Annotated in this window: 51 protein-coding genes and 1 tRNA gene (1 of these 52 running past the window's edge); 25 read left to right on the top strand and 27 right to left on the bottom strand. The window is 63.7% G+C overall.

What is annotated here, in order from left to right; genetic code table 11:
- The 4 genes in view from NKJ37_RS17625 to NKJ37_RS17610 are tightly spaced (at most 8 nt apart) and all read left to right on the top strand, a layout consistent with a single transcriptional unit that may run on beyond the window.
- A protein-coding gene (locus NKJ37_RS17625) for a sarcosine oxidase subunit beta (RefSeq protein ID WP_352751713.1) crosses the window boundary here: on the top strand, positions 1-62 show its end. Its footprint begins 1,192 nt before the window's first position; only the last 62 of its 1,254 coding nucleotides appear in the window; the start codon falls outside the window, past its left edge; the stop codon is at positions 60-62.
- 8 nt (positions 63-70) lie between these two features.
- Positions 71-337 carry a sarcosine oxidase subunit delta gene (locus NKJ37_RS17620; RefSeq protein ID WP_352751712.1) on the top strand — a complete coding sequence of 89 codons (267 nt, stop codon included), beginning with the start codon at positions 71-73 and terminating at the stop codon, positions 335-337.
- Entirely contained in the window at positions 334-3,219 is a 2,886-nt protein-coding gene (locus NKJ37_RS17615; protein ID WP_352751710.1) for a sarcosine oxidase subunit alpha family protein, read from the top strand. Before NKJ37_RS17620 ends, NKJ37_RS17615 begins: the two co-directional genes overlap by 4 nt.
- Entirely contained in the window at positions 3,212-3,751 is a 540-nt protein-coding gene (locus NKJ37_RS17610; protein WP_352751708.1) for a hypothetical protein, read from the top strand. Before NKJ37_RS17615 ends, NKJ37_RS17610 begins: the two co-directional genes overlap by 8 nt.
- A gap of 15 nt (positions 3,752-3,766) precedes the next feature.
- Here NKJ37_RS17610 and NKJ37_RS17605 read toward each other — a convergent pair whose 3' ends face one another.
- From NKJ37_RS17605 to NKJ37_RS17535, 15 genes are all read right to left on the bottom strand, one after another.
- The gene (locus NKJ37_RS17605; protein WP_352719527.1) at positions 3,767-4,252 is read right to left on the bottom strand and encodes a hypothetical protein; all 486 of its coding nucleotides are present in this window, start codon (positions 4,250-4,252) and stop codon (positions 3,767-3,769) included.
- Between the two features lie 116 nt (positions 4,253-4,368).
- Positions 4,369-4,929 (bottom strand): FMN reductase, encoded by a 561-nt coding sequence (gene msuE / locus NKJ37_RS17600; protein ID WP_352611572.1) that lies wholly within the window; start codon positions 4,927-4,929, stop codon positions 4,369-4,371.
- 72 nt (positions 4,930-5,001) lie between these two features.
- Positions 5,002-6,249 carry an SfnB family sulfur acquisition oxidoreductase gene (locus NKJ37_RS17595; RefSeq protein ID WP_352719525.1) on the bottom strand — a complete coding sequence of 416 codons (1,248 nt, stop codon included), beginning with the start codon at positions 6,247-6,249 and terminating at the stop codon, positions 5,002-5,004.
- Positions 6,250-6,273: 24 nt separating this feature from the next.
- Positions 6,274-7,080, bottom strand: coding sequence for an ABC transporter ATP-binding protein (locus tag NKJ37_RS17590; RefSeq protein WP_352611573.1), 807 nt, complete (start codon positions 7,078-7,080; stop codon positions 6,274-6,276).
- Between the two features lie 81 nt (positions 7,081-7,161).
- A complete protein-coding gene (locus NKJ37_RS17585) occupies positions 7,162-8,499 on the bottom strand; it encodes an ABC transporter substrate-binding protein (protein ID WP_352629842.1) in 1,338 nt (445 codons plus the stop codon).
- Between the two features lie 66 nt (positions 8,500-8,565).
- Positions 8,566-9,606, bottom strand: a complete 1,041-nt coding sequence (locus NKJ37_RS17580) for a branched-chain amino acid ABC transporter permease (RefSeq protein ID WP_352774485.1) — start codon at positions 9,604-9,606, stop codon at positions 8,566-8,568.
- Positions 9,607-9,609: 3 nt separating this feature from the next.
- Positions 9,610-10,509 (bottom strand): branched-chain amino acid ABC transporter permease, encoded by a 900-nt coding sequence (locus tag NKJ37_RS17575; protein ID WP_352673278.1) that lies wholly within the window; start codon positions 10,507-10,509, stop codon positions 9,610-9,612.
- Complete coding sequence (locus NKJ37_RS17570; RefSeq protein WP_352551209.1) at positions 10,506-11,438, bottom strand: ABC transporter ATP-binding protein; 933 nt, start codon at positions 11,436-11,438, stop codon at positions 10,506-10,508. Before NKJ37_RS17570 ends, NKJ37_RS17575 begins: the two co-directional genes overlap by 4 nt.
- A 114-nt stretch (positions 11,439-11,552) precedes the next feature.
- A complete protein-coding gene (gene sfnG, locus NKJ37_RS17565; RefSeq protein WP_352551211.1) occupies positions 11,553-12,656 on the bottom strand; it encodes a dimethylsulfone monooxygenase SfnG in 1,104 nt (367 codons plus the stop codon).
- Positions 12,657-12,821: 165 nt separating this feature from the next.
- Positions 12,822-14,282, bottom strand: coding sequence for an FAD/NAD(P)-binding protein (locus NKJ37_RS17560; protein ID WP_352774482.1), 1,461 nt, complete (start codon positions 14,280-14,282; stop codon positions 12,822-12,824).
- Positions 14,279-15,451 (bottom strand): FMNH2-dependent alkanesulfonate monooxygenase, encoded by a 1,173-nt coding sequence (ssuD, locus tag NKJ37_RS17555; protein ID WP_352774480.1) that lies wholly within the window; start codon positions 15,449-15,451, stop codon positions 14,279-14,281. Before ssuD ends, NKJ37_RS17560 begins: the two co-directional genes overlap by 4 nt.
- A gap of 235 nt (positions 15,452-15,686) precedes the next feature.
- A complete protein-coding gene (locus NKJ37_RS17550) occupies positions 15,687-16,625 on the bottom strand; it encodes a sugar ABC transporter substrate-binding protein (protein WP_352774478.1) in 939 nt (312 codons plus the stop codon).
- 14 nt (positions 16,626-16,639) lie between these two features.
- Positions 16,640-17,635: an ABC transporter permease gene (locus tag NKJ37_RS17545; RefSeq protein ID WP_127322263.1), complete on the bottom strand. Its 996-nt coding sequence runs from the start codon at positions 17,633-17,635 to the stop codon at positions 16,640-16,642.
- Positions 17,635-18,633 carry an ABC transporter permease gene (locus NKJ37_RS17540; protein WP_352439787.1) on the bottom strand — a complete coding sequence of 333 codons (999 nt, stop codon included), beginning with the start codon at positions 18,631-18,633 and terminating at the stop codon, positions 17,635-17,637. Before NKJ37_RS17540 ends, NKJ37_RS17545 begins: the two co-directional genes overlap by 1 nt.
- On the bottom strand, positions 18,630-20,132 hold the full coding sequence (locus tag NKJ37_RS17535; protein ID WP_352774476.1) for a sugar ABC transporter ATP-binding protein: 1,503 nt from the start codon (positions 20,130-20,132) through the stop codon (positions 18,630-18,632). The genes NKJ37_RS17540 and NKJ37_RS17535 overlap by 4 nt, the downstream gene beginning before the upstream one ends.
- A 338-nt stretch (positions 20,133-20,470) precedes the next feature.
- Between NKJ37_RS17535 and NKJ37_RS17530 the strand changes: the two genes are divergently transcribed.
- The 4 genes from NKJ37_RS17530 (at position 20,471) to NKJ37_RS17515 (ending at position 24,052) form a co-directional block, all read left to right on the top strand.
- On the top strand, positions 20,471-21,145 hold the full coding sequence (locus tag NKJ37_RS17530; RefSeq protein ID WP_128302817.1) for a GntR family transcriptional regulator: 675 nt from the start codon (positions 20,471-20,473) through the stop codon (positions 21,143-21,145).
- A 19-nt stretch (positions 21,146-21,164) separates the two neighbouring features.
- Positions 21,165-21,494 carry an L-rhamnose mutarotase gene (locus NKJ37_RS17525; RefSeq protein ID WP_128302816.1) on the top strand — a complete coding sequence of 110 codons (330 nt, stop codon included), beginning with the start codon at positions 21,165-21,167 and terminating at the stop codon, positions 21,492-21,494.
- A gap of 231 nt (positions 21,495-21,725) precedes the next feature.
- Positions 21,726-23,237, top strand: coding sequence for a UxaA family hydrolase (locus tag NKJ37_RS17520; protein ID WP_128302815.1), 1,512 nt, complete (start codon positions 21,726-21,728; stop codon positions 23,235-23,237).
- A 68-nt stretch (positions 23,238-23,305) separates the two neighbouring features.
- Entirely contained in the window at positions 23,306-24,052 is a 747-nt protein-coding gene (locus tag NKJ37_RS17515) for an SDR family NAD(P)-dependent oxidoreductase (RefSeq protein ID WP_128302814.1), read from the top strand.
- 14 nt (positions 24,053-24,066) lie between these two features.
- Here NKJ37_RS17515 and NKJ37_RS17510 read toward each other — a convergent pair whose 3' ends face one another.
- The 6 genes from NKJ37_RS17510 to NKJ37_RS17485 all read right to left on the bottom strand — a co-directional run bounded on the left by NKJ37_RS17510 (position 24,067) and on the right by NKJ37_RS17485 (position 31,034).
- The gene (locus NKJ37_RS17510) at positions 24,067-24,972 is read right to left on the bottom strand and encodes a dihydrodipicolinate synthase family protein (protein ID WP_128302813.1); all 906 of its coding nucleotides are present in this window, start codon (positions 24,970-24,972) and stop codon (positions 24,067-24,069) included.
- A gap of 7 nt (positions 24,973-24,979) precedes the next feature.
- Positions 24,980-26,692, bottom strand: a complete 1,713-nt coding sequence (araD, locus tag NKJ37_RS17505) for an L-arabinonate dehydratase (protein ID WP_128302812.1) — start codon at positions 26,690-26,692, stop codon at positions 24,980-24,982.
- A 14-nt stretch (positions 26,693-26,706) separates the two neighbouring features.
- Positions 26,707-27,486 (bottom strand): SDR family oxidoreductase, encoded by a 780-nt coding sequence (locus NKJ37_RS17500; protein ID WP_128302811.1) that lies wholly within the window; start codon positions 27,484-27,486, stop codon positions 26,707-26,709.
- A gap of 15 nt (positions 27,487-27,501) precedes the next feature.
- On the bottom strand, positions 27,502-28,452 hold the full coding sequence (araH, locus tag NKJ37_RS17495) for an L-arabinose ABC transporter permease AraH (protein WP_352774473.1): 951 nt from the start codon (positions 28,450-28,452) through the stop codon (positions 27,502-27,504).
- Positions 28,453-28,462: 10 nt separating this feature from the next.
- Positions 28,463-29,974: an L-arabinose ABC transporter ATP-binding protein AraG gene (gene araG / locus NKJ37_RS17490; protein ID WP_352439793.1), complete on the bottom strand. Its 1,512-nt coding sequence runs from the start codon at positions 29,972-29,974 to the stop codon at positions 28,463-28,465.
- A gap of 70 nt (positions 29,975-30,044) precedes the next feature.
- Entirely contained in the window at positions 30,045-31,034 is a 990-nt protein-coding gene (locus NKJ37_RS17485) for an arabinose ABC transporter substrate-binding protein (protein ID WP_023811522.1), read from the bottom strand.
- A gap of 200 nt (positions 31,035-31,234) precedes the next feature.
- On the opposite strand from NKJ37_RS17485, the gene NKJ37_RS17480 reads away from it, so the two are divergent.
- Both NKJ37_RS17480 and dgoD read left to right on the top strand, forming a co-directional pair.
- Positions 31,235-31,981, top strand: coding sequence for a FadR/GntR family transcriptional regulator (locus NKJ37_RS17480; RefSeq protein ID WP_352774471.1), 747 nt, complete (start codon positions 31,235-31,237; stop codon positions 31,979-31,981).
- 7 nt (positions 31,982-31,988) lie between these two features.
- A complete protein-coding gene (dgoD, locus tag NKJ37_RS17475) occupies positions 31,989-33,137 on the top strand; it encodes a galactonate dehydratase (RefSeq protein WP_352774470.1) in 1,149 nt (382 codons plus the stop codon).
- A gap of 192 nt (positions 33,138-33,329) precedes the next feature.
- Here dgoD and NKJ37_RS17470 read toward each other — a convergent pair.
- A tRNA-Ala gene (locus NKJ37_RS17470) sits at positions 33,330-33,405 on the bottom strand.
- Positions 33,406-33,578: 173 nt separating this feature from the next.
- Positions 33,579-33,968 carry a TIGR02300 family protein gene (locus NKJ37_RS17465; RefSeq protein ID WP_023811519.1) on the bottom strand — a complete coding sequence of 130 codons (390 nt, stop codon included), beginning with the start codon at positions 33,966-33,968 and terminating at the stop codon, positions 33,579-33,581.
- Positions 33,969-34,174: 206 nt separating this feature from the next.
- Here NKJ37_RS17465 and aroA point away from each other — a divergent pair, with 206 nt between their 5' ends.
- The 3 genes from aroA to rpsA all read left to right on the top strand — a co-directional run bounded on the left by aroA (position 34,175) and on the right by rpsA (position 38,345).
- On the top strand, positions 34,175-35,533 hold the full coding sequence (aroA, locus tag NKJ37_RS17460; RefSeq protein ID WP_352774468.1) for a 3-phosphoshikimate 1-carboxyvinyltransferase: 1,359 nt from the start codon (positions 34,175-34,177) through the stop codon (positions 35,531-35,533).
- A gap of 254 nt (positions 35,534-35,787) precedes the next feature.
- Positions 35,788-36,438, top strand: coding sequence for a (d)CMP kinase (gene cmk / locus NKJ37_RS17455; RefSeq protein ID WP_352774466.1), 651 nt, complete (start codon positions 35,788-35,790; stop codon positions 36,436-36,438).
- Between the two features lie 209 nt (positions 36,439-36,647).
- Positions 36,648-38,345, top strand: a complete 1,698-nt coding sequence (gene rpsA, locus NKJ37_RS17450) for a 30S ribosomal protein S1 (RefSeq protein WP_023811516.1) — start codon at positions 36,648-36,650, stop codon at positions 38,343-38,345.
- Positions 38,346-38,458: 113 nt separating this feature from the next.
- On the opposite strand, the gene NKJ37_RS17445 is transcribed toward rpsA, so the two are convergent.
- The 3 genes from NKJ37_RS17445 to NKJ37_RS17435 form a co-directional block, all read right to left on the bottom strand.
- Positions 38,459-39,166: an SDR family NAD(P)-dependent oxidoreductase gene (locus NKJ37_RS17445; protein WP_023811515.1), complete on the bottom strand. Its 708-nt coding sequence runs from the start codon at positions 39,164-39,166 to the stop codon at positions 38,459-38,461.
- Between the two features lie 186 nt (positions 39,167-39,352).
- Entirely contained in the window at positions 39,353-40,954 is a 1,602-nt protein-coding gene (locus NKJ37_RS17440) for a 5-guanidino-2-oxopentanoate decarboxylase (protein WP_023811514.1), read from the bottom strand.
- Entirely contained in the window at positions 40,951-41,799 is an 849-nt protein-coding gene (locus NKJ37_RS17435) for a dimethylarginine dimethylaminohydrolase family protein (RefSeq protein ID WP_128302804.1), read from the bottom strand. The genes NKJ37_RS17440 and NKJ37_RS17435 overlap by 4 nt, the downstream gene beginning before the upstream one ends.
- Before the next feature lie 244 nt (positions 41,800-42,043).
- Between NKJ37_RS17435 and NKJ37_RS17430 the strand changes: the two genes are divergently transcribed.
- From NKJ37_RS17430 to NKJ37_RS17395, 8 genes are all read left to right on the top strand, one after another.
- Complete coding sequence (locus NKJ37_RS17430) at positions 42,044-42,859, top strand: ABC transporter ATP-binding protein (RefSeq protein ID WP_023811512.1); 816 nt, start codon at positions 42,044-42,046, stop codon at positions 42,857-42,859.
- A 54-nt stretch (positions 42,860-42,913) separates the two neighbouring features.
- Entirely contained in the window at positions 42,914-43,714 is an 801-nt protein-coding gene (locus tag NKJ37_RS17425) for a transporter substrate-binding domain-containing protein (protein WP_023811511.1), read from the top strand.
- A 199-nt stretch (positions 43,715-43,913) separates the two neighbouring features.
- Positions 43,914-44,579: an ABC transporter permease gene (locus tag NKJ37_RS17420; RefSeq protein WP_024501900.1), complete on the top strand. Its 666-nt coding sequence runs from the start codon at positions 43,914-43,916 to the stop codon at positions 44,577-44,579.
- Positions 44,579-45,388 carry an ABC transporter permease gene (locus tag NKJ37_RS17415; protein WP_023811509.1) on the top strand — a complete coding sequence of 270 codons (810 nt, stop codon included), beginning with the start codon at positions 44,579-44,581 and terminating at the stop codon, positions 45,386-45,388. Before NKJ37_RS17420 ends, NKJ37_RS17415 begins: the two co-directional genes overlap by 1 nt.
- Before the next feature lie 139 nt (positions 45,389-45,527).
- On the top strand, positions 45,528-46,529 hold the full coding sequence (locus NKJ37_RS17410) for an Ldh family oxidoreductase (protein WP_164892839.1): 1,002 nt from the start codon (positions 45,528-45,530) through the stop codon (positions 46,527-46,529).
- Positions 46,530-46,769: 240 nt separating this feature from the next.
- Positions 46,770-47,051 (top strand): hypothetical protein, encoded by a 282-nt coding sequence (locus NKJ37_RS17405; RefSeq protein WP_023811506.1) that lies wholly within the window; start codon positions 46,770-46,772, stop codon positions 47,049-47,051.
- 195 nt (positions 47,052-47,246) lie between these two features.
- Positions 47,247-47,699: a DoxX family protein gene (locus tag NKJ37_RS17400; RefSeq protein ID WP_023811505.1), complete on the top strand. Its 453-nt coding sequence runs from the start codon at positions 47,247-47,249 to the stop codon at positions 47,697-47,699.
- A gap of 93 nt (positions 47,700-47,792) precedes the next feature.
- Positions 47,793-48,770 carry a complex I NDUFA9 subunit family protein gene (locus NKJ37_RS17395; protein ID WP_023811504.1) on the top strand — a complete coding sequence of 326 codons (978 nt, stop codon included), beginning with the start codon at positions 47,793-47,795 and terminating at the stop codon, positions 48,768-48,770.
- Between the two features lie 28 nt (positions 48,771-48,798).
- On the opposite strand, the gene NKJ37_RS17390 is transcribed toward NKJ37_RS17395, so the two are convergent.
- The gene (locus NKJ37_RS17390; RefSeq protein WP_352774463.1) at positions 48,799-50,166 is read right to left on the bottom strand and encodes a cytochrome P450; all 1,368 of its coding nucleotides are present in this window, start codon (positions 50,164-50,166) and stop codon (positions 48,799-48,801) included.
- Between the two features lie 177 nt (positions 50,167-50,343).
- Here NKJ37_RS17390 and NKJ37_RS17385 point away from each other — a divergent pair, with 177 nt between their 5' ends.
- The 4 genes from NKJ37_RS17385 (at position 50,344) to NKJ37_RS17370 (ending at position 57,406) form a co-directional block, all read left to right on the top strand.
- Positions 50,344-50,913, top strand: a complete 570-nt coding sequence (locus NKJ37_RS17385; protein WP_023811502.1) for an NADPH-dependent FMN reductase — start codon at positions 50,344-50,346, stop codon at positions 50,911-50,913.
- A gap of 91 nt (positions 50,914-51,004) precedes the next feature.
- Positions 51,005-53,623 carry a caspase family protein gene (locus NKJ37_RS17380; protein ID WP_352439797.1) on the top strand — a complete coding sequence of 873 codons (2,619 nt, stop codon included), beginning with the start codon at positions 51,005-51,007 and terminating at the stop codon, positions 53,621-53,623.
- 161 nt (positions 53,624-53,784) lie between these two features.
- Positions 53,785-56,256 (top strand): DNA topoisomerase (ATP-hydrolyzing) subunit B, encoded by a 2,472-nt coding sequence (gyrB, locus tag NKJ37_RS17375; protein ID WP_023811500.1) that lies wholly within the window; start codon positions 53,785-53,787, stop codon positions 56,254-56,256.
- Positions 56,257-56,488: 232 nt separating this feature from the next.
- Positions 56,489-57,406, top strand: coding sequence for a hypothetical protein (locus NKJ37_RS17370; protein WP_023811499.1), 918 nt, complete (start codon positions 56,489-56,491; stop codon positions 57,404-57,406).
- Positions 57,407-57,671 lie beyond the last annotated feature (265 nt).

The raw sequence follows: 57,671 nt of genomic DNA, 5'->3' as shown, positions 1-57,671 counted from the left end.
TCGATCGCTTCGCCAGCGGGCGGCTGATCGACGAAGCGGCCGGCTCCGGCATCGCGCATTAGAGGCAATCATGCAGTTGTTCCCTTGCCCATTTTGCGGCCCGCGTGACGAGACCGAATTCCACTATGGCGGCGATGCCGGCAACATCAGGCCTGACGGTGCCGACGTGCCGATCGATCGCTGGGCTGAGTACCTCTATCTGCGCGGCAATCCGAAAGGCACGGCGCGCGAGATCTGGGTTCACATGATTTGCGGCGAGTTCTTCGTCATGGAGCGGGACACCATCACCCACAAGGTGCTGTCTTCGGCCGCTCTCGACGGGGAGCATGCCGCGTGACCGCCTCGCGTCTTGCCACCGGCGGCAGCGCTATCGACCGCTCGCGCCCGATCCGCTTCAGCTTCGACGGCGCCACCGTGCATGGCTTTGCCGGCGACACCATCGCCTCGGCGCTGCTGGCCGGCGACGTCGCGGTCGTCGGCCGCAGCTTCAAATATCACCGGCCGCGCGGCATCTGGGGTGCCGGCGTCGAGGAGCCGAACGCGCTGGTCGATCTCGGCGGCAGCGTGCCAGCGAAGCCCAACACGCGCGCCACGACCGAGCCGGCGCGCGACGGGCTGGTGGCGAAAAGCGTCAACGCCACGCCCAGCGCGCTGGCCGACCGCAACGCCTTTCTCGACCGTTTCGCACGCTTCATACCGGCGGCGTTCTACTACAAGACTTTCATGTGGCCGGACTGGCACAGGTTCGAGCCGCGCATCCGCGCCATGGCGGGATTGGGCACAGTCGACGCCGACTGGATCTCGCCGGGCACGGCGGACCAGATCAACCATCATTGCGATGTGCTGGTTGTAGGCGCGGGACCGGCAGGGCTGGCGGCGGCAAGGCTGGCGTCTGGTGCTGGCCTGACCGTCACACTGGTCGACGACCAGCATAGCCCCGGCGGATCGCTCGGCCATCGTGCCGCGGAGATCGACGGCAAGCCGGCGGCCGTATGGGTCAAGGAGACGATTGCCGAGCTTGCCGCTGGCGGTCACCTCATCCTGCCTTCGACCACCGCCTTCGGCATTTACGACCACAATCTGGTCGGGCTGAACCAGCGTCATCTCGACGGCCGGCCGGATACGCTGTGGCGGGTCAGGCCGCGCCAGATCGTGCTGGCGGCCGGCGCCATCGAGCGGCCGCTGCCCTTCGCCAACAACGACCTGCCGGGCATCCTATCGGCGGATGCGGCGCTCGCCTATCTCCGGCGCCACGCTGTGCTGGTCGGCCGCCGCATCGTCGTCGCCACCAACAATGACAGCGCCTATGAGGTGGCGGGGGCGCTTGCCGAGGCCGGCGCCGAAGTCAGGCTTGTCGACATCCGGCGCGACGGCACGCCTGCCGCGCCGGCCAATGTCCGGCTGGCCAAAGGGCGTTCTCTCATATCCGCCAGCGGCAGGCTGCGCGTCGACGGCGTAACGCTCGACGACGGCACGAGGTTCGATGCCGATTGCGTCCTGATCTCGGGCGGCTGGACGCCGACCATCCATCTCTTCGGCCAAGCCAAGGGCAAGCTCGCCTGGAGCGAGGCGCGCGCGGCCTTTCTGCCGGGCGATCCGGTCGATAACATCGCGGTGGCAGGTGCGGCTGCCGGCGCGGTTTCCTTGTCGGAGGTGTTTGCTGGCGCCAGCACCGCCGTTGCATCGCTCGGCCAGACGAAGGCTCCCCTACCGCGGAGCACCGGACCGGAGGCGACGGGAGGCATTCTGGCGGCATGGCCGATGCCGGGCTCGAAGGGACGCATCTGGATCGACTATCAAAACGACGTGACGGTGAAGGACGTCGAGTTGGCAGCGCGCGAAAACTTCGTCTCGGTCGAACATCTGAAGCGCTACACCACGCTCGGCATGGCGACCGACCAGGGCAAGACCTCCAACCTGCCGGGCCTGGCGCTGATGGCAGGCATCACCGGCCGCACCGTGCCGGAGGTTGGCACCACTACATATCGGCCGCCGTTCACGCCGGTGCCGCTGGCAAGCTTTGCCGGCGCGCGCGTCGGCGAATTGATGGTGCCGGTGCGGCGGTTGCCACTGGAGAACGTCCACCGCGCTGCCGGCGCTGTCTTCCAGGAATATGGCGGCTGGCTGCGCCCGGCTCACTATGGCGGCGCGGCAGATGCGGAGCGTTCGATCGCGGACGAGGCGCGGCGCGCCCGTCAATCCGTGGCGCTGTTCGATGGTTCGACGCTCGGCAAGATCGAGGTGATCGGGCCGCAGGCGGCCGCATTCGTGGATTTCCTGTACTACAACACCATGTCGACGCTGAAGCCCGGCCGCTGCCGCTACGGCTTCATGCTGTCGGAGAACGGCGTGGTCTTCGACGACGGCGTTCTGGTGCGGCTGGACGAGCATCGCTTCGTCGTCTCGTGCTCGTCCTCGCATGTCGCTGCCGTTCACGCCCGGCTGGAGGAATGGCGTCAGGACCGTTTTGGGCGCGACGCCGTCTACATCCACAACGCCACATCAGACATGGCGACGCTGACCGTCTCGGGGCCAAACTCCCGAAAACTGCTCGAAACGCTTGGCCTCGGCCTCTCGCTCGACGATGCCGACCTGCCGCATATGGCGATCGCTCATGGCACCTATGCCGGCGACGATGTCCGCATTGCCCGCGTCAGCTTCACTGGCGACAGGAGCTACGAAATCTCCATCCGGGCCGATCGCGCCGAGCCGTTATGGGCGCAACTGCGCCAGGCCGGCCAGGCCTTCGATGCCGTTGTCATCGGCCTCGAAGCGCTGATGATTCTGCGCGCCGAGAAAGGCTTTATCGTCATCGGCAAGGACACTGACGGCACCACGCTGCCGCATGATCTCGGCGTTGAAGGCCCTCGCGTCAAACGCCAGAGCGAGTTCGTCGGCCGCCGCTCGCTGTTCACCGAAGAGGCCTCGCGTGACAACCGCTTGCAGCTTGTCGGGCTGGCGGTGCCGCAAGGCGAAGCGCCGCTGCCGACCGGCGCGCATGGCATCAAACGGATCGACGGCGGATTGCGCAGCCAGGGCTTTGTCACCTCGAGCTACCAGAGCCCGACGCTCGGCCGCCCGGTTGCGCTTGGCCTGATCGAGCGTGGCGCGGCCCGGCACGGCGAGGCGATCGACATCCAGCATCTCGGCAAGATCAGCAAGGCGATGATTACCGCACCTTGCACCTTCGACCCGGCAGGAGACCGGCTGCATGCGTGATCTCGCGGAAAAATGGTCCGTTGCACCGGACTGGCAGGGCGCGGTCATCGCCACGCCGGGCCTTGCGATACGAGCAGCCCTCGGCCTCAACCAGTTGCTGGTCAGCGGCAACCTCGACGCGTGGGCACGGGCTTCCGGTGTCGACGGAACTGGCGTAGGCGCTTTTGGCCCCGCACAAGGCGACCGCTATGCGGCGCGGCTGGCGCGCGACCGGTTGCTCGTCGTGTCGAACAGCCCCTTCGTCATCGCCACGGGCTGGCATGCAGACGGCTTCGCGGCGACGGCGATCAGCGCCGGGTTGCAAATATTCGAGGCCGAGGGCACGGCACTCGACGCTTTCATCGCGCGTGGAACGACGCTCGATCCCAGCCAGCCAAGTGCCAGTGCAGCGCTTTCCTTCGCCGGCATCAGCGCCGTCGTCTATCGCCATGACGGCAAGCTGCGCATCCATGTCGATCGCGGTCTTGCCGCCTATCTCTGGACATGGATGGAAATTGCCGTCGGCAACATCGCCGCCGGATCAGCCGCTTAGCCGGCGGCAGTGCGATCAGAGCGTGAACGACCAGAACAGGCAGGCCAGCGTCGCGGCGGCAAAGACGACGAAGAACAGGCTGCGCAACAGCACGTTGCGACGCAGCTCGTTCATGACGAAGTGACAACCGACGATCGCCGCCGCAAACAGGAACCGCCAGTTCAGCAATGCCCACACGGCGCTGCCCTGCCCGAACGCCCATCTGGCGACAAGACAGCCGACGATGGTCGCAACCAGTGCAATCACGGTCCAGAAGAGGGCGTCGGCGGCATGGGTCAGGACGACGCCGGCCGCCCTGATCGGCAGGATCATCATCAGCATTGCGCTGAAGAAATAGACAGCGGCAATCGGGATGAACACGCCGGCGTCGGCGATGCCGTCAAGACGCCTGACGCCGATGGCACCATAGGGATAGCCGTGCCTGGCGACAGCCAGGCTCAACGCCATGAGCAAGGCGGTCAGCACGGCGACCAATGCGAAGGATGTGAGGGCTTTGCTCATGACGTTCCTGTCCTAGACGAATCAGACAGGAACGTTTTTAGCGGGCAGTCGTAAATTGCGTAAGCGAGATCAATCATTACGCGAATTTCGATTGCGGCGTAATCCGCCGACGGCGTCTATTCGGCGGCGATCCTGCCTGCCGAGCGGTTGGCCAGCACGAAGCCGACCTCGTCGACCGCCTGCGCGGCACGCTTAAGGATCGCCTCGGAGTGTAGCACGCCGTCGGTGAAATCCTTGTCGGTGGCGTAGACGGCGGTGGGCAGCGCAAAGGCCTCGAAGAAGCCGAACAGCGGCCGCAGCTGATGTTCGACAATCAAGGCGTGGCGCTCGCCACCGCCGGTCGCCGTCAACACGATGGGCTTCCCCCGCAGCGCTGCCGGATCGATCAGGTCGAAGAAGTGCTTGAACAGGCCGGTATAGCTGCCCTTGTAGGTCGGCGAGCCGACGACGAGCACGTCGGCGGCGAGGATTTCCTCCAGGATCACGCGCGCCTGGCCGTCGAGATCGCGGGCCCATTTCGCCGTTCCCAGCGACGGACCGAGGTCCTCGATATCATAGGTGCTCGCCGACAGGCTGTGGCTGGCGGCGATGTCCCTGGTGACCAGATCGACGAAGGCGCGCGTCTTTGACGGCCGGGTGATGTTGCCGGAAAAGCCGACGACTGTTGGATTTGACATGGCAGTGAACCTCTTGGGGTATAGTGGCCGAAAAATTTTGCTGTGGCGAGCCTCTCGCCCGCCGGTGAGAAATCAGCTCCAGGCGTGCAGCGGCGGGTTTTCGCCGTTGAGGAAATATTTGCCGAGGATCGAATATTTCCAGCGCACCGGATCGTGCAGCGTGTGCGTGCGCGCGTTGCGCCAATGCCGGTCGAGATTGTGTTCGGCCAGCGTCGAGCGGGTTCCCGCAAGTTCGAACAGCCTGTTGGTGGCGGCAATGGCGATCTCGGTCGACAGGATTTTTGCCTCGGCGGTGACGATCTGGGCGTGCGCCACCGTCTCGGCGGTCGGCTCGATCACCGCCCGGTCGATTGCCAGGCCGGCCTTTTCCAGCAGCGCCTGCGCCGCGTGCAGGCGCAGCGTCAGGTCGCCGATGGCCTGGATGGTGTAGGGATCGTCCCAGGCATTGTCGACGCCACTGTCGATCCAGGCTCGGCTCTTGGTCCTGACGAAATTGACCGTCTCGTCGATCGCTGCCTGGGCGATGCCGGTGTCGACCGCCACCTGGATGATCTGGAAGATGGCGCCGTCGGCGGTTGGCCTGTCAAAACCCTTGTAGCCTGGCACCAGATGCGTCTTCGGCACCTTGACGTTGTCGATGATGACGGTGCCGGACAGCGTCGTGCGCTGGCCGAAGCTCGACCAATCGTCGATGACGGTCAAGCCGGGCGCGCCGCGGTCGGCGATCGCATACCAGGCACGGCCTTGGTCATCGAGCGCGACGATCGGCACGAGATGAGCGAGCAGCGCGCCGGACGAATAGAATTTGCGGCCATTGACGACGACATGGTCGCCGGCATCGGTGAAGCGGGTTTCGAAATCGGCGGCGCGTTTGGAGCCGAACTCGGAAAAGGCGTTGCCGAACCGCGTGCCTTTCAACGCTTCGGCAAACAGCAGCTTCTGCTGGTCCGCGTCGGACACGGTGCGGATGGCGGCGACCACGCCGAGATGGTTCTGGGCAATCTGGCCGATCGAGGAATCGGCCGCCGAGATGATCTCGATCACCTTCGCCAGCGTCGCATAGGACAATTCCGGCCCGCCGAATGCCTTGGGCACGTTGATCGACCACAGGCCGCTTTGCGAAAAGGCATCGAGTTCGGCAACCGGCCAGATCCGCTCGCGGTCGCGCCTTGAGGAGTCCTTGACGAATTCGGCGGCGAGCGCGTGGGCGATAGCAATCGCCTCGGCGGCGTCCTTGATGATGTGCGCCGGCGCGGTCGGTCTTGCGACTGCCGGCACGGCGGCGGAAGCCTGGTCGGTCTTGACGGTCGAAACGGTCATTTCACTGCTCCTTGGGATTTCATTTCAGGCAACGGCATGGAGATGGGCTGGTTTGACGGCGGGCGAAGGCTGTTGCCCGGCGGTCGATTGACCGAGGTAGAAGGCCCTGATGTCCTCGCGCTGGCGAAGCTCGGCGGCCGCACCAGTGAGAACGGAGACGCCGTTTTCGAGCACAGTGGCGTGGTCGGCATAACGGAGCGCCACCGCCGAATTCTGCTCGGCGACCAGGATCGACAGGCCGGTCTCGCGGTTCAGCTTTCTGAGCGTCTGGAAGATGTCCTGGACGATGAGCGGCGCGAGACCCATCGACGGTTCGTCGAGGACCAGCAGGCGCGGCCGCGACATCAGCGCCCGGCCGATGGCGGTCATCTGCTGTTCGCCGCCAGAAGTCAGGCCGGACGATGTCCGGCGCTTTTCCCTGAGCCTCGGGAAATAGCCGTAGATCCGCTCGAGATCTTCGTTGATCTCGGCGCGGCGGCCACTGCGGCCAATGCCGCCGGCAACCAGATTTTCCTCGACGGTGAGGCTCTTGAAGCAATGCCGGCCTTCCAGCACCTGGACCAGGCCGGCGCGCACGAGATCGCCCGGCTTGCGGCGCGAGACATCCGAGCCTTCATAGCGGATGGTGCCTGCATTGACCTGGCCACGCTCGGCCGGCAGCAAATTGGAGACGGCCTTGAGCGTCGTGGTCTTGCCGGCGCCATTGGCGCCAAGCAATGCCAGGATCTGGCCGCGCCGAAGTTCGAAGCTGACGCCGTGCAGCGCCGTGATGGCGTGGTTGTAGGTGGCATGAACCGTATCCACGGCAAGAATGACGTCATCGTCCGGCATGGGGCTCTCATTTTGTGGTTCGATGAACCGAACAGGCCGGGCGCTGCGGAACCCTATCCGCTGCGCCCGGCTCTGCCCTGATCAGTTGGTGGTCACTGCGTTGGCATCATCCGCGGTGCGCAGCTTGATGCCCTTCTCGGCGGCGTAGGCCTCGGCGGACTTCTCGATGATTGGCCGCAGCAGCGCCCAGTCCGGCGCGATCCAGTCGGAGACGACGTTCCACTTCTTGCCGTCCCACTGCTGGAAGGTCACGTAGCCCTCGCCTTCGTGATTGTCCCAGCTGACATTGATCGAGTGGAACAGGTCCTTGGCGCCAAGCGCCTCGACTTTGGCCGGATCAAGCTTGAGGTGCTCGAAGCCCCAGCGGACCTCGTCGCCGGTCAGCGTGCGGTGGCCGAACTTCTCCTGCGCGACGCGGATCGCCTCGACATTGAGGATGCCGTTGACGATGCCGAGATTGTGGTAGACCGAGCCGATACGCGCCTTGTCTTCGAGGTTACCCTTGCCGGCGCCGTAGACCGTCTTCACGATCTCCTGAACCACCGGGTAGGAGTTGCCGGAAGCCTGGGTGGTGATGGCGGTGTAACCCTTGGCGGCGTCGCCGGCCGGGATGACATCCTCTTCCGAGTTCGACCAGACATTGCCGACGATGTGATCGACGGGAAAGCCGACCTTGACCGCCGTTTTCAACGCCACCGGGTTCATCACGCCCCACCCGCGCAGGACGACGAAGTCCGGCTTGGCGCGGCGGATCGTCAGCCACTGCGACTGCTGCTCGTTACCGGGATGCGGCACCTCGATCTGCTGCACGGTGAAGCCGTATTTCTGCGCCAGCAATTCATAGATCGGGATGGTTTCCTTGCCGTAAGGCGAGCCGTGATAGAGCACGACGATCTTCTTGCCCTTCAGTCTGTCGATGCCGCCTTCCTTGGAGGCGATGTAGTTCACGATGCCTGATGTCTCGCTGTAAGGATTGAGCAGCAGCGGGAAGACGTAGGGGAAAACGCGTCCATCTGTGGAATCGGTGCGGCCGTGGTTGACGGTGATCAGCGGCACCTTGTCGGCGGTGATGCGGTCGATCATGGCGTAGGCGATGCCGACCGAGAGCGGGTTCCAGGCGGCGGCACCGGCATGGCTCTTCTGCCGCTCGTAGCATTCGACGCCGCGCTCGACCTCGTACTGGGTCTCGCATTCGTCCCAGGTCAGCTTGACGCCGTTGACGCCGCCGTCGCGGATGTTGATGAGGTTGAGATAATCGATGAAGCCGCCGAAGAAGCCGGTGCCGCCGGCCGCATACGGCCCGACACGATAGCTCTGCAGCGGGAAATACTGTTCGTCGGCGTGCGCGGCGGGCAAGGCCACCGACACGATCATCGCCGCGGACAGCGCCGCCGCCTTGATTGTGTTCAGGAAATTCATGGTTGAGGTACTCCCGGTATGGGCCGTCTTGGGTTCGGCCTCTGGTTCATTTTCGGATGCGTCAGCTCAAGTCGACTGCCAGGCGGACAGGAGCCGTCTTCGGACCCTGTCCCACAGCGCCACCAGCCCGTCGGGTTCAAGGATCAGAAACAGGATGATGAGCGCGCCCAGCGCGATGCGCTGGCTCATGTCGAGCACGCCCGAATCGAAAAGATCGCCAAGCAGGAAGCCGCCGAGGCGCGAAAGAGCGAGCGGGAAGACCACGATGAGGGCGGCGCCGAAAAATGCGCCGCGGATCGAAGCCAGGCCACCGATGATGATGATGAACAGTATCTGGAACGACCGGTCGAGGTCGAAGCCATCCGGCTCGACGGTCCGCAGATACGCGAAGGCCCAGATGACGCCGGCGACGCCGATGATGAAGGACGAGATGGCGAAGGCCAGCAGCTTGGTCTTCAGCACCGGGATGCCGATGATGCGGGCAGCGGTTTCATTGTCGCGGATGGCGATGAAGTTGCGCCCGGTCTGCGACGAGACCAGCCGATGGGCGAGGAAGGTCAGCACGGTGACGATGGTTAGCGCGAAGAGATAGCGGCCGATGGCGCCGTCGAGCGCGAAGCCTGAAATCGACAATCTCGGCGCGTCGATGACGCCGGAAGCCGAGTTGTTGGAGAACCAGCTGAACTTGGTCAGCGCCCATTGCACGAAGAACTGCGCGGCGAGCGTCGAAACCGCGAGGTAGAAGCCTTTGAGCCGCAGGCTAGGCAGGCCGAAGACGATGCCGATCGCGGCGGCGACGATGCCGGCCAGGAAAATGCTGCCGATCAGCGGCAGGCCTTCGACGCGCAGGTTGAAATTATAGGCGGCGAAGGCGCCCGCCGCCATGAAGGCAGCACTACCCAGCGAAACCTGGCCGGCATAGCCGGTCAGGATGTTCAAGCCCACGCCGGCGAGGCTGAGCGCCAGGAACGGCAGCAGGATGGCCTCGAACAGATAGCTCGAGCCGATCAGCGGCACGACGCCATAGGCGAAGGCGAGCAGCAACACGGGCACGACCCATTTCGGCAGCACCGGCGCGGACGAGAAATCGCTTGTTATGGCGGTCATGGCTCAGATCCTCTCGACGAGCTTCTGGCCGAACAGGCCGGAAGGACGGATCAGCAGGAAGGCCAGCGCGACGACATAGGCGAACCAGCTCTCTATGCCGCCGCCGAAATAGTCTCCGATATAGACCTCGGCGAGCTTCTCGCTGGCGCCGATCAGCAACCCGCCGACGATGGCACCGAGGATGGAATCGAAGCCGCCGAGCACCAGCACCGGCAGCGCCTTGAGCACCACCAGCGACAGCGAGAACTGCACACCGAGGCGCGCACCCCAGAGCAGTCCCGCCACCAGTGCGACAAGACCGGCAGCAGCCCAGACGGTGGCCCAGATCAGCGGCAGCCTGAGACCGACCGCGAGGGCCGCGAACTGATCGTCGGCGACGGCGCGAAAGGAGAGGCCGATGCGGGTGTAGCGGAAAAACAGCGACAGCAAGAGGACCATGCCGGCGGCAACCACTGCGGCAAAAATGTCGAACTGGCTGATCAGCACGCCGCCGATTTCCAGCGGCACGTCCTCGATGCCGAGATCGAGGCCGTGGACCTGCGTGCCCCAGATCAGCTGGGCGGCGCCCTCGATGATGTAGGACAGGCCGAGCGTCGCCATGAACAGTGTGATCGGCGGCTTGTTGGTCAGCGGCCGCAGCACCGTGCGCTCGATGGCGACACCCATGGCGACCATGATGGCGAAAGTGATCACCAGCGCCAGCGCGAACGGGATGCCGCGCTCGATAAGGCTGACGAAGGTGAGTGCCGCGAACAACAGCATCGCGCCTTGCGCGAAATTGAGCACGCCCGAGGTCTTGTAGATCAGCACGAAGCCGATCGCGACCAGCGAGTACATGACGCCGGAGAGCAGGCCGCCGACGAGCACTTCGATGAAGAACTGGTAGTCGAAATCGGCGATCATATGCCTGCCCCGTCCTCATTGTCCGAGGCGACGCCGAGGTAGGCATCGATGACGCGCTGGTCGTTCCTGACCTCGTCTGGCGTGGCGTCGGCGATCTTGCGGCCGTAGTCGAGAACGGCAATGCGGTCGGACAGGCCCATGACGACGCCGACATCGTGCTCGATCAACACCACGGTGGTGGCGAAACGATCGCGCGCGGCACGGACGAAAGCCGCCATCTCGCTCTTTTCGCTCGCGGTCATGCCGGCCATCGGCTCGTCGAGCAAAAGCAGACGCGGCTCGGCCACCAGTGCGCGGGCCAGTTCGACACGCTTCTGCAGTCCGTAAGGCAAGGTGCCGACAAGACGGTCGCGAATGGCGGTGAGGTCGAGAAATTCGAGGATCTGTTCCGCGCGGCTGCGTGTTTCGCGCTGCTCGCCGCGCGAGCGGCCGATGCCGAGCACCTGGCCGGCAAAGTTGGAGCGAACCTTGTAGGCGAGGCCGGAAGCGACATTGTCGAGGACGCTGAGACCCTTGAACAGTGCAAGGTTCTGGAAGGTTCTGGCGACACCGAGGTGAGCCAACTGCTGCGTCGGCACCTGGGCATAGAAGGTGCCGTCGAGCCGGACGTGGCCGCGATCCGGCCGATAGACGCCGCTGATGACGTTGATCAGCGAGCTTTTGCCGGCGCCGTTCGGGCCGATGATGGCGCGAATTTCGCCTGGGTGAACCGACAGGTCGATATCGGCCAGTGCGACGACGCCGCCGAACGACAGGCCGATGCCCTGGAGCGAAAGCAGCGGAGCGGCGACACCAGTAACGGAGCCGATCGCCTCGCTGCCGGCTTCGGACTGCTGCTCCCGCGGGCTTGACGGCAGGCCGCGCGCAAAGACTTCCGGCGCATAGACCGAAGCGTCCATCACTCCGAGAGTATAACTGGGCAACGGCATTCCAATCGTCCTTGATTAGGCGCGCAAAACCTCATTGCCGCTCGACGGATCGAGCGCGCCGGCAACCTTCATGCGTGTGCTGGCCGGACCGTGGCGGGCCAGGCTGCGGGATGGCTACTCCGCCGCCAGCGACGCCGCCGCCTCGGCGTTTTCCAGTTCGCGGACCAGCGGGATGACATGCTTGCCGAAATACTCGACCTCTTCCTGGAAGTGCAGGAAGCCGAGCAGGATGAGATCGGCGCCGGCGCGCTTCAGGTCGACGATGCGCTCGGCGACTTGCCTTGGCGTGCCGATCAGGTTCGAGCGGAAGCCGTCATTGTACTGGACCAGATCGTCGAAGGAGGATTTCGCCCAATTGCCCTCGCCTTCCGGCGAAGCTTTGCCGGCGTTCTTGACCTCGTGGCCGAAAGCGTTGACCGCCTCGGGGTTGGCCTTGGCGATGATCTCGGCGAGCACCGCCCTGGCCTCATCCTCGGTCTCGCGGACGACGGCGAAGGCATTGACGCCGACCTTGACGGAATGGTTGTTGGCCTTCGCCTTGGCCTGGATGTCGTCGACCTGTTTGGCGATTTCGGCCGGCGTGTTGCCGTTGGTGAAGTACCAATCCGAGACCCGCGATGCCATGTCGCGCGCGGCGCGCGACGAGCCGCCCTGGAAGATTTCGGGCAGCGGATGCGGCGGTTTCGGCTTCAGCGAATATTCGTTGAAGCGGTAGAAATCGCCACGGAAGGTGAAGCTGTCCTCGGTCCATATTCCGCGCAGCGCACGAATGAATTCCTCCGAGCGGCGATAGCGCTCGTCATGGTCGAGCCAATGCTCGCCGATGGCATGGAACTCGCCACGGAACCAGCCGGAGACGAGGTTGATCGCGACGCGGCCATTGGTGAGATAGCTGATGGTGGCGATCTGCTTGGCCGCCAGCGCCGGGTTCCACGGTCCGGGCAGGATCGCCGCGATGACCTTGAGCGTTGTGGTCGCCGCCAGCAGATCATGGCTGAACGCCACCGATTCATGCTGCTCGTCGGCGCCGTAGCCGGCGGTGAAGCGGATCTGGCTGAGTGCGTAATCAAAGCCGGACTTCTCGGCGATCTGCGCCAGCTTGCGATTGTACTCGGCCGAATGGTTGGTGCGCTGCTCGATGTTGGAGATCACAAGGCCGCCCGAAACATTCGGCACCCAGTAAGCAAACTTGATCGAGTCGGTCTCTGCGTGTGCCATGAACTGTCTCCCATTCAGGCCATCTCGTTGATCGATCCGACCGCAGCCGGTTTCGTCGGTATTTATTATGTTTATAGAATCTATATACAAAGAAGGATTTTCCGTTTTTGAGCCCCTCTTGGGACGGAAATACCAATTTTGCTCGGCCAACCCGGTTTGCCGGTGTCAGCTCATGACCGGACCCTGCGCGGCATTGGCGCCGATGGCCTGCGCTGACGGCAGCGTTTCCAGCAGCTTGGCAATTTCAACCGCGACCGCCTGGGCATGGCGGGCGACTTCCGGCAGACCCATGAGCTCGCCGAAAGTCCCTCGTGCCAGCGGGCCGGCGACCAGGAGTGTCGCGACCGCCTCACCGTCCCGGCCGATCGCGCGGCTGTCGAGACCTGTCTCGATGCCAAGCCCATATTGGTCCGTCCTGATCAAGCCGGTTTGCGCCAGCGAGCTCAGCGCCGGGTTCAGCTGCAGCGCCTGCCCATGGGCCGGACCGGTGGTGTTGATGACGGCAACGAAGCGCGCCGTCTCGATCCGGGTCTGCCCGCGCCGTTGAAAGCTGACAGCCAGGCTGCCGTCCTCATCGTTCGACGCAACAAGCCTGGCGGCAATGGTGTCGACTGTACCGGCGGCATGGCGCCGGTCGAGCACGGCGGCGACCTGCGGGGCGATCCTGAAACGATGCACGTCCCAGAACACGCGCAGCTGGCGGACCAGCCTTGCCCGCTCCGGCGGGGCAAGTGCGGCCCACAGCACCGGCCCCTGCAGGCGCAGCTGATCGAAGACCGACTGCCAGTTGACATTGGCCGCTCTTGCCGCTGCCAGCGTCGCGCGAATGGTCCTGAGCAGGCCGAGCGCCGTCGTCGCCGGCGCGGATGCAAAATCGCCAAAAGGCTCGCCCCTGACATCGGGGTGTCCGCGCGAGCGTAAGCCGCGGCGCGACAGCGTGAGGATGCGGCCACGATGGCCACGACGGTCAAGTTCGGCGACCATGTCGGCCGAGGTCAGCCCGGAGCCAACGATCAGCACCGAGGCGTCCGGCCCGATCCCGGCAAGCGCCGCGGCTGCGTATGGGTCGGCGATGAAACCCGGCGCTTCCGTCAGGTGGATCAACGCGGCTGGAATTGCAGGCTGCGGATGCGTTGCTGCTAGAACGACGATGTCGGAGGCGACCGGTCCGGCAGAGGTGTGCACGGTCCAGCCCGCGCCACTGGCATCGCGTGTCACGCGTGTGGCGGAACCTTCAACATGATGGACAAGGCCGGAATTGAGATGCGGCGCGAGATGCTCGGCAACATAGCGACCGAACACGCGCCGGCGCGGAAAAGCGTCGCCGTTCATCCAGATCGCATCCGGGTCGTGTTCGAGTTCTCCGCTGCCAGTCAACCAGCGTGCAAAATGCTGCGGGTCGTCGGGAGCCATGCTCATCCTGACCGCGGGAACATTGACCCGATGAGAGGGTTCCTCGCTGGAATAGGCAAGGCCACCGCCAATCAAGGGTCGCGGCTCGATCACGGAAATGGAAATGCGCTCCGGTCGAGGCATTTGCGCCAGGTGCCACGCCACCGCCGCACCGGAAAAGCCGCCGCCAATAATGGCGACGCGCAACCGCGAGGACGCAGGAAGCAAGTTCACGAGGCGCTGGCGAGCGACTTCGGCCGGTGGTCGCCGGCGATGGTTTCGCCGAACGGACCGGTGTTTACGGACGAGCCGGCTGCCTTGACCGGATGGTCGGTCGGCAGTTTCGGCAGCACCAGCTCGCCGAAGCGATAGGCTTCTTCGAGATGTGGATAGCCGGAAAGGATGAAGGTATCGATGCCGAGGCGCCGGTACTCGTCGATGCGCTCGGCGATCGTGTCGGGATCGCCGACAAGTGCGGTACCTGCGCCGCCGCGCACCAGGCCGACGCCGGCCCAGAGGTTGGGGGCGATCTCGAGCTTGGCGCGATTGCCGCCATGCAATGCGCTCATCCGCGCCTGGCCGACCGAATCCATGCGGGCAAAGACCTTCTGCGCCGAGGCGATCGTCGCGTCGTCGAGCCGGCTGATCAGCCTGTCGGCAGCGGCCCAGGCCTCCTCGGTGGTTTCGCGGGCGATGACATGCAGCCTAATGCCGAAGGAGAGCTTGCGGCCAGCCTTCTGCGCCAGTTCACGCATGCCGTCCAGCTTGCGCTCTACATCGGCTGGCGGCTCTCCCCAGGTCAAATATTTGTCGATCTCCTGCGCCGCCACCACGGACCCAGTGTCGGACGAGCCGCCGAAATAGAGCGGGGGGTAGGGCGTCTGCACCGGCGGAAACAGCAGCCTTCCATCCTCGATGCGGAAATGCTTGCCCTCATGCTCGACCGTCTCGCCGCTCAGCACCCGCTTGTAAATCCGAAGGAATTCCTGCGTCACCTCGTAACGTTCGGCATGCGACAGGAAAATGCCGTCGCCCTTGTTCTCCAGCGGATCGCCGCCGGTGACGACGTTGATCAGCAGGCGGCCATTGGAGATGCGATCCAGCGTCGCAGTCATGCGCGCGGCCAGCGTCGGCGACTGCAAACCGGGCCGCACGGCGACAAGGAAACGCAAGCGTTCGGTCATCGGTACGAGGGCCGATGCGATCACCCAGGAATCCTCGCAAGAGCGGCCGGTCGGCAACAGCACGCCATAGTAGCCGAGCGTGTCGGCCGCCTTCGCCACTTGCGTCAGATACGGCAGATCGACCGATCTGCCGCCCTCGGCTGTGCCGAGATAGCGGCTGTCGCCATGCGTCGGCAGAAACCAGAGCACCTTGATGCGGTCTGGCACGATCCGGCTCATGGCCTTTCTCCCGCTGCCTGGCGACTGGATATGTCTGCTTTGGTCGAAGGCGAGCGTAAGAGAGTGGGCATGGCGTGGTCCTGTCCGGGTGGAAACCAGATCGCCAGTGCAGATTGCTTATTCCACAAACTCTGTAGAGTTAGTTTATTCCAATTCTGTCGCCGCTATTAGAATTTCTCTCTCCAACGCGTCGGCGGTGAGGCCGACCCGAGTGCACCGGGCCGGCCTTCCTGAATCAGAACGCGGGTTCGACCGCGTTGACATTGTCCTTGGTGACGACGGTCAGCGGAATGGGCAGCCGGTCCTTGACCTGCTTCCCGTCGATGATTTCGGCCATCGTGTTGATCGCCAGGCGGCCATCCTCGACGGGCGACTGGACGATGGTCGAGTACATCTCACTGGTGCGGATCGATTCGAACGCGTCTTTCTGGCCGTTGATGCCGACGATCGGCGGTGCGGCCTTGGAGGGGTTCGCCTCCTTCCATGCGTCGATGAAGCCGCGGGCCATCGTGTCGTCATTGGCGTAGACACCGCTGATCTGGTCGCCGAAGCGTGTGATCAGATCGCGGCTGACCACCAGCGCCTTTTGCTGGTCGAAGTCGGCATTGACCGTGTCGAGCACCTTGATGTCGGCATTGGTTTCCTTGAGACGGTCGGTGAAGCCGCTGACACGTCCGATCGTGGTGCCGTTGCCGGCCTGGCCGGCGATGATGACGACGGAGCCCTTGCCGCCGAGCGCCTTGCTCAGCGAGTCCGCCGCCAGCTTGCCTTCCTCGTAGACATCAGGCCCGGTGAACGACTTGATGAACGGCTTGGCATCGTCGCTCATCGGCGAATTGATGAGGATCGCCGGAATGTTCGCCTGCTGTGCGCGCGCCAGCCCCGGTATGTATGCCTGCGGGTCGAGCGGCCACAGGATGATGCCGTCGACCTTGCGCGCAACGCAGGTGTTGAGCTGCTCGGTGCCTTTCTGGACGTAGAAATCCTGGCTGAGGCTCAGGATCTCGATGCCGAGTTCCGCGGCGCGCGCCTGAAGCGCCTTGTTGGCCGGCGTCGCGTAGGCATGCGAATCCGCTGCCGTCACGTAGCAGACCGTCTTGGCGCTGGCCCAACCCGTCGATGCCAGCACAGCCGCCATAGCGGCGACGTGAAGCATGCTTTTCTTGCCAATCATGTGTTTCCTCCCAATCATGTGGTTCCTCCTTGAGTGATTGGATTGTCGCGAACGAGCGCCGGGCGCGTGCCCGGAGCCCTCCCCTTGGTGGTAACGGCCCGATCGAGCACGACGAGCAGGATCAGGATAAGCCCGGACACGACCTGCTGGACGTATGCGGGAACGGACTGGAACTCCATCGCGATGGTCAGCGAGCCGATTGTCAGCACGCCGCCGAGCGTGCCGAGCGCGGATCCCCTGCCGCCTTCGAGACGAGTTCCGCCGACAACGACCGCGGCAATGACGGCGACCGTCAGTTCCGAGCCGAAGACAGGCGAGCCGGTGTTGGTGACGAGGCTCTGGAGAACCCCCGCCAGGCCGGCAAGCGTGCCGGCAAAGACAAAGCCGAGAAAGACGATACGGTCCGAGGCGATACCGCTTTCCTTGGCAGCCGCCGGGTTGGACCCCACCGCAAAGACGTTGCGCCCAGGTATGGTGCGCGTCAGCCAGAAATGCAGCAGCACGATCAGGGCGATGAACAGCGCGCTGCGGAGGGTGAAGACATCGAGATAGATCTTGGCCAGCGCCAGGGAGAGCATGATGTCGGTTCCGGTCACCGGCTGGCTGTTGGTGATCCAGTGCGCGAGCGAGCGGAAGATCAGCATCGTCGCGAGCGTCAGCACGAGCGAATTCACCTTCAGGCCGACGACCAGCATGCCGTTGACGGCGCCTGCCAGGGTACCGACCAGGATGCCGACGATCGCGGCAGGGAGGATGCCGATCTCTCGCTGCAGGATGACCGATACGATGCCGGCCAGGGCAAACACCGCGCCACCGGAGAGGTCGATCTGGCCCGATATCAAAAGCACCGTCAGGCCGATCGCGATCAGGCCGATTGTCGCCGCCCTATCGAGGCCGAGGCCGAGGGTCGATGCCGAGAGGTAGCCGGGGACCACCAGCGCGGAAATGACCAGCGTCAGACCGAGAATGACGATGACGCGATACTGCGAGACAAGCGAAAGAAAACGCATCACGACACGCCCCGCTTGCGCAGCGCCGCATCCATGCCGACGGCGCCGACGATCAGGATGCCGAGCACGAAACCCTGGATCGGCGTGCGCACACCGTCGAGCACCATGACGTTGGTCAGCAGTTGCACGAAGATGAGGCCGGCAATGGCCCGTGGCACCGATCCGAAGCCGCCGACGATCGACACGCCGCCGACCACCACCGCCGTGATGGCACTGAATTCGTAGCCGCCGCCGATGAGCGGCCGCGCGCTCTGCAGCGTCAGCCCGAGCAGGCCGCCGCTGATGCCGGAAGCGAGTGCTGTGATCACGAAGGCGCCAGCCTTCACGGCCTGCACCGGAACCGCACTTGCCTCGGCGGCGCTGTAATTGCCGCCGGTGGCAAGCGTCCATCTGCCCCAGAAGGAGCGGGACAGGACGAAATGGCCGACAAGAGCAATGACCAGGAAGATCAGCACCACGACGGGAATGCCGAACAGCCGGCCCTTGGCGAGTTCGGCGGAGGCGGGATTGCTGCCATAGACGATGACCCCGCCGACAGCCGCCTGGACGATGCCCAGTCCGATCGTGCCAATGCCGAGCGTGGCAATGATTGGATTGATGCCGACATATCCGACCAGGACCCCGTTGAGCAGGCCTATGAGGCCCGCGAGACCAACCGCCAGCACGAAGGCCGGCAGCGGCCCGATCATCGGCTGCAGCCCGAGCGACAGGATGGCGCCGCAGGCGATGGTGGCCGGCACCGACAGGTCGGCCAGGCCGCCGACCACGAGCACGAAGGTCATGCCGACTACGACGATGCCGACGATGGACATCGAGGTCAGGACGTTGAGCAAATTGCCTGATGTGAAGAAGGCGGGGCTGACGAAGGAGCCGTAGAGCATCACGGCGAGGATAGCGAAGGCCAGCCCCGCCTTCGACAGGACATCGACAAGCCTGCTGCCACGCGTAAAGCGGTCGTTGCGGTTCACGCCGCCGATCTCCATGGCAGCTTCGGTCACGCCGTCTCCTCCCCCGTGGCTAGCGCCATGATGCGCTCCTCGCTCAATTCGCTGCGCAGGAGAGGCTCGGAGGCATAGCCATCGCGCATCACCACCACGCGGTCGCAGACGCCGAGGATTTCGGGCAGCTCCGACGAGATCATCACGACCGCCATGCCGCCGGCGACGAGTTGGCCGATGATGTGGTGGATCTCGGCCTTGGCGCCGACGTCGACGCCCCGCGTCGGCTCGTCGAGGATCAAGGCCGAAGGTTTGGCGGCAAGCCATTTGGCGATGACCGCCTTCTGCTGGTTACCGCCCGACAGAAGGCTGATGCGCCGTTCGCCGTCGGGCGGTGAAATCGAAAACTGCTTGACCGAGTCCGCGGCAAGCGAGTGATCGGCGCTGCGGCTGATGCGCCCGAAACGGCTCAGGCGGCGCAGTATGGGCAGGCTGATGTTTTCCCGGATCGACATTCCAGGCACGACGCCGTCGCCCTTGCGATCTTCCGGAACATAGGCAATGCCTGCCCTGACCGCCTGGGATGGCGAGTTGATCGAGACCTCGCGTCCGTTGACGCTGACCGAGCCCTCGACAAGCCGCGACAGGCCGAAGATTGCGCGGGCGACCTCGGTGCGGCCAGCGCCCACCAGCCCCGTCAAGCCCAGTATCTCGCCGGCGCGTACATCGAAGCTGACATTGCGGAAGCGCGTGCCGTCGCTGATGCGTTCGACGCGCAGCACCGACTTGCCGATCTCGGCCGGGCTTTTCGGGAAGACATTGCTGACTTCGCGACCGACCATCAGCCTGATCATGTGAGCGGCATTTATGCCTTCGATCGGACGCGTCTCGATCATTGAGCCGTCGCGCAGCACAGTCACCTCGTCGGCGATTTCGAGCACCTCCTTCAGTCGGTGGCTGATGTAGATGATGGCGATGCCGTCATCGCGCATCTTGCGCAGGATCCGGAACAACGACGCCGTCTCATGCTCGCTGAGGCTGGATGTCGGTTCGTCCAGGACGATGATCCTGGGCTGCGCCGCGTAGGCCTTGGCGATCTCGACGAGCTGCTGCTGGCTGATCGACAGGTTGCCGAGCCGTTCACGCGGGTTGATGGCCGCTCCGAGCTCATCGAGGACGGCGGTCGCAGCCCGGATCATCTCGCCCTTGCGCAGAAAGATCCACTTGCCCGGCATGCGGCCGAGATAGACGTTTTCGGCGACGCTCAGGTCGGCGACCAGATTGATTTCCTGATGCACCATGCGGATGCCGAGCGCCTGGGCGTCGGCGGGCCGGCGCATGCGCACCTCGGCGCCGCCGACCCTGATTGTGCCGCTGCTGGGTGCGTAGGACCCGTTGAGCACTTTCATGAGCGTCGATTTGCCGGCGCCGTTCTCACCCACGACCGCATGAACCGTGCCGAATTTCACGGCGAAATTGACGTTGGACAGAGCCTTCACGCCCGGGAACGTCTTGCTGATGCCTCGCATGTCCAGGGCGCAATCGGCGGCGACAGTCATATCTGGCTAGGTTCCTCCTGGCGGGTGGCCGATCATCCTTGGTATCGGCCGTCGATATGTTAGTATAATAGTCGCTTCAAACGCAATTCGACCCTCTTCGAACTGGCTTGAACGTCCGCGCTTTTGAACACGCGGCTCAGTCCAGGCTCTCGGTTGCGGATTGAATTTCTCGCCGCGGACGATGACTATTGCACTAATATAACAGTTCTGGCAAGCTGGATTCCGGCGGTCGTTATGGACATCAGGTGTCAACCGACCTCACCCTTGCATTGGGTGCATTCTAATTGACATTCTAATATAATCTGACCATTTCTGGTGAACGAAGACACGGATTTGCAATGGACCTGGATCCTTCGACGCTCAATCGGGCTCTTCCGCTCCGCGATCAGATCTATCACAAGATCCGCAACCTGATCGTCGTCGGGCAGTTGAAGCCGGGGGAGGTCATCAACGAGGTCGCCATCGCGGAGGCCCTGGGTGTGTCGCGCACCCCCGTTCGCGAAGCGGTCAAGCGCATCAGCGACGAGGGTCTGGTCAAGATCCTGGCGCAAACGGGCACCTATGTCGCTCCGATCAGCCGGGCCGACCTGGAAGAAGCCTATGTCATCCGGCGGGCACTGGAGATGGAGAGCGCCCGACGCGCGGCCGCCAAGTTCACACCGGCCGCCAGCGAATTGCTGGAAGACAACATGGCGGCGCACCGCCTCGCCATATCGCGAGGCAGATATGCCACCGCGATACAGCTCGACGATGTCTTTCACCGCACCATCGCCGAGATCTGCGGCCTGCCGATGATCTGGAGAGCCGTCGACATCTCAAAGGCACAGATGGATCGCGGCCGCTATCTCGCCATCCCCAAGCCGGGCTATGGCGAACAGACGATCGAGCAGCACGAGGCCATTTTCGACGCGCTGAAGCGCCACGACGCCGAGGGGGCGGCAAGGGCCATGGAACATCATCTCGAGACGTCGTTCCGCAACACGCTCGAAGTCGCCGCCGACCTTCTCGACTGAAACACCGCGAGCCACCGGCATGCAAAGAATGGGACTTTGTATCGGCGTGAAAGCCGAGGCGATCGCGGACTACAAGCGCGTCCACGCCGCCGTCTGGCCGGAAGTGCTCGACGTCATCAGTCGCGCCGACATCCGCAACTATTCGATCTTCCTGCGCGAACCGGAGAACCTTCTGTTCGCCTGCTGGGAGTATCACGGCAGCGACTTCGCCAGGGATGCGGCGCGGATGAGCGAGTCGCCGGCCATGCGCAAATGGTGGGAACTGTGCGACCCCATGCAGACGCCACTGCCGACGCGCGCCGACGGCGAATGGTGGGCGGCCATGGAAGCGGTCTTCCATCTCGATTGACCGTGTCCCGCGTGCGGCGGTCCGTTGTTTCATCCAGCCGTTTGCCGCCCTCAAACTGCGCCGCAAGGCGCACTCATTGCACGCTCACCTAACCGATCCGCCACTACGCCCCTGCAATCCAAGCCTTTCGCAACCGCACCTTGACCACTGACATTCTATTATATTAGTATTCCAAATCACTTTTGCCTCTCGGCGCTCCTTGTCGGGGGGAGCTTTTTCAGAGTTTGGGTCATGGCACGGTTCATCAAGCTGTCGGATATCGACAACATTCTTCTGGCGGTCGATCCGTTGAAAATCGGCGACAAAGCCGGGGACGTGGCGGCCAGGGCACGCATACCGCGCGGGCACAAAATGGCCTTGCGCGACATCGGCTCGGACGAGCCGATCGTGAAATACGGCCAGACCATCGGGTTTGCGCGGGAACCCATCGTCGCCGGCGACTGGGTTCACGAGCACAATGTGTATCTGCGCAATTTCGAACGCGACTACGTCTTCGGCACCAATACCAGGCAAACCGAGGTCGTTGCCGAGGCCGAGCGCGCTACTTTCATGGGTTACCGCCGGCCGAGCGGCAAGGTGGGCACGCGCAACTTCATTGCCGTCCTGACCTCGGTGAACTGCTCTGCCAGCGTCGCCCGGTTCATCGTCGACGAGGTCAACCGGTCTGGCATCCTGCGCGACTATCCCAATGTCGACGGCATCATCGCACTCGTCCACGGCACTGGCTGCGGCATCGACACCAAGGGCCCCGCTTACGACCTGTTGAAACGGACGCAATGGGGCTTTGCCACCAACCCCAATGTCGGCGGCGTGCTGATGGTCGGACTCGGCTGCGAAGCGTTCCAGATCCCACGCTGGATGCAGTCGTACAACATCGAGGAGAGCACGATTTTCCGCACGATGACCATCCAGGAAACCGGCGGCACGCGAAAGACAGTCGAGGCCGGCGTCAAGGCGATCGTCGACATGCTGCCTACGGTGAACGCCGCCGAAAGGACTCCGCAGCCGGCCTCCGAACTGGTGCTTGCGCTGCAATGCGGCGGATCGGACGGCTATTCCGGCATCAGCGCCAATCCGGCACTGGGTGCTGCGGTGGACCTGCTTGTCGGGCAAGGCGGCACGGCCGTGCTCTCGGAGACGCCCGAGATCTATGGCGCCGAACATCTTCTCGCCTTGCGCGCCGAGAGCCGCGCGGTGGGTGAAAAGCTGATCGAGCGCATCCGCTGGTGGGAGGATTATACCGCCAGGCACGACATGGAGATGAACAACAACCCTTCGCCCGGCAACAAGCTGGGTGGGCTGACGACCATCCTGGAGAAATCGCTCGGCGCCTCCGCCAAGGGCGGCACCACCAATCTGCGCGCGGTGCTGGAATATGCCGAGCCGATCAACGAGCGCGGCCTCGTCTTCATGGATACGCCTGGCTACGATCCGGTCTCGGCCACCGGGCAGGTCGCCGGCGGAGCCAACATATTGTGCTTCACCACCGGCCGCGGTTCGGCCTTCGGCTGCAAGCCGACGCCCTCGATCAAGCTCGCCTCCAACAGCTTCATCTTCGAGCAGATGCGCGAGGACATGGACATCAATTGCGGAGACATACTGGACGGCGTCTCGCTGGCCGAGAAGGGCGAGGAGATCTTCGCCGAGATCCTGCGCGTCGCTTCCGGCGGGCGCACCAGGTCGGAAGCGCTCGGCTATGGCGACAACGAGTTCGTGCCATGGAGCCTCGGCGCGACGATGTAGCGATATCGCCCGCCTGCACAGGCCGGCCTTTATCCCGGAAGTAGCTCAAACGGAAAGAACCGCTCGACATGAACAGGATTGATCTTGACGGCCAGCACGCTGTGGTCACCGGCGGCGCCCAAGGCCTCGGCTTTGCGATGGCCAGACGCTTCGTCGCCTCCGGCGCGACGGTAACCTTGTGGGATCTCGATGAGGCTCGCCTCGAAACCGCCAAGAAGGAACTCGGCAACGCCGCCACGACAGAGATCGTGGACGTCGCCGATTGGGTGTCGGTGGACGCGGCGCGCGCCAGGACCGAAGAGCTGGCCGGCAACATTTCCATTCTGGTCAATTCCGCCGGAATCGCCGGCCCGGCCGTCCCGCTCGACGTCTACGACATCGAGACGTGGAAAAAGGTCATCGACGTCAACGTCAACGGTACGTTCTACGTCAATCGCGCCGTGGTTCCCGGGATGAAGGAGCGCAATTACGGGCGGATCGTCAACATCGCTTCGGTCGCCGGCAAGGAGGGCAACCCCAACGCCTCCGCCTATTCAGCCTCGAAGGCGGCGGTCATCGGCTTGACCAAGTCGCTCGGCAAAGAACTGGCGCAGTACGACATCGCCGTGAACTGCATCTCGCCGGCCACGGCACAGACGCGCATCCTTGAACAACTGACGCCGGAGCATATCGAATATATGCGCTCGCGCATTCCGCGCGGCCGCCTGTTGGAGGTCGATGAGGCCGCTGCCATGGTCGCCTGGCTCGTCTCCAAGGAGAACAGTTTTACAACCGCCTCCACGTTCGACCTGTCGGGTGGGCGGACGACCTATTGAAAGGCAGTTGACGTTCAGCCAGGCAACCGACCGAGACCAATCGCAAAGCGCTCCACCATCGCGAGGCCAGGCTCGCTGGGCCGCATCGCCGGAGCCCGGGCGTGTATCGGGATGCCTGCGCGGGCGCCGAACAGCCGCTTGCCATAGCAGATCAAGTTTTCGATGCCTTGCATGACGAAGACCGCTGCCGGCAACATTCTTGCATATTCAGCCTCGGCCGTGGCTTCGCCTCCGGCGCGGAACGCATGATAGGCGCGCACGGCATAGTCGGCGCAATCCGGCGCCAGGATCATGCCGCGGCAACCGATGCGGAAATTGTCGATCAGTTCCAGGCCGCCACGCCCGTTGAAAACCGGTATCCGGCCATCGGTGCGCTCGATCAGCCCGGCGATGTCGGTAACCGGACCCTCGCCCTTGATCAGCCTAACGTTGGGATACAGCGTGACGAGGTCGCGGATTTCGTCTGATGAAAGGCCGCGCCCGAAAAACGCCGGCGCGTTCTGGATCGCCACCGGCAGATCGGTCGCCTCGGCAACGCGGCCGAAGAACTTGATGTATTCCGGCGCACCATAGGACCCAACCGGCGGCGGCTGCAGGATCACCCAATCCGCTCCCACGCTTTCAGCATGGCGAACCTGTGCGACCTGCTCGGCCACCGAAGCGCCGAAGATGGTGAAAGCGAGTGGCACTTTTCCGTCGGTGTCTTCCGCCGTCCAGTCCATGATCGTCCGGCGCTCGGCCTCGGACAGCTTGGCGACTTCCGTCGCCAAGCCGAGCGCCGCCATGCCGTGCACGCCGCTCGCCAGGCAGATCTCGACCTGCCTGCGCATCGCCGCGCGGTCGAGTTTTTCGTTCTCATCAAAGAGCGCGTAGAGAATGGCGTGAATGCCGTGGAAATCATAAGGTTTGAATTTTGTCACGCGGACCTCAATGGCTTTCGCGTTGAATGGCGTGGCCACGGCATCCGACGAGAAAATCGAGGTCGGCGCCGCGATCCGCCTGCAGCACATGGTCGACGTAAAGACCCTGATAGCCGCCGCGCATAGCCGGCTGCGGCGGAGCCCAGGATGTCCGCCGCTTTGCGAGTTCCTGTTCTGACACGTCGAGATGCAGCTTCCTTGCTTCGACATCGAGCTCGATCATGTCGCCGCTCCTCACCAGCGCCAGCGGGCCGCCGACAGCGGCTTCGGGTGCGGCATGCAGCACGACGGTGCCGAAGGCGGTGCCCGACATGCGGGCATCGGAGATACGGATCATGTCGCGGACGCCTTGCTTCAACAGCTTCTGAGGCAGCGCCATGTTGCCGACCTCGGCCATTCCCGGATAGCCCTTGGGGCCGCAATTCTTCAGCACCATGATCGAGCCCTCGTCGATGTCCAGCAAGGGATCGTCGATGCGCGCCTTGTAGTCGTCAATGTCCTCGAAGACGACGGCGCGGCCGCGATGCTTCATGAGAGCTGGCGACGCGGCTGACGGTTTGATGATGGCGCCGTCGGGCGCCAGATTGCCGCGCAGCACCGCGATGCCGCCGTGCGATGTCAGCGCCTTGTCGCGCGGGCGGATCACCTCCGGATTGTAGTTTTGGGCGTCAGTGATGTTCTCGCGCACGCTCTTGCCGGTGACGGTCAGCGCATCGAGATCGAGCATGTCGGCGATCTCTTTCATGACGGCCGGAATACCGCCGGCGTAGCAGAAATCCTCCATCAGGAAACGGCCTGACGGCATCAGGTCGAGGATGGTCGGCACGTCGCGGCCATATCGATCCCAATCATCCAGGGTCAGCTCGGTGCCGACGCGGCCGGCGATGGCCAGGAGATGCACGACCGCATTGGTGGAGCCGCCGATCGCGCCATTGACGCGGATGGCGTTGGCGAAAGCTTTTCTCGTGAGGATAGCCGACGGGCGCAGATCCTCATTGACCATCACGACGATGCGCCGCCCCGTCATGCGGGCGATGCGGCTGCGGCGCGCGTCGACCGCCGGATAGGCAGCGTTACCGGGCAGCGCCAGGCCGAGCGACTCGACCATGGAAGCCATGGTCGAGGCCGTGCCCATGGTCATGCAGTGACCGGGCGAGCGCGACATGGCGCTCTCGGCATTGGCGAAATCCTGCTCGCTCATCACACCGGCGCGAACGTCTTCCGAAAATTTCCACACATCGGTGCCGGAACCGATTTCGTGGCCCTGGAAGCGGCCATTAAGCATCGGCCCGCCGGAGATGGCGATCGACGGCAGGTCGCAGGAGGCCGCGCCCATGACCAGCGACGGTGTGGTCTTGTCACAGCCGGCCATCAGCACGACGCCGTCCATCGGGTTGCCGCGGATCGCCTCCTCGACATCCATCGAGGCGAGGTTGCGAAACAGCATCGCCGTCGGCCGCAGATTGGACTCGCCGCAAGAGAAGACCGGGAATTCGAGCGGCAGGCCGCCGGCTTCCAGCACGCCGGCCTTGATGTGCTCGATCAGAGCACGGAAATGCACGTGGCAAGGCGTGAATTCGGAGAATGTGTTGCAGATGCCGATCACCGGACGGCCGTCGAAGGCATCGTCGGGCAGGCCGTTGTTCTTCATCCAGCTGCGGTGGATGAAGGCATCCTTGCCCAGCCCGCCGAACCAATGCTGCGATCGTCTCTTGGTCATGGTCTTTCCGGCGTTCAGGCGGGATGCTGCAGCTGGCTCAGCCCGCCATCGACGACGAGCGTCGCCGCGTTCATGAACGGGCATTCGTCGGAGATCATGAACACCGCAGCCCGCGCGATCTCGCGCGCCGTGGCGATGCGGCCGCCGGGATGCAGCGCCATGGTGTTGGCGCGTGCTGCGGCCGGATCGGCAAAGCTGTTCCAGTAGTCGATCGCCTTCTGCGTCTCGACATAGCCCGGCGCCAGCGCGTTCACGCGCACGCCTTGCGCCGCATATTCGAGCGCCAGCGATTTGGTCAGGCCGAGCAGCGCGTGCTTGGCGACGGGATAGGGGAAGGTGTGCGGAATGATGGTGAAGCTGTGCGTCGAGGCGATGTTGAGGATGGCGCCGCCGCCGCTTGTAATCATGCCCGGCAGCACAGCCTTGCTGCAATTCCAGGCGCCCTTGACGTTGACGTCGAAATTGCGGTTCCACTCTTCCTCGGTCGCCTTGAGCGGCGTCGAGAACACATTGACCCCGGCATTGTTGATCAGCGCGTTGATGTGGCCGATTTCGTCGGTCGCTTGGCCGACGGCAGTGGCAATCGCGGCTCCGTCGCTGATGTCGGCTGCCGCATGCCCGACATGGCCGTGCGGCGCGGCAAGGCCGGCGACGGCCTTGTCCAGCAGTGCGCCGTCGCGGTCGACGAGGAACAGTCTTGCACCTTCGGCAAGGCAGGCCTCGGCGATGGCCAGCCCGATGCCTTGCGCGGCGCCGGTCAGGAAGATGCGTTTGCCGGAAAGGCGCTCAGCCATTTTTGTCCCTCCAGCTTAGCGCCGGCCCAGTGCCGACGAGCGCAGATTGTCGAGCAGCACGGCCAGCAGCAGGATCACGCCACGTACGATGTACTGGTAGAAGGCCGGGATGTTGAGAAGGTTCATGGCGTTTTCGGCGATGCCCATGATCAGCACGCCGACGATGACGCCCGACATGGTGGCGCGGCCGCCGGCGAGCGAGACGCCGCCGAGCACGCAGGCCGAAATGACCGAGAGTTCCAGCCCGACCGCCGCGTTGGGCTGGCCCGAGGTGATGCGCGACGCCAGCAGGATGCCGGCGATACCGCAGACGACGCCCTGCAGCGCAAAGATCCAGATGCGCGTCCAGTCGACATTTACACCGGCCAGACGCGAGGCCTCAGGATTGCCGCCGATGGCCAGCGTGTTCTTGCCGAAGACGGTGCGGTTGAGCACGAAACCGAAAATGCAAAACAGGATGGCAAGCACCCAGACCGGCGTCGGTATGCCGAGCAGTTTCGACAGCGCCAGCTGATAGAAATCCGAGCTGTTGATGCCGACGGCGCGGCCGTCGGACGCGATGAGCGCGAGGCCGCGCACGATCTGCATGGTGGCCAGCGTCGTTATCAGCGCGTTGATGCGGAATTTGGCGATGACGAGGCCGTTGATGAAGCCGACGAAAGCGCCGCAGGCGATTGCCGCCAGCAGGCCAAGCAGGATCGAGCCGGTGTAATTCGACGCCATCACAGCGACCATGCCGGCAAAGGCGACGATCGAACCGACCGACAGGTCGAAGTCGCGCGCGGCGAGGCAGAACATCATGGTGCAGGCGACGATGCCGACGGTGACCACCGACTGCAGCAGGCCGAGCATGTTGCGGTCCGTAAGGAAGTTCGGCACCAGAGCCGACACCAGCGCGAAGGCGACGACGAAGATGACGACGAGGCCCTGTTCGCCGAGCAGGATTTTTTTCAACTGGTCGGTCATGCCAAAGTCCTCAGGATGCGATCGCGTCGGGAGTTTTCTGATCGGGGAGAGCGGCGGCCAGGATCGCCCTTTCGGCGAACTGGTCGCGGGTGAGTTCAGCGCTGACGCGGCCACCGCACATCACCAGAATACGGTCGCAGATGCCCATCACTTCCGGCAGTTCGGACGAGACCACGACGATCGCCATGCCGTCCTGCGCAAGCTGGTAGAGCAATTCGTAGATTTCCGACTTGGCCCCTACGTCGATGCCGCGCGTCGGTTCGTCGACAATGAGAACCCGCACCCCTTGTTCGGACAGCCAGCGGCCAAGGATGACCTTCTGCTGGTTGCCGCCGGAGAGATTGATGATGTCCTGCTTGCGCGACGGCGTGCGCACCTTGAGCTTCTTGATGAAGGTTTCGGCGGTGGCGATCTCGCTGGCGCGGTTGAGCACGCCGAAGCGCGTGTGATGGCGCCGCGACGAGATGTTGATGTTCTCCTCGACCGAGCGGCCCTGGATGATGCCGTCATGCTTGCGATCCTCCGAGCACAGCACGATGCCGGCCCGGATCGTGCCACGCGGATCGGCGGCACGGACCAGCTTGCCGTCGACGGTGATGCTACCGCCCGAGCGCGGATCGGCGCCATAGACCAGCCGCATCAGTTCCGAGCGCCCGGCGCCGATCAGGCCGAAGAAGCCGACGATCTCGCCTGCCCTCGCCTCGAAACTGGCCGGCGTCTTCAGTTTGGGGCCGCTGAGAGCGTCGACCTTCAGGCGGACATCGCCCGTTTTTCGTGCGCGAAAACCCCAGATATCCGAAATCTCGCGGCCGACCATCTCGGCGACGACCTGGTCGCGGGTGACGCCTTTCAGCGACGCATGGTGCGCCGCGAGCTTGCCGTCGCGCAGCACGGTCAGGCTGTCGCAGAGCCGGAACACTTCGTCGAGCCTGTGCGAGACATAGATGATGACCTTGCCTTCGCCGCGCAGGCGGTCGATCAGGGCAAACAGGATTTCGCTTTCGCGCGAGGAAAGCGACGAGGTCGGTTCGTCCAGCGCGATAACGCGTGCGTCGAGCATGACCGCCTTGGCGATCTCGACCATCTGGCGTTCGCCGATCGACAGCGTCTTGACCTTGCGGCGCATGTCGATGTCGATACCGGCCGATTTCAGCTTGGCGCCGACGTCGTCCAGCATCCGGCGGCCGGCGATGATGCCGGCGTTGGCGGGGAAACGACCGAGGCTGAGGTTTTCGGCAACGGTGAGTTCAGGAACGAGTTGCAGTTCCTGATGAATGACAATGACGCCATTGTCGAAGGCATCCCGGGTCGAGGTATAGGCCTGAACCCTACCGTCAATGCGGATCTCGCCCTGATCGGCATGCTGGTCACCGGACAGTATCTTGATCAGGGTGGATTTGCCGGCGCCGTTCTCGCCCATCAAACCATGCACGGCGCCTTTGTCGACACCGAACGAGACGTCCGACAGCGCCTTGACGCCCGGATAGGTCTTGGTGATGTGCGAGAAGTCGAGAAAGGACACGGGCAGCGATCCTCTTATGGAATGGCAAACAGGCGGCGGGATGAGCCGCCGCCTGTTTGTACAGGGAGGATTATTCGATGCCGAGACCCTGGCGGACCTTCTGGTAGTCGTCGCGCTTGGCGAGTGCACCCGAGGTCAGGATCAGCTTCTCCGGCTCCTTGTTGTTGGCAACCCAGTCATACATGTTGAGCGCCGTCTCGTAGCCATGACGCTTCGGCGAGATGATCACGGTGCCGACGAAGCCGGTGGCCGTCGGCTTCTTAAACTCGTTGATCGCCGAATCCGCGCCGCCAATGCCAACACCGATCATGCCGTCCGCCGGAATGCCAACGCTTTCGGCTGCACGCACGGCGCCGAGCACCGCTTCGTCGTTGAGGCCGAAGGAAACCCACTTCTTGATGTCGGCATGGGCGTTGAGCACGACCGTCGCCGCATTGAGGGCAGCTTCCGTGTCGGTCTTGGCCTGCGGGGCGTCAAAAATGTTCTCGGCCTTGAAGCCGTTTGCCTTCAGCACCGAGATGGCACCTTCGACGCGATCGACCGCCGTCGGCAGCTGGTCGTAGGAGACGCGGATGGCGCCAACCTCGTCGGCTTTCCAGCCGCGCGCCTTCATTTCGTCGACGATCGCCTGGCCGACGGCTTCGCCGATCTTGGTGGCCGAAATGCCCATATGCGGGACGTCTTCCAGCGCCTTGCCGTCGGCGCCGACCAGACGGTCGTCGACAGTCATCAGCTTGAGATTGTTGGCGGCGGCCTTGGCGACGATGCCGGGGCCAAGCTTCACGTCCGGTGTGCAGACGATGAAGCCCTGGGCGCCCTGGGCGCCGAGATTGTCGATCGCCGACATCAGCTTCTCACCGTCCTCGGCGCCGATCTTGACCAGGGTAAAGCCCTTCTCCTTGGCGGCCTGGTCGGCGAACTTCCATTCGTCCTGGAACCACGGCTCCTCGGGCTGCTTGACGATGAAACCGATCTTGGTGTCCTGAGCATATGCAGCGATGGTCGTGACGGACAGCACGGCAAGCGCGCCCGCGACGAGCGCGGTCTTCAAAAGTCGCATGATTACCTCCCAGCGATAGACCGGGCGCTCAGCCCGGATGCCGGAGTGTCTAATCGTTTTTATCATACTCGTCAATTGATCTGGTATGATAATTAATGTACATGCTCTGACCAGCAATCGCTGGCGCAATCAGTCCGCATCCGTTAATGGCGGATCGGTTGTGCGAAACCAGCGGTTCGCCGCCTTGGAGGAGGGCTGAGGTGACCGGGACTTTGAAGAAACCGCAAGGCGACACAGCCACTCGCCGCCCGCGCGTCATGCCCGATGTGACCAAGGCAATGGCCTCAGACATCTTTTCCGGGCGCTACCCGGCCGGATCCTCCTTGCCGACCGAAAACGAACTCGGCGTCGAATATGGTGTCAGCCGCACTGTCATCCGCGAGGCCCTGAAAGTGTTGGCGGCAAAGGGGCTAGTGCTGTCGCGGCCGCGCGTCGGCACGATCGTCTGCAACGAGGACGACTGGAACATCATCGACCCACAGGTGCTGGCCTGGCACGCGCCGCATGCACTGGACGACAAGCTGTTCGACGCCATCCTCGAAACGCGCCGCGCCATCGAACCGCTGGTCGCCGAACTGGCGGCCACGCGCGCAACGCTGCAGGAAATAGCCGATCTCGAAGCGGCATGGCGCGGCATGGCCGGCGCCGGCGAGGATCTCGCCGCCTTCTCGCGCAGCGACATCGCTTTCCACCAGATCGTCTATGCCGCGAGCCATAACCCGATCTTTCGCCAGATCGGCAATCTCATCGACACCGGGCTGAAATTCTCGCTCGAGGCGACGGCGGTGATTTCGCTCGACCGGCGCATGGAGGCCGTGGCGGCGCACCGCGAGGTGGTCGAAGCGCTGCGCATGCGCAATGCCGAGGCGGCGCGTGGGGCCGCAAACAAGATCCTCGACCTCGCGGCGCGCGACCTCGTCAGCGCCAAGAAACTCAAAAGCAACTGAGACGCGCATGAAAATCATCTCGCTCACCACCTACATCGTCCCGCCGCGCTGGCTGTTCCTGAAGATCGAAACCGATGCCGGCGTCACCGGCTGGGGCGAGCCGGTCGTCGAAGGCCGGGCGCTGACCGTCGAGGCAGCGGTCAAGGAGCTTGGCGATTATCTCATCGGCAAGGACCCGCGCCTGATCGAGGACCACTGGACGGTGATGCATCGCGGCGGCTTCTACCGCGGTGGGCCGATCCTGATGAGCGCCATTGCGGGCATCGACCAGGCACTGTGGGATATCAAGGGCAAGGCGCTCGGCGTTCCCGTGCATGAATTGCTCGGCGGCAAGCTGCGCGACACGATCAAGGTCTATTCCTGGATCGGAGGGGACCGGCCGGCCGAAGTGGCCGCTGGTGCGAAGGAAATGGTTGCACGCGGTTTCCTGGCGTTGAAGATGAACGGCACCGAGGAACTGCAGATCGTCGACAGCCACGACAAGATCGACGCCGCTGTCGAACGCGTCGCCATGGTGCGCGAGGCTGTCGGACCCAACATCGGCATCGCCGTCGATTTTCACGGCCGCGTGCACCGGCCGATGGCGCGCGCCCTGGTCAAGGAGTTGGAGCCTTACAGGCTGATGTTCATCGAGGAACCGGTACTCAGCGAAAACCGAGAAGCGCTGAAGGAGATTGCCGCGCTTGGCTCGACACCGATCGCGCTCGGCGAGCGGCTCTACAGCCGCTGGGACTTCAAATCCGTGTTCGAGGAAGGCGTCGTCGACATCATCCAGCCCGATTTGTCGCATGCCGGCGGCATCACCGAATGCCGCAAGATCGCGGCGATGGCGGAAGCCTATGACGTCGCGGTGGCGCCGCACTGCCCGCTCGGGCCGATCGCGCTTGCCGCGTGCCTGCAGCTCGACGCAGTCAGCTACAACTGCTTCATCCAGGAGCAGAGCCTCGGCATCCACTACAATGCCGCCAATGACCTGCTCGACTACGCCGCCAACCAGGATGTCTTCCGCTACGAGGATGGTTATGTCGCCATTCCCGACGGCCCGGGCCTGGGTGTCGAGATCGACGAGGAGTATGTCAAGGAACGCGCCAAGGAAGGCCACCGCTGGCGCAACCCTGTCTGGCGCCACAAAGACGGCTCCTTCGCCGAGTGGTGATCGGGCTGGCTTTCAGTCTCTAAGCGCTCCATGAACAGTGAAGACTTTGTCCGGCGAGCAGTTGCTCTCGAGAAATGGCTGGTTCGTTCCGTTTGATGGGGGCGCTTTCAGCGGCGTTGCCTGAACTGACCATCAAACGCAGATGACCGCAGTACGGCACATTCATCGGCTGCGAATTGCAGAGGGACTGTTTGGTGGAGCCAATCGGGATCGAACCGACGACCTCTTGAATGCCATTCAAGCGCTCTCCCAACTGAGCTATGGCCCCACTTCCGGCAGTCAACCGGCGCCGTTTCCGGCGAAGAGATCCGGCGCGGGTTGGAGACCGCGCCGTTAGTGCAGGCGGCTTCTAACCCCGCCCTTCTCAGATATCAAGCCTTCAAGAGCCGCTTTTTCTTCGCAGGCCGCGAAAGCCTGCAAACGCCCGCTTTCAACGCCCGATCAGACCTCGTCGTCGTCGTCGCCGACGCCGATCATGTCGGCAACGTCGTCATCTTCTTCCTCTTCGTCGGCGAGGAAGGTGTCATCCTCGTCGTCGCCCAGGTCGACGTCATCCTCGTCGTCGCCGAGATCCGGCAGGTCGTCGCCCTTGGCGTCCTCGTCGGCCTCTTCAAGCGAGACGACCTCAACGCCCTCTTCTTCCTCGGCGTCCACTTCCTTCTCGGCCACTTCCTCTTCCTCCTCGAGAGCGGCAATCTTGCCTTCCTCGAAATAGGAACGCGGATAGGTCTTGCCGGTGTAGGGCGAGACGATCGGGTCCTTGTTCAGGTCGTAGAATTTTCGGCCCGTCTCCGGGTCGATACGTTTTGTGCCAAGTTCGGTTTTTGCCACGGCAAGCCTCGTCAATAAAAGAGTGGTCCCCTTAACCACAGTTTGCAGCGCTGTCAAAGCGAAAAGCCGGCGTCACAAAACCATACGTTGAAAGGCGTCGCGTCAGTGACGACCATGGGGGATGACCATTTCGGCCCGCCGTGATACGAGACCGCCGCAACAAATGAAAAGCGCCGGCCCGCCGGCATTCCGTCCAGGGAAATTCCATGTCTCACGCCGCCGCGCCCAAGCCGGCCACCGCCCGCCAATCCCCAGCCCTTTCTGGTATCGCGCGCGTGCCGGGCGACAAGTCGATCTCGCACCGCTCCTTCATGTTCGGCGGCCTCGCCTCGGGCGAGACCCGCATCACCGGCCTGCTCGAAGGCGAGGACGTGATGCGCACAGGTGCTGCCATGAAGGCTATGGGCGCACATATCGAGAAGAACGGCGACGAGTGGGTGATCCGCGGCACAGGCAATGGCGCACTGCTGCAGCCGGAAGGCCCGCTCGATTTCGGCAATGCCGGCACCGGCTCGCGGCTCACCATGGGCCTTGTCGGCACTTATGACATGGAGACGACCTTCATCGGCGACGCCTCGCTGTCGGGCCGGCCGATGGGCCGCGTGCTGGAACCCTTGCGCCAGATGGGCGTGCAGGTGCTGAAGGCGACACCGGGTGACCGCATGCCGATCACGCTGCATGGGCCAAAGCATGCCGCGCCGATCACCTATCGTGTGCCGATGGCCTCGGCGCAGGTCAAGTCGGCGGTGCTGCTTGCCGGGCTGAACACGCCGGGCATCACCACCGTCATCGAGCCCGTCATGACGCGCGACCACACCGAAAAGATGCTCAGAGGATTCGGCGCGAACCTGTCGGTCGAAACCGACGAGCGCGGCGTGCGCCACATCTTCATCGAAGGACAGGGCAGACTGACCGGCCAGACCATCGCCGTGCCGGGCGACCCGTCCTCGGCCGGCTTCCCGCTGGTGGCCGCACTGATCGTGCCGGGTTCGAACATCACAATCGAAAACGTGTTGATGAACCCGACCCGCACCGGCCTGCTTTTGACGTTGCAGGAGATGGGCGGCAAGATCGACATCCTGAACCCGCGCAATGCCGGCGGCGAGGATGTCGCCGATCTGCGCGTGCGCTACTCCGAACTGAAGGGCGTCACCGTGCCGCCCGAGCGGGCGCCGTCGATGATCGATGAGTACCCCGTGCTTGCGGTCGCTGCCAGCTTCGCCGAGGGTGAAACGCTGATGCAGGGGCTGGAGGAACTGCGGGTGAAGGAATCCGACCGGCTGTCGGCCGTCGCCAACGGACTGAAGCTCAACGGCGTCGACTGCACCGAGGGCGAGGCTTCGCTTGCGGTGCGCGGCAAACCCGGCGGTAAGGGCCTTGGCGGCCATCCGAACGGTCAGGACACCACCGTGCAAACCCATCTCGACCACCGCATCGCCATGAGTTTTCTCGTGATGGGCCTGGCGACGGAAAAGCCGGTGACCATTGACGACGCCGCCATGATCGCGACCAGCTTTCCGGAGTTCATGGGCCTGATGAAGGCGCTGGGCGCGGAGATCGGCTAGTCGATGGCTTGGGACCAGACTGCAACGCTGGCGGGACAGCACCCCCCTCTGTCCTGCCGGACATCTCCCCCGCAAGGGGAGAGATTGGCGGCTTTGGCGCTCCATTCAATCCTGCAATATTGGCGATTGGCTAAGTCAGCGGTGATGGCTGATCTCCCCCCTTGCGGGGGAGATGTCCGGCAGGACAGAGGGGGGTGTGAAGAATCTCGGCGCCCGTCTTCTTCATCGCACCTGTCAATCGCGGCGGCCCGCCAATGACTCACACCTTCACCATCGCCATCGACGGCCCCGCAGGCGCCGGAAAAGGCACGCTGGCCCGGCGGCTCGCCGACCACTACCGGCTGAACCTGCTCGACACCGGTCTCACCTATCGCGCCGTCGCCTATGCGCTCATCCAGCACGCGCTGCCGCTCGACAATGTCTCGGCCGCCGAAACCGCGGCCCGCCAGGTCGATCTGGCGAAGCTCGACCGGGCGGTCTTGTCAGCGCATGCCGTCGGCGAGGCTGCCTCCAAGGTCGCGGTGTATCCGACGGTGCGGCGCATCCTCGTCGAAAAGCAGCGCGACTTCGCCAAGACGCCGCCGGGCGCGGTGCTCGACGGGCGCGACATCGGCACCGTTGTCTGCCCCGACGCCGACATCAAACTCTATGTGACAGCGAGCGCCGAGGTGCGGGCACAGCGCCGGCTGTCGGAGATCGAGAGCATCGGCGGGACCGCCGATTTCACCGAAATCCTCGCCGATATCGTGCGCCGCGACGAACGCGACATGAGTCGAGCGGACTCACCGTTGAAGCCGGCGGCCGACGCGCACTTGCTTGATACCAGCGAAATGGCTATAGAAGCCGCGTTTCTTGCAGCCATGGCGATCATAGACGACGTGCTGGCCAAAAGAGACAACGCCTGATCCGGGTTTTCCCTCGTATTTCCGTTGTCGGAGGCGAAGAAAATACCCATATCGGGCACGAACCAGCCTGCCAGCATTCTTCATGCGCCGGAATTGCCGTTTAAAGAGCGGCCCAGGGTTTTTGTAGCCCGGAACGCCGGTAGGCCAAACGCAACGCTAACCCACGGCGCCCGTCCCGCTTTTAGATGCGGGGCACTCCAGGAGAAACAATGTCAGCTGCAAATCCCACTCGCGACGATTTCGCGAGCCTGCTCGAAGAATCTTTTACCGCCGGCCATTCCGGCGAAGGTCAGGTCGTCAAGGGCATCATCACCGCCATTGAAAAAGACATGGCTATCATCGACGTCGGCCTCAAGGTCGAAGGCCGCGTGCCGCTGAAGGAATTCGGCGTCAAGGGCAAGGACACCACCCTCAAGGTCGGTGACACCGTCGAAGTCTATGTCGAGCGCATCGAAAACGCGCTTGGCGAAGCGATGCTTTCACGTGAAAAGGCCCGCCGCGAAGAGAGCTGGGTCCGCCTGGAAGAGAAGTTCACCAAGGGTGAGCGCGTCGAAGGCGTCATCTTCAACCAGGTCAAGGGCGGCTTCACCGTCGACCTCGACGGCGCCGTGGCCTTCCTGCCGCGCAGCCAGGTCGATATCCGCCCGATCCGCGACGTCTCCCCGCTGATGCACAACCCGCAGCCGTTCGAGATCCTCAAGATGGATCGCCGCCGCGGCAACATCGTGGTGTCGCGCCGTACCGTGCTTGAGGAGAGCCGCGCCGAACAGCGTTCGGAAATCGTGCAGAACCTCGAAGAAGGCCAGGTTGTCGAAGGCGTCGTCAAGAACATCACCGATTATGGTGCGTTCGTCGACCTCGGCGGCATCGACGGCCTGCTGCATGTCACCGACATGGCATGGCGCCGCGTCAACCATCCGACCGAAATCCTCAACATCGGTCAGACGGTCAAGGTGCAGATCATCCGCATCAACCAGGAAACCCACCGCATCTCGCTCGGCATGAAGCAGCTCGAGAGCGATCCGTGGTCCGAGATCGGCACCAAGTTCCCGATCGGCAAGAAGATCAAGGGTACCGTCACCAACATCACCGACTACGGCGCGTTCGTCGAACTGGAGCCGGGCATCGAGGGTCTCATCCACGTTTCGGAAATGTCGTGGACGAAGAAGAACGTGCATCCCGGCAAGATCCTGTCGACGACCCAGGAAGTCGACGTGGTGGTGCTCGAGGTCGATCCGGCCAAGCGCCGCATCTCGCTCGGCCTCAAGCAGACGCTCGAGAATCCGTGGCAGGCTTTCGCCTCGAGCCATCCGGTCGGCAGCCAGGTCGAGGGCGAGGTCAAGAACAAGACCGAGTTCGGCCTGTTCATCGGCCTCGAAGGCGACGTGGACGGCATGGTGCACCTTTCCGACCTCGACTGGACCCGTCCGGGCGAGCAGGTCATCGAAGAGTACAATCGCGGCGACATGGTCAAGGCGCAGGTGCTCGACGTCGACATCGACAAGGAGCGCATCTCGCTCGGCATCAAGCAGCTGGCCAAGGATACGGTCGGCGAAGCGGCGACTTCAGGCGAACTGCGCAAGAACGCGGTCGTCACCTGTGAAGTCATCGGCGTCAAGGATGGCGGTCTGGAAGTGCGGCTGGTCGACAGCGGCATCGAAACCTTCATCAAGCGCTCCGATCTGAGCCGTGACCGCGACGAGCAGCGCCCCGAGCGCTTCACCGTCGGCCAGAAGGTCGACGCGCGCGTCATCGCCTTCGACAAGAAGACCCGCAAGCTGCAGGTCTCGATCAAGGCGCTGGAAATCGCCGAAGAGAAGGAAGCGGTCGCTCAGTACGGCTCGACCGACTCCGGCGCTTCGCTGGGCGACATCCTGGGTGCCGCGCTGAAGAAGCAGGGCAGCTAAGCCCTTCGCACCGCGAAGCCCTTCGAAGCGAAGTTTTCGCACAGGCTCGAAAACAAAACCCCGCCGGAACAATCCGGCGGGGTTTTTCTTTGACCGCGGTAAAGGGTGGAAGGTTACGCCCTGCCGTAAAGCGGCACCAGCGTACCACTCATCGCCAGATTGGCCGGCGATGCCAGATAGGCGATGGCCTCGGCGGCGGCTTCGAGGCTGACCCATCTGGTGACATCGGCATCCGGCATGTCGGCGCGGTTTGCCGGCGTATCGAGTGTCGACGGCGCCACGGCATTGACCAGGATGCCCTTGTGCTTCAGCTCTTCGGCCATCGCCACCGTCATGGCTGCCACCGCCGCCTTGCTGGCGGCGTAAGCGACCATGCCGGCGCCGCGTCGCGGATCGAGCCCGGCGCGCGCGGTGACGTTGACGATACGGCCCGCGGTATCCGATGCGAGCATAGAGCGTACCGCGGCGCGGCAGCACAGGAAGGCTGTGCGCGCATTGGTGTCCATCATCTCGGCAAAGGACGCCGACTCGATCTTTTCAACAGGTGCCGAGGTGAAGCCGCCGGCCAGATGGATCGAGCCCCAAAGGCCTGGAACCTGGCTGTAGAACGCTTCGACCTTGGCAGGGTCCGAGAGATCGACGTTGTGCACCAGCTGGACACGGTCATGCGTGGTAAAGGGGAAATGCGTGGGGGCGGCAGCATGGGCGTTGGGCACATGGCAGATCGCGCCGTCACTCAGCAGTTTGCCGACAACCGCACCGCCGAGCGCACCGGTTCCACCGGTCACGACGATATGCTTGCCTTCAAGTGTTTCCGTCATCTTGGACGCTCCTGTCATTTTTTTGTCGTTAGGTCGTTTCTGTGCCGCCGACGCGAAGCGTCGCGCCTTTTGCGCCATCACTCAATTGACATCTCGACATGGCAGTTGTCGCGTCTTTGCATGCGTCCGCCCACCGGCCGGCCGTGGTTCAGGGCCGTCGAGACGGGAAATACGTAGCACCGTCCTTCAGTCAACCGTGATTTCGATGACGCGCGGCAGTCCGGTGGCCCGGGCGCGCTTCAACGCGTCCGCGAGAGCGTCGATATCGGCAAGCCGTTCGGCGCCGATGCCATAGGCCTCGGCCAGCTTGCAGAAATCGGGCGGCGCCGGCGATACGCCGACGGGCTCGACACCGACATCGAGCATGGAGGTTTCGATCTCGCGGTAGCCTCTATTATTCCAGACGATGAAGATGACCGGCGCCCGCGCATCGAGCGCGGCGCCCAACTCCGGCAGCGTGAACTGGAAGCCGCCGTCGCCGGTCAGGCAGACAACCGGCGCATCGGGTATCGCAAGGGCCGCGCCAATCGCCGCCGGCGGGCCATAGCCGAGCGCGCCGAAGCCGGTGGCGGCATTGAACCAGCCGCCTGGGCGGTCGTGGTCGTAATAGAGGTTGGCCGCATAGATCGGCTGCGTCGAATCGCCGACGATGAGCGCGCCCGGCAAGGTGTCGCGGATCATCTCGACGGCACGCACTTGCGCCTGCAGGGTCGGATTGAGCTCGGCAAAGGCTGCTTTTCGTGTAGCAGCGGCGCGCGACGGACCGCCCTCGCTTGCCCGGACATGGCCCGTTTCCAGAAGCAGCGCTTCGAGCGCCTCGGCGCAATCGGCCTGGATCGAAACGGTTGCCGGGCGGCGGGCAATCTGGTCCGCGCCGATATCGATGCGGATCAGATTGGCGGGCAGGACGAAGCCGCCATCGCTGTAGCCGTCATAGTCGGTCGGGCCGAATTCGGTGCCGGCGGCAATGACCAGATCGGCTTCGGCCATCAGCGCCCGTACTGTCTTCAGGCTGGGACTGGCCGGCACGCAAAGCGGATGACCATGCAGCAGGCCGCGCGCATTGGTGGTCTGGACGACCGGCGCTCCCAGCCGCTCGGCCAGACGCCGCAATGGCGCCCCGGCGCGTTTGGCGCCGCCGCCGACCAGGATCAGCGGGCGGCGCGCGGCAGCGATGAGTTTGGCCGCGCTGGCAATTGCGGCACCTTCCGGCGCGGGTGGCGTCACATTGCTCAGCATGGCAGCGATGCCATCCGCCGGCTTGACCATGACGTCGGTCGGGATCTCGATATGCACCGGGCCGGGCCGGGCCAATGAAAACAGGGCGAAGGCCTGCGCCAGAGCAGCGGGCAATTCGCTGGCCTCGGTGACGCGCTTCGAAAACAGCGCCACCTTCTCCATCATGCCGCGCTGATCCGGCAGTTCATGCAGATGGCCGAGGCCCTTGCCCAGCGTCGGCATGGCGTTGACGCCGGATATGACCAGCATCGGCACCGAATCAGCGCGTGCCTGCCCCATGGCGGTGATGGTGTTGGTCAGCCCCGGTCCGGTGATGACGAAGGCGACGCCCGGCCTGCCGCTGGCGCGTGCGTAGCCATCGGCCATGAAGCCGGCGCCTTGTTCGTGGCGCGGCGTGACGTGGCGGATCTTCGAGCGCGCCAGCCCGCGATAGAGTTCGACCGTGTGGACGCCCGGAATGCCGAACACCGTGTCGACGCCATGCGCTTCAAGCAGCGAAATCAACGCCTCGCCGACGGTCGTCCCAGTGGTGGTCCCAGTGGCGATCATTGGCGCAGCACCGGGCGCGTCAGGCAGGTCGGACCGCCCTCGCAGGCGATGCAGAGCGCATCCGCATCGAAGGTGGCGACCGTGCAGCCGGCCGCTTCCATGGCGGCCGCCGTCCTGGGAAAGCCGGCAACGGCAATGATCTGGCGCGGCGCGGTCGGCAGCACATTGAGACTGAGCCCGCTGGAGGCGAAGAACTCGTCGGCATCGCCCTCGACCAGCTTGATGCCGCGCGCCCGCAGCATCTGGTAGAAGGCGGCCGGCAGCAAGGGCGCATAGACCAGCGCCAGATCGTCGGCGAGCGGGCTGATCACCGACATCAGATGCAGGCAGGCTTCCTCGCCGTGCCAGAGCGGCAGATCGAAACCGAAGACCGAAATGCCCTTGGGCGAGAGCAGGTTCGAAAGCTGCTGGATGCCGTCCTGGTTGGTGCGTACGCCACGACCGACGGCCAGCGTGGTTGCGTCGACCCAGACACAGTCGCCGCCTTCCACCTGGCCCGGATCGTCGATCCGGCCGAGAATGGGGATCCCCATGCGCTTGTAAGCTGCCTCGTGCAGACCGGGCTCGGCACGGCGCAGCGCCTTGCCCATCGAAAGGATAATCGCGCCATGATCGGTCATCAGCGACGGATCATGGGTGAAGACGGAATCGGCCAGCCCGTCATCGGCGTCCGTCAGCCATTCGATCTCGGCGCCGGAAGCCGCGACCATGCTGGTCAACTGCTCATGCTGGGCCGCCGCCTTCTGCGGATCGAACCCCGGACCATAGTGCCATTCCTGTGCCCTGGCATGACGCATGGCGCTCGTGGCGGACCGCATCAACACGCGTTTCAGGGGTCCGGCCATGGACTGCGACCCGTATGATTTGCCCACTAAATTCTCCCTGAACGTCGGTTGGCGCCACTAACCACTACAGCAAGCTGTGATCAATAGTCCAAAAACCATGGTTGACGGAGGCAAGCGGAACGGTCCATCCTGAGCGTGGGAACTCTGTCCAGTGACGGGTAATGGGTAAAAGATACCAGCAGCGACGAGCTCGAACGCTCCGCAGAGCGTGGAAGGAATGACGGCCATAAGCGCCGCATCCGGGATGACAGCGCAAAGCGCCGCACCCGCATTGAAACATACGGCGCAGGACGGCGCCGCCGAAGCCATCCATGTCGAGAACCTGCACAAGAGATTCGGTGAGCTGCATGTGCTGAAGGGCGTCTCGCTGTCGGCGCGCGACGGCGAGGTCATCGCCATCATCGGCGGCTCGGGCTCAGGCAAATCGACCCTGCTGCGCTGCATCAACTGCCTGGAAAACCCCACCAGCGGCATCATCCGCGTCAATGGCGAGGAGATCAAGCTCAAGGCCGACAGCCATGGCCACACGGTCCCGGCCGACCGCAAGCAGATCGAGCGCATCCGCTCCAAGCTCGGCATGGTGTTCCAGAACTTCAACCTGTGGAGCCACATGACGCTGATCGAAAACGTCATCGAGGTTCCCGTACATGTGCTTGGCATCAAGCGCGATGTGGCGATCGGCGAGGCCGAGAAACTGCTCGCCCGTGTCGGTCTGGCCGAAAAGCGCGACGTCTATCCGGCCTATCTGTCGGGCGGCCAGCAGCAGCGCGCGGCGATCGCCCGGGCGCTGGCCATCAATCCGCGCGTCATGCTGTTCGACGAGCCCACCTCCGCACTCGATCCCGAGCTGGTCGGTGAGGTGCTGAAGGTGATCGGCGACCTGGCGCGCGAAGGCCGCACCATGGTGCTGGTCACCCACGAGATGAAGTTCGCCCGCGAGGTCGCGACGCATGTCGTCTATCTCTACAATGGATTGGTCGAGGAAGAAGGCCCGCCGGAGCAGATCTTCGGCGCGCCCAAATCCGAAAGGCTGAAGCAGTTCATCCGCAACATCGGCTAGGACAGGCCGGGACGGAAGAAAACCGGGAACCAACAACAAACTGGGAGTCGTGACATGAAGACTGTTCTGAAAACATTCGCCGCAGCGCTGCTGCTCGGCGTCGCCGCCATGGGCGTGGCCAAGGCCGATCCGGTCAAGATCGGCGTCGCCGCCGAGCCTTATCCGCCCTTCACCTCGCCCGATGCTTCGGGCAAGTGGGTCGGTTGGGAGATCGACTTCATCGATGCCGTCTGCGCCGAGGAGAAGCTCGATTGCGTCATTACCCCGGTCGCCTGGGACGGCATCATCCCGGCACTGACGACCAAGAAGATCGACCTCATCGTCTCCTCGATGTCGATCACCGCCGAACGCGCGAAGACGATCGATTTCTCGGACAAGTACTATAACACGCCGACCGCGATCATCGGCCCCAAGGACCAGAAATTCGGCTCCGCCCCGGACGACCTCAAGGGTAAGATCGTCGGCGTGCAGGTTTCGACGGTGCACGCTGTCTACGCCAAGAAGCATTTTGGCAGCACAGCCTCCGAGATCAAGGAATACCAGACCCAGGACGAAGCCAACAACGATCTTGCCGCCGGCCGCCTCGATGCGGTTCAGGCCGATTCCATCGCGCTTGGCGAGTTCCTGAAATCCGACCAGGGCAAGGCCTGCTGCGACTTGAAGGGGATGGTCGCTCCGGACGACGAAGTGCTCGGACCGGGCGTCGGCGCCGGCGTGCGCAAGGAAGACACCGAACTGAAGGGCAAAATCAACGCCGGCATCAAGGCGATCCGCGCCAACGGCAAATATGACGAGATCTCGAAGAAATACTTCGATTTCGACATTTACGGCGGTGGCGGCGCACAGTCGAACTGACGATCCTCGTATGAGCAGGGGCATGGCGCCAGCGCCAAGCCCCAGCTCGATCTTTCCCAGGCATGTTTGCCGCCGACGCAGCCGTCGGCGGTTGGCCAGCACTTCGGGGGCGACGCTGATCGACGCACTTCTTTCGGCCTCCGCGGCCGGCATCACCGAGCTTCTCTCGCCCTACCCGCCAGGCTGGGGCGGGGCTCTTTTGGTTGGGCTGCTCCATTCGATCGAGATCGCGCTGGGCGCCACGTGCCTCGGCCTTCTGATCGGCACCGGCGGCGCCTATGGCAAACTTTATGGCGGCCCGGTGGTGCGCGATCTCCTGGCGGTCTACACCACCATCGTGCGCGCCGTGCCCGAGCTGGTGCTGATCCTGCTGCTCTATTACGCTGGAACCGACCTGATCAATCAGGCGCTGACGGCCATGGGCTATCAGCGCGTCGACGTGAGCGGCCTTGCCGCCGGCATCGCCGTGCTCGGCTTTGTCCAGGGCGCCTATTCGACAGAGGTGATACGCGGCGCGATCCTGGCCATTCCGCAGGGCCAGATCGAGGCCGCCCGCGCCTATGGAATGTCTCCGGGCCTGATGTTGCGGCGCATCACCTTGCCGTCAATGCTGCCCTTCGCCATACCGGGCCTCGCCAATCTCTGGCTGATCGCCACCAAGGACACCGCGCTATTGGCGGTCGTCGGTTTCTACGAGCTGGCGCTGGCGACGCGGCAGGCGGCGGGTGTCACCAAAGCCTATTTCACCTTCTTTTTCGCGGCGGGCGTGCTTTATCTGCTTTTGTCGCTGTTCTCCAACCTCGTCATCGGCCGTGTCGAGACCTGGTCGCGGCGCGGCATGCCTTCGCTCAAGGAGGCGCGCTGATGGCCAACGAGGCTGCCATCATCAACGTCGTCGCGCGAACGTCGCTGTGGCTGCAGCCGCACCGCATCGTGCTGATCCTGATCGCACTCGGCCTGGTTCTGTCGGCCGCCTTTTTCATGCGCTGGGACTGGCTGCCGCAATATTATGAAATGGGCTTGATCGGCATCTGGCGGTCGCTGTGGATCCTGGCCGTCACCTGCGTCCTGGGCTTCCTGCTGGCCGTGCCGCTAGGGCTGGCGCAAGCCGCCGGCTCATTCTGGTTCGCCGCGCCCGCCAAGGTGTTCTGCACGGTGATCCGGGGCACGCCGCTGCTGATCCAGCTATGGCTGCTTTACTACGGCCTGGGCTCGCTGTTCCCGCAATATCCCTGGATCCGCGAATCCTGGATGTGGCCATATCTGCGGCAAGCCTGGCCCTATGGCGTGCTGGCGTTGACCCTGTCGTTCGCCGGCTATGAGGGCGAGGTGATGCGCGGCGCCTTTGCGGGCGTGCCGAAGGGGCAACTCGAAGCCGCCCGCGCGTTCGGCATGAGCCGCTGGAAGGCGTTCCGGCGCATCTGGCTGCCGCAAGCCATCTATCGGGCGTTGCCGACGCTGACCGGGGAGACCGTGCTGCAGTTGAAATCGACGCCGCTGGTGGCGACGATCAGCGTCATCGACATCTTCGCCGTTTCGTCCAAGGTGCGGCAGGACACCTATCTCACCTATGAACCCCTGCTGCTGCTGGCGCTGATCTACATGATGATCACCGGTATTCTGGTCTTTGCGTTCAGCAGGATAGAAGCGCGGATCCCCAACAAGATTGGTTAGAGGGGAGTAGGGGAGTAGGGGAGTAGGGGAGTATCCGGCTACTATCCACATTCACATTTCCATCCCCATTCGCTATTCACTGCTCACTGTCCCCTACTCCCGTACTCCCCTATTCCCTTACTCCCCTAGGACGGCCATGATGCAACTCAGTCTCGACCAGGCAAAAGGACTGTGCCGGATGGCGGCACTTGGCGCCGGCGCCAATGAGGAAGCGGCACAATCGCTCGCTGCTTCGATCATATCAGCCGAGGCCGAAGGGCTTTCCTCGGTCGGTCTGTCGCATTTCATCGACTATCTTGAGGCGCTGGAAGCCGGACGCATCGACGGCAATGCCGATCCGGTGATCACCCGGCCGGCGCTTGCGGTCTATCTCTCCGATGCACGCGGCGGGCTGGCGCATACCGGCTTCGACCGCACCATCGACGACCTCGCCAAGGCGGCAAAGCTGTTCGGTGTCGCCATCTTCTCGCAGAAGAACGCCTATACATGCGGCGCGCTCGGCTATTTCACCGGAAGGCTGGCAGCACTTGGACTGGTGTCGTTCGCCGCCACCAACGGCCCGGCCGTGCTTGCCGGCTCGGGCTCGGTCAAGCCGGTCTATTGCACCAACCCGATGTCGTTTGCCGCACCCGCCGCCGACGGCGCGCCGCTGGTCATCGACCAGTCGTCAAGCGCCACCGCCTTCGTCAACATCCGCAAAGCGGCCGAAGAGGGCAAGACAATCCCGGAAGGCTGGGCGCTGGACGCCAGCGGCAACCCGACCACCGATCCGGCCGCCGCCATGAAGGGCGCCATGCTTGCCTTCGGCGGCCAGCGCGGTGCCAACATCGCGTTGATGGTCGAAGTGCTGGCAGCCGGCCTGTCAGGCGCCAACTGGTCGCTCGACGCGCCATGGTTCAGCGGCGGGCCGGACAGTCCCGGCACCGGCCTGTTCGTGCTTGCCGTCGAGCCCAAGCTGCTCGATCCGGATTTCGAGCAGCGAATGAAGGACCAACTCGACCGGCTGCGGCGGCGCTTCGGCGTGCACGTGCCGGGCCGCGCCCGTGCAGAGGCGGCAGAGAAGGCGCAAGCGCGGGGCATCACCGCATCCAAGGCGGTGGTGCAGCGCATTTCCGAATTCGCCGCACGCTACTCTTCCTGAATAATAATTAAATATCAATTGGTTATCTGAAATCAGCCCGCCCCAGGCGCGGTGCGGTGCGATTTTCTTTGCGCGCCGCTGAACCTTTCCGCGCCTTGCTGCGACACAGCTTTGTCCAGGGCAAGGCGAGCTTGCCCGATCCACACCGGGGGAAGCAGCAAACCGAAATCGAAAGCCTGCATCACGCGATGGCCGGTCCTTCGCGCCTCGGAAACTCAACCCAAATCAAAGGAAATTGTCATGACCAACACCAAGATCACCATGCTGACCGCCGTCCTTCTGCTCGGCTCGTTCATGGGTGCCACACAGGCAGCCACCTTGAAGGCCGCGCCGGCCAAGCCGTCCAGCCCGGGTGTCATCACTGCCCCGAGCGGCGGGGCCACCGAAGATCACTACTGCAAGAACGGCCATGCAAAATTCGCCAATTGCAGCGCCGATTTCGTCGCCGCCTGCAAGAAGGTTGGTGGCACCATGTCGGATGTTCAGGGCTGGGGTGGGCGTACTTGCTTCACGCCCTCCTGATACCGTCTCAGGTCAGGCCGCTCCGTCGGCACCTGACTTCACATGGACGTCGCCCGGAAAACCCCGCTTCTGCGGGGTTTTCTGCGTTTGGCCGCGCAATGTTAAAACATTCGTAGTTTGGTCAACTTTTGTTTATTTGACTTCGTCCGACCTGATCGGCCGTTTGCGCTGATCAAGCAAAACAGAGGAGCTACAATGTCGGCAAGCACGGACAATCCCCGCAACGCCCTTATCATTCCGGCCCTTGGCAGGGTTTACGCCGCTCTGCACGATGGTGCCGAAACGGTTCTTCGCGTCGTCGCCGGTGGGTTTCTAGCCATCCACGGTTCGCAGAAGATCACCAATCCTTTCGGCGCCGCCGAGATGGTCGAGGGTCTCGGCTTTTATCCGGGTGCGTTGTGGTCCTTGCTTTTGGCCTGCACTGAATTCTTCGGCGGCATCTTCATCGCCATCGGGTTTTTGACGCGGCCGGCCGCCTTTGCCGGCCTGTTCGTGCTGCTGGTCACGGTCTGGTTCCACTGGGTTACGATGGACCAGGGTTATTCGGGCGCGGAGAAGTCGCTGCTGTGGGCGGCGATCCTGCTCTTCTTCGTCATTCGCGGCGGCAACCGCCATTCGGTCGACGCCCGTATCGGCAAAGCGTTCTGACAGGCTGATAGCGACGACGCGTCGCCCTTTGCCTTTGGCACGAAACGGATTATGAAACGGCTTCAGCCAAGCTTGCGAGCGCCGGAGCCAGCCATGACCGAAATCCTGCAGACCCCAAAGCTCGTCGTCGTCTTTGGCGGGTCAGGCTTTGTCGGGCGCCATGTCGTGCGTGCGCTGGCCAAGCGCGGCTATCGCATCCGGGTCGCCTGCCGGCGGCCCGATCTTGCCGGCCATTTGCAGCCGCTTGGCAATGTCGGCCAGATCCAGCCGGTCCAGGCCAATGTGCGCGTGCGTTGGTCGGTAGACCGCGCCGTGCAAGGCGCCGACCATGTCGTCAATCTGGTCGCCATCCTGCATGAGAGCGGCCGGCAGAAATTCTCCGCCGTGCACGAATTCGGCGCCCGCGCAGTGGCCGAGGCCGCGCGCTCGGTCGGCGCCGGCCTGACCCACATTTCTGCGCTTGGCGCCGATCTGGACTCCGAATCGGACTACGCGCGCACCAAGGCGCTTGGCGAAAAGGCTGTGCTGGAGACGATCAAGGACGCCGTGATCTTCCGGCCGTCGATCAATTTCGGACCCGAAGACGGCTTCTTCAATCGCTTCGCCAACATGGCGCGCTATTCGCCGGTGCTGCCGCTGATCGGCGGCGGCCAGACCAAGTTCCAGCCGGTCTATGTCGGCGACGTTGCCGAAGCGGTGGCGCGCTCGGTCGACGGCAAGGTGGATGGCGGCCATATCTATGAACTCGGCGGGCCGAAGGTGCTCACCTTCAAGGAATGCATGGAAGAGCTGCTCGAGGTGATCGAGCGCAAGCGCCTGCTGGTGCCGGTGCCGTGGTGGGTGGCCAACATCCAGGCCTCGATCCTCGGCCTCTTGCCCAATCCGCTGCTGACCAAGGACCAGGTGATGCAGCTGCGCGAACACAACATCGTTTCGGACGCGGCCGCCAAGGCCAACCGGACGCTTGCGGGGCTCGGCATCCAGCCGCAATCGATCGCGACGATCCTGCCCAGCTATCTCTGGCGCTACCGCGCCGCCGGCCAGTTCCAGCAGCGCAAGCCTGCAGCATAGTCGTTACAGCTACCTGAAGGGGTCACGCCTATCTTGGCGTCACCCGCATCGGCAGACCGCCTTGTGGCTGCGTGGTGAGTTTCTGCACCGGCCAAGGCTTGGTTTCGGCGGTGGTGTCGAAGCGGAAGCGCGACAGCATGATCGCCAGCGCGATGATCGCCTCCTGCATGGCGAAGCTGGCGCCGATGCAGACGCGAGGACCGGCGCCAAACGGCAGATACTGGAAGCGGTCGATCTTTTCGCGATTTCCCGGGTGGAAGCGCTCCGGCAGGAAGGCATCCGGCCGGTCCCAAAGCTTCCTGTGGCGATGCACGACCCATGGCATCACCAGCACGGCGGCATGCTTGGGGATATGAAGATCCTTCCACATTTCCGGTTCGATCGGCTCGCGGTTGATCGACGGCGCCGGCGGATAGAGCCGGAGCGCCTCGTCGAAGGCGGCGCGGGTGAACGGCATGGCATCGAGCCATTTCGTCGGATCGGGCTCGCGCGCCAGCACCTGGTCAATCTCCTGCTCGACCCGGTTGCGCTCCCACGATGATTCCGCCAGGCAATACAGCGTCCAGCCCAAAGCCCGCGCGGTCGTCTCATGGCCGGCGCCGATGAAGGTGATGATGTTGTCCTCGACCTCGGCCCGTGTCAGTCCGTCGGGTCCCTCGGCCTTGAGCAGCAGTGTCAGGAAATCCTGCGGCACGGCATCAGGGTCGCGCTTGAATTTCGCTTCGCGCATCGTGACCGTGTCGGTGACGATCTTGCGGAAATAGGCCATGGTCTTGCGGCCGCGGATGCGGGTCAGCCTCGGCAGCCAGTCGGGCGCGCGCAACAGATCGAGCGGATCGACGCGGCCCATGGTCTCGAACAGGCGGTCGATCTCGTTGGCGAAACTGCCCGGCTCGCCCGATATCTCGCCGGAAAATAGCGTCTCGGCCAGGATGTCGTAGGTGAGCAGCGTCATGTCATGAGCGATGTCGGACGTGCCGCCGTCTTCATAGCGGGTGACGAAGTCCAGCGTGCGTCTCAGCATCGGCTGGGCGAAGCCGAAGATGTGGCGCGGCGTGAACACCGGCGCCATCGCCTTGCGCGACCGCTTCCAGACCTCGCCCTCGGCGGTCAGCAGGCCGTCGCGCAGGATCGGCCGCAGGATCTTCTGGCGCACCGTCGCCATCTTGTAGTTCCTGGCGTTGTCGACCAGCACATGGCGGATCAGGCCGGGATCGTTGGCGACGATCAGATGTCCGCCAACGCCATTGGCCGAAATCCAAGGCTCGTTGTAGGTGTGTTCACCCCACAATTCGAGCGGGTTGCGGTAGACGATGCGGATCATCTCCAGCGTCGAGGGCGGCGTCGTGCGCGGCTTCGGCGCCGGGGGAATGAAGGGGGCGGGCTGGATGTCCATGCTGTGCTCCGCTGATGACCCAATGTAGTGGGCCGCAAAGCAGGCGTCCATGTGACCGTACGGCAAGGCCCTGCTCTCCGGAACGTGACCGGTTACCGTGAGGTGCCTTCTTGTTGCCCCGAGCGGCATGCCCTAGGTGGCAGTCACCAATGGATACCGCTATCGCAGGAGCCCAGCTTGAAGCACCAGTTGAACATCATCATCGGCAGCACGCGGCCAGGCCGCGCAGGGCCGGTTTTTGCCAAGTGGCTGGAGACGTTCGCGCGCGAGCATGGAAAATTCGAGCCGGTACTGACCGACATCGACACGTTCAAGCTTCCGGTGCTGGACGAACCGCACCATCCAAGACTCGGCAATTACCAGAACGACCATACCAAGGCCTGGTCAAAAGCGATCGATGCCGCCGATGCCTTCGTCTTCGTGGCGCCGGAATACAATTATTTCGTGGCGCCGGCGATCGTCAACGCGATCGATTATCTCTCGCGTGAATGGAAGTACAAGCCTGCCGCCATTTTCAGCTATGGCGGCGTCTCCGGCGGCCTGCGCGCGGCGCAAGCGCTGAAGCCGCTGCTGACCTCGGTGGGTGTCATGCCGATCTCGGAAGGCGTCGCCCTGCCGATGTATCAGAAACTGCTCGACGAGAACGGCGCTTTCAACGCCGGCGAACAGGTGCAGGGCGGAGCCAAAACCATGCTCGACGAGCTGTTGCGCTGGAGCGAGGCTTTGAAGCCTATGCGGGCTGCCTGAAAACGCTGGTCTTCCGCAAAAAGCCCGGCTTGCTCATGGCATAAAGAGGTGGAATGTTCGCGCAAAGGGACAAGCCGGGGGGCGGTTCGACTTGCGTTTGCTTTTTGCCTTGCTGCTGATGCTCATGACCACCGCCACCGCGGCGGCTGAGCGGCGCGTGGCCTTGATCATCGCCGACGACGACTACCGCCTGATCCGGCCGCTTGCCAACCCGGTTCATGACGGCGAGGCGATGGGAGCGGTGCTGAAGAAGCTCGGCTTCGAGGTCGTCCTCGAAACCAACCGCGACCTGCGGCGCATGCGCCGCGCGCTCGACGATTTTCGCCAGGATGCCAAAGGCGCCGACGTGGCGCTGGTCTACTTCTCCGGCCACGGCGTGGAAATCTCGGGCGATAACCGGCTGCTGCCGGTCGATGCCGACCCCTCTTCGCTCGATGCGCTGGAGAAGACCAGCTTGCCTCTGGAGGAGGTGCGCAAGACCGTGGCCGCCACCGCCAAGGTCGGCCTGATCATGCTCGACGCCTGCCGGAGCGATCCGTTTTCGGGCACGGTGGGTGACGGGCGCGGTGCGACGTCGCTGGTCAAGGATGTCGTGGAAAATGTCCGGCCGGGGCTTGGTCGGACTGGCCGCGCCGAAAACATCCTGTTCGCTTTCTCGGCAGCACCCGGCGAGACGGCGGCCGACGGAACCGGCCAGAACTCGCCATTCACCACGGCGCTGACCAAATATCTCGGCACCAGCGGGCTCGAAATCCGCTCGGTGCTGACGCTGGTGCAGCAGGAGGTCTACGATTTGTCGCGGGGCAAACAGCTGCCTTACGTCGAGAGCGGCCTGCCGAAGCTGTTCTTTGCCGCGGCCGCCATGGAACAATTGCCGGAGCGCGAGCGCCTGTTGCTTGCCATGGCCGACGTGACGCCGGAAATGCGCGGTGAGGTCGAGCAGGTTGCCAGCGATGCCGACATGCCGCTGGCGCCTCTCTACGGCGTGCTGATCAGCTCCGACGCCAGCCACCTTTCGGCGGACAGCCTGAATGCCCGGTTGCGCGAGGCGGCGGACGCCTTCGTCAAGGTGCGCGGCGAAATGAGGACGCTGGCCTCCGATGATCCGCAGGTGACGGAGCTGCGCCGGCAGGCCGAGGAGCAGCTTTCGCTCGGCGCCTTCGATGGGGCTCGCGCCATCCTCGCAAAGGCCGCCGACATCGACAATGTTTCGCGCAACGCCTTGAAGGCCAATTTCGTCGGCCGCACGCTGTCCGAGGCGGCGACGCGTTTCCTGTCCGGCGGTGCGGCGCGCGCCGACCTCGACTACGCCACGGCCATCAACGATTATGAATCGGTCCTGGCTCTTTACCGCGAGGCCGGGCAGACCGATCTGACCCTGGACCAGGCCGACCGCCAGATCCGCACGCTGGACGAACTCGGCAAGCTCTACACCCTTGTCGGCAACACCGATGCGGCAGGCCGCGCCTTTGCAGCGCTGGTATCCAATCTCGAGCTGCGTTCGGCCCGGGAAACCGACCCGAGCGTCAAGCGCGATTTTGCCGTCAGCCACATCAAGCTCGGCAACGTCAAGCTGGCGCAAGGGGACCTGCCGGAAGCGCTGGAAAACTATCGGACCGCCAGAACCATGCTCAGGGATTTGACCGCTGCCGAACCCGATCGGCTGCCATGGTTCGGGGACTTCGCCATGGTCGACGACAAGATCGGCAACGTGCTGGTGACGCAAGGCGATCTGGCCAGCGCCGCACAAGTCTACCAGGAAAGCCTGTCGATCAAGAAGCAACTTGCCGATAATGAACCGGAGCGCGCCGAGCTGCAGCGCGACCTGACCATCACCTATGACGAGATCGGCGGCCTTGCCCGGGTCATGGGGCGACTGGACAACGCCCAGATGGCCTACGAGGAGAGCCTGAAGGTCCGATTGGCGCTGGCCGAGAAGAAGCCGTGGGACGCCGAGCGGCAACGCGATGTCTCCGTCAGCCATGATACGATCGGCGACCTCAAGCGCGAGCGCGGCGATGCGGCGGGCGCACTCGCGTCCTATAAAGCGGGCCATGCGATCGTCGAACAATTGGTGGGCCGCGACCCCGACAACAGTGAGCTGAAGCGCGACCTGTCGGTCGGCAACGCAAAGATCGGCAATGCGCTGAGCGATCAAGAGGACTGGCCGGCAGCCCTCGCCGCCTACAGGCAAGCCCTCTCGATAGCCGGCGTGCTGGCGGCCAGTGACCCTGCCAACGCCGACTGGCAACGCGACCTCTCGGTCAGCTTGGAAAAAGTAGCGGGCATTCGGGCGATACAGGGCGACCGCGCTGGAGCGCTCAAGGCCTATACAGACAGTTTCGCCATCGCCGACCGGCTGGCCAAGCTCGACCCTGCCAATGCCGACTGGCAACGCGACCTGTCGATCACTCTGTCCGAGATCGGCATGCTCAAGGCCAAGCATCGCGACGTCAAAGGCGCGCGGCAGGCTTTCCAGGACAGTCTCGACATCCGCCAGCAGCTCGCCCGGTCCGACCCAAACAACGCCACCTGGCAGCGCGACCTGGTGGTGGCCATGATCGACTACGCTCAGGTCGCCAAGAACCCCAAGGCCGTGCTTTCCCAGGCGCTGGACATGACGCTGGAGCTCGACCGCAGCGGGCGGCTGGCGCCGCGATATAAGTTCATGATCAAGTTTCTCAGGGACCGGCTGGCCAAAGTGAAATAGGGCCTGACGGGAGGCTGTCATGGACAGCCGGCTCATTCCCCGTGAAATGCCTGCAAACCTTGGAAAAACCGCCTTTTGCGCCTATATCTAGTGCATATCAGAGGCGCGATTCGAAGCGGGTTTTTCGCGCCGTGCAAGCGGCATCCAGACAACAGGTTTTCATGAGCGATCAGATCGACAACAACAACGGCGCTGAAGCCGAATACGGCGCCGATTCCATCAAGGTTTTGAAGGGGTTGGATGCTGTCCGCAAACGCCCCGGAATGTATATCGGCGATACCGACGACGGTTCGGGCCTGCATCACATGGTCTATGAAGTGGTCGACAACGCCATCGACGAGGCGCTGGCCGGTCACGCCGATCTCGTCACCGTGACGCTCAACCCCGATGGTTCGGTCACCGTGATCGACAATGGCCGCGGAATTCCAACCGATATCCACACCGGAGAAGGCATTTCGGCGGCCGAAGTGATCATGACGCAGCTGCATGCCGGCGGCAAGTTCGACCAGAATTCCTACAAGGTCTCGGGCGGCCTGCATGGCGTCGGCGTCTCGGTGGTCAACGCGCTGTCGGCGTGGCTGAAGCTGAAAATCCGCCGCAACGGCCAGATCTTCGAGATGAGTTTCACGCATGGCAATGCCGACGCGCCGCTGAAGGCCACCGGCAGCTATGAGCAGGACAAGCAGCCGGGCACCTATGAGGGCCGCAGCGGCAGCCAGATCACCTTCTTCCCGTCGGCCGAGACCTTCACCATGGTCGAGTTCGACTTCGGCACGCTGGAACACCGGCTGCGCGAGCTTGCCTTCCTCAATTCCGGCGTGCGCATCATTTTGACCGATGCCCGTCACGCCGATGTCGTGCGCCATGAACTGCACTATGACGGAGGCCTCGAAGAATTCGTCAAATATCTCGATCGGGTCAAGAAACCGCTGATCGACAAGCCGATCGCCATCAAGGCGGAGCGCGACGGGATCACCGTCGAAGTGGCGATGTGGTGGAACGACAGCTACCACGAGAACGTGCTGGCCTTCACCAACAACATCCCGCAGCGCGATGGCGGCACGCATCTGGCCGGCTTTCGCGGCGCGCTGACGCGCCAGATCACCGGCTATGGCGAATCGTCGGGCCTGACCAAGAAGGAAAAGGTCTCGCTGATCGGCGACGATTGCCGCGAAGGCCTGACGGCGGTGCTTTCAGTCAAGGTTCCAGATCCGAAATTCTCCTCGCAGACCAAGGACAAGCTGGTCTCGTCGGAGGTCCGTCCTGTCGTCGAAGGCCTGGTCAACGAAGCGCTCGGCACCTGGCTTGAAGAACATCCGAGCGAAGGCAAGGTGGTCGTCGACAAGGTGATCCAGGCCGCGGCGGCGCGTGAAGCGGCGCGCAAGGCGCGCGATATCACCCGCAAGAGCTCGCTCGGCGTCACTTCCCTGCCCGGCAAGCTGGCCGACTGCCAGGAACGCGACCCGGCGAAGTCCGAAATCTTCATCGTCGAGGGTGACTCCGCCGGCGGCTCGGCCAAGGGCGGCCGTTCGCGCCAGAATCAGGCCATTCTTCCGCTGCGCGGCAAGATCCTCAATGTCGAGCGGGCCCGCTTCGACCGCATGCTCGGCTCCGACATGATCGGCACGTTGATCACGGCGCTCGGGACCTCGATCGGCAAGGACGAGTTCAACGCCGACAAGCTGCGCTACCACAAGATCATCCTGATGACCGACGCCGATGTCGACGGCGCCCATATCAGAACCTTGCTGCTGACCTTCTTTTTCCGGCAGATGCCGGAGCTGATCGAGCGCGGCCATCTCTACATCGCCCAGCCGCCGCTCTACAAAGTGACGCGCGGCAAGAGCTCGCAATACATCAAGGACGAGAGCGCGTTCGAGGAGTTCCTGATCGGCTCGGGACTGGAGGAAGCATCGCTTACCCTCGGCTCGGGCGAGGTTCGCATCGGACAGGACCTGCGCGGAGCCATCGACGACGCGCTGGCGGTGCGCCAGCTGATCAACGGCCTGCACACGCGCTACAACAGAGGCGTCGTCGAGCAGGCGGCGATCGCCGGCGGGCTCAACCCGGACGTGTTCACCGATCTCGGCCGCGCCAACGACATGGCGGAGCGGATTGCAAAACGCCTCGACATCATCGCCGAGGACACCGAGCGCGGCTGGACCGGCCGCATGTCGACCTCGAATGAAGGCGTCGGCGGCTATGTGTTCGAGCGCACGGTGCGCAGCGTCAAGGAATACGCGCATCTCGACCTGGCGCTGATCAATTCGGCCGACGCACGCCAGCTCGACCGCTACGCACAGCGCCTCAGCGAGGTCTACGGGTCGCCGCCGGTGCTGCGCCGCAAAGATGTCTCCGAAACCATCTCGGGGCCGCTGGCGATGCTCAACGCGGTCTTTGCGACCGGCCGCAAGGGCCTGACGATGCAACGCTACAAGGGTCTCGGCGAGATGAACGCCGAACAGCTGTGGGAAACCACGCTCGATCCGAACGTGCGCTCGCTGCTGCAAGTCAAGGTCAATGACGCGACCGATGCGGATTCGCTGTTTTCGCGGCTGATGGGCGATGAGGTCGAACCCAGGCGCGAGTTCATCCAGGACAACGCGCTGTCGGTCGCCAATCTGGACATCTGATCTGGACATCAAATCTGAATTGGCGCGCTGCGGCGCGCCAATGTTCCGCTGGCGGCAAGAAAATCATTTTACAACGCGCCGGAACGGAAGTTCCCTTGGAACATTGTGACAACATCGATTCACAATATTCTAACAGGAGGCCTCCATGGGACGTGGCATTTTGCTCTGGTTGCTCGGCATTCCGATTCCGATCATCATTCTGATCATGCTGTTCGTACGATAGGGGGCTTCCATGCAGTCCACCCTGTCGGCGGTCGATGTTTCCGCCTCAACCGAGTCCTCCTCCACCGCCGTCAGCTGGGGACCGATCATCGCCGGAGCCTTCGCGGCCTCGACATTGACCCTCATCCTCATGCTGCTCGGTTCGGGGCTGGGATTGAGCATGGTGTCGCCATGGTCGGGATCGGGCGCATCTGTGACCACTTTCGCGGCGTCCACCGCGATCTGGCTTGTCATCGTGCAATGGCTGTCCTCCGGCGTCGGCGGCTATCTTGCCGGACGCCTGCGCACCAAATGGGTCGGCATCCACACCGATGAAGTCTATTTCCGGGACACCGCACACGGCTTTCTTGCCTGGGCGCTGGCCACGTTGCTCGTCGTCGGCGTGCTTGGCTCCGCGCTTTCCGCTGCGATAGGCTCAGGCGTGCAGGCGGTGTCCACCATCGCGTCTGGCGCGGCCATGGGCGCATCGGCGGGAGCTTCGGCCAATGCCGACAGCACATCGGCAGACAATGCGACCTCCTACCTGGTGGATTCGCTGTTCCGTCCGGCTGATCCGGGCAGGCTGGCTGCCGCCAATCCGGACAGCGATGCGGCTGCGGTCGGTCAGGCTTCGCGCATCCTGATCGCCGGTGCAGCGGCAGGCGAGGTTTCCGCAGACGACAAAACGTATCTGTCGCAGCTGGTCGCCGTCCGCACAGGGCTTTCTGAAGCAGACGCCAGGACCCGGGTGGATGCCGTCCTCGCCAAGGCTCAGGACGCCAAAGTCAAGGCGCAGCAGGCCGCCGACACCGCCAGGAAGGCCAGTGCGACGTTTGCCCTGCTTGGTGCGCTCTCGCTGGCCATCGGCGCCTTTATCGCCAGTGCCGCCGCGGCCCTCGGAGGCAGGCAGCGCGACGATGAGGAAGCGGTTTTTATCGCCAACCGCTGAACTGCACTTGCAACAAAGCCACTCCGGCCCGCCCGGAGTGGCTTTGCTTTGAATTGTCGCACAGCGTTGCCTCGACCCCGTTCGCTGAAGTCCGTTCCTATTTTCGGGGAGGAATCGTCGGTGCTTCGGCTTGGCTCGGCTCCAGTTTGCGACCGAGGTCGACCGCGTCGCGCAGCACGGCTAGAGCGTTTCATATTTTGACGGAAGCGTAGCCTGCGTTTTCGAAGTAGTTCTTGCATTCGGCTGCCTCGATGGTTTCGACGAG

This window comes from Mesorhizobium sp. M0140 (assembly GCF_040322475.1).
Lineage (GTDB): Bacteria > Pseudomonadota > Alphaproteobacteria > Rhizobiales > Rhizobiaceae > Mesorhizobium.
The sequence above is the reverse complement of the archived record's forward strand: the minus strand, read 5'-3'. Positions and strand labels throughout refer to the sequence as shown.

What these genes read in the sequence shown, in the direction of transcription:
- NKJ37_RS17620 (WP_352751712.1), top strand. Translation starts at nt 71, where the DNA reads ATGCAGTTGTTCCCTTGCCCATTTTGCGGCCCGCGTGACGAGACCGAA.
- NKJ37_RS17610 (WP_352751708.1), top strand. Translation starts at nt 3,212, where the DNA reads ATGCGTGATCTCGCGGAAAAATGGTCCGTTGCACCGGACTGGCAGGGC.
- NKJ37_RS17605 (WP_352719527.1), bottom strand. Translation starts at nt 4,252, where the DNA reads ATGAGCAAAGCCCTCACATCCTTCGCATTGGTCGCCGTGCTGACCGCC.
- msuE (WP_352611572.1), bottom strand. Translation starts at nt 4,929, where the DNA reads ATGTCAAATCCAACAGTCGTCGGCTTTTCCGGCAACATCACCCGGCCG.
- NKJ37_RS17595 (WP_352719525.1), bottom strand. Translation starts at nt 6,249, where the DNA reads ATGACCGTTTCGACCGTCAAGACCGACCAGGCTTCCGCCGCCGTGCCG.
- NKJ37_RS17590 (WP_352611573.1), bottom strand. Translation starts at nt 7,080, where the DNA reads ATGCCGGACGATGACGTCATTCTTGCCGTGGATACGGTTCATGCCACC.
- NKJ37_RS17585 (WP_352629842.1), bottom strand. Translation starts at nt 8,499, where the DNA reads ATGAATTTCCTGAACACAATCAAGGCGGCGGCGCTGTCCGCGGCGATG.
- NKJ37_RS17580 (WP_352774485.1), bottom strand. Translation starts at nt 9,606, where the DNA reads ATGACCGCCATAACAAGCGATTTCTCGTCCGCGCCGGTGCTGCCGAAA.
- NKJ37_RS17575 (WP_352673278.1), bottom strand. Translation starts at nt 10,509, where the DNA reads ATGATCGCCGATTTCGACTACCAGTTCTTCATCGAAGTGCTCGTCGGC.
- NKJ37_RS17570 (WP_352551209.1), bottom strand. Translation starts at nt 11,438, where the DNA reads ATGCCGTTGCCCAGTTATACTCTCGGAGTGATGGACGCTTCGGTCTAT.
- sfnG (WP_352551211.1), bottom strand. Translation starts at nt 12,656, where the DNA reads ATGGCACACGCAGAGACCGACTCGATCAAGTTTGCTTACTGGGTGCCG.
- ssuD (WP_352774480.1), bottom strand. Translation starts at nt 15,451, where the DNA reads ATGAGCCGGATCGTGCCAGACCGCATCAAGGTGCTCTGGTTTCTGCCG.
- NKJ37_RS17550 (WP_352774478.1), bottom strand. Translation starts at nt 16,625, where the DNA reads ATGATTGGCAAGAAAAGCATGCTTCACGTCGCCGCTATGGCGGCTGTG.
- NKJ37_RS17545 (WP_127322263.1), bottom strand. Translation starts at nt 17,635, where the DNA reads ATGCGTTTTCTTTCGCTTGTCTCGCAGTATCGCGTCATCGTCATTCTC.
- NKJ37_RS17535 (WP_352774476.1), bottom strand. Translation starts at nt 20,132, where the DNA reads ATGACTGTCGCCGCCGATTGCGCCCTGGACATGCGAGGCATCAGCAAG.
- NKJ37_RS17530 (WP_128302817.1), top strand. Translation starts at nt 20,471, where the DNA reads ATGGACCTGGATCCTTCGACGCTCAATCGGGCTCTTCCGCTCCGCGAT.
- NKJ37_RS17525 (WP_128302816.1), top strand. Translation starts at nt 21,165, where the DNA reads ATGCAAAGAATGGGACTTTGTATCGGCGTGAAAGCCGAGGCGATCGCG.
- NKJ37_RS17520 (WP_128302815.1), top strand. Translation starts at nt 21,726, where the DNA reads ATGGCACGGTTCATCAAGCTGTCGGATATCGACAACATTCTTCTGGCG.
- NKJ37_RS17515 (WP_128302814.1), top strand. Translation starts at nt 23,306, where the DNA reads ATGAACAGGATTGATCTTGACGGCCAGCACGCTGTGGTCACCGGCGGC.
- araD (WP_128302812.1), bottom strand. Translation starts at nt 26,692, where the DNA reads ATGACCAAGAGACGATCGCAGCATTGGTTCGGCGGGCTGGGCAAGGAT.
- NKJ37_RS17500 (WP_128302811.1), bottom strand. Translation starts at nt 27,486, where the DNA reads ATGGCTGAGCGCCTTTCCGGCAAACGCATCTTCCTGACCGGCGCCGCG.
- araH (WP_352774473.1), bottom strand. Translation starts at nt 28,452, where the DNA reads ATGACCGACCAGTTGAAAAAAATCCTGCTCGGCGAACAGGGCCTCGTC.
- NKJ37_RS17485 (WP_023811522.1), bottom strand. Translation starts at nt 31,034, where the DNA reads ATGCGACTTTTGAAGACCGCGCTCGTCGCGGGCGCGCTTGCCGTGCTG.
- dgoD (WP_352774470.1), top strand. Translation starts at nt 31,989, where the DNA reads ATGAAAATCATCTCGCTCACCACCTACATCGTCCCGCCGCGCTGGCTG.
- aroA (WP_352774468.1), top strand. Translation starts at nt 34,175, where the DNA reads ATGTCTCACGCCGCCGCGCCCAAGCCGGCCACCGCCCGCCAATCCCCA.
- cmk (WP_352774466.1), top strand. Translation starts at nt 35,788, where the DNA reads ATGACTCACACCTTCACCATCGCCATCGACGGCCCCGCAGGCGCCGGA.
- rpsA (WP_023811516.1), top strand. Translation starts at nt 36,648, where the DNA reads ATGTCAGCTGCAAATCCCACTCGCGACGATTTCGCGAGCCTGCTCGAA.
- NKJ37_RS17445 (WP_023811515.1), bottom strand. Translation starts at nt 39,166, where the DNA reads ATGACGGAAACACTTGAAGGCAAGCATATCGTCGTGACCGGTGGAACC.
- NKJ37_RS17440 (WP_023811514.1), bottom strand. Translation starts at nt 40,954, where the DNA reads ATGATCGCCACTGGGACCACCACTGGGACGACCGTCGGCGAGGCGTTG.
- NKJ37_RS17435 (WP_128302804.1), bottom strand. Translation starts at nt 41,799, where the DNA reads ATGGCCGGACCCCTGAAACGCGTGTTGATGCGGTCCGCCACGAGCGCC.
- NKJ37_RS17430 (WP_023811512.1), top strand. Translation starts at nt 42,044, where the DNA reads ATGACAGCGCAAAGCGCCGCACCCGCATTGAAACATACGGCGCAGGAC.
- NKJ37_RS17425 (WP_023811511.1), top strand. Translation starts at nt 42,914, where the DNA reads ATGAAGACTGTTCTGAAAACATTCGCCGCAGCGCTGCTGCTCGGCGTC.
- NKJ37_RS17415 (WP_023811509.1), top strand. Translation starts at nt 44,579, where the DNA reads ATGGCCAACGAGGCTGCCATCATCAACGTCGTCGCGCGAACGTCGCTG.
- NKJ37_RS17410 (WP_164892839.1), top strand. Translation starts at nt 45,528, where the DNA reads ATGCAACTCAGTCTCGACCAGGCAAAAGGACTGTGCCGGATGGCGGCA.
- NKJ37_RS17405 (WP_023811506.1), top strand. Translation starts at nt 46,770, where the DNA reads ATGACCAACACCAAGATCACCATGCTGACCGCCGTCCTTCTGCTCGGC.
- NKJ37_RS17400 (WP_023811505.1), top strand. Translation starts at nt 47,247, where the DNA reads ATGTCGGCAAGCACGGACAATCCCCGCAACGCCCTTATCATTCCGGCC.
- NKJ37_RS17395 (WP_023811504.1), top strand. Translation starts at nt 47,793, where the DNA reads ATGACCGAAATCCTGCAGACCCCAAAGCTCGTCGTCGTCTTTGGCGGG.
- NKJ37_RS17390 (WP_352774463.1), bottom strand. Translation starts at nt 50,166, where the DNA reads ATGGACATCCAGCCCGCCCCCTTCATTCCCCCGGCGCCGAAGCCGCGC.
- gyrB (WP_023811500.1), top strand. Translation starts at nt 53,785, where the DNA reads ATGAGCGATCAGATCGACAACAACAACGGCGCTGAAGCCGAATACGGC.
- NKJ37_RS17370 (WP_023811499.1), top strand. Translation starts at nt 56,489, where the DNA reads ATGCAGTCCACCCTGTCGGCGGTCGATGTTTCCGCCTCAACCGAGTCC.